Origin of the sequence: Cecembia calidifontis (genome assembly GCF_004216715.1) — a bacterium.
GTDB lineage: Bacteria > Bacteroidota > Bacteroidia > Cytophagales > Cyclobacteriaceae > Cecembia_A > Cecembia_A calidifontis.
Genome location: NZ_SGXG01000001.1, coordinates 1,268,157 through 1,325,587, shown reverse-complemented (window position 1 = coordinate 1,325,587; position 57,431 = coordinate 1,268,157). Strand labels below are relative to the sequence as shown.

The following is a 57,431-nucleotide window of genomic DNA, read 5'->3' as shown; positions in this document are numbered from 1 at the left end:
TTATGTATCCCAGGTCGGAGATCTGAAATTGGAAAAGCCCTACACAGCACTCAACCTGTCCCTAACAGAAGAAAACATCGTGAGATGTCCTGACCAGGACATGGCCAAAAAAATGATTGAATTCATCGATGAGATCAGAAAAAGCCGGGATACCGTAGGAGGAGTCGTAACCTGTGTGGCCAAAGGGGTGCCTGCAGGATTAGGGGAACCAGTATTTGACAGACTGCACGCCGAACTTGGAAAAGCCATGCTCAGCATCAATGCAGTCAAAGGATTCGAATATGGAAGCGGTTTTGAAGGGGTCAAGATGAGGGGATCGGAACACAATGATGCTTTCTTCCAGGAAGATGGAAAAGTAAAAACAAAGACAAACTACTCTGGAGGTATACAGGGAGGAATTTCCAACGGAGAGGACATCTATTTCAATGTGGCTTTCAAACCGGTAGCCACGATCATGCAGGATCAAGAATCCGTGAATGAAGCAGGAGAACCGGTCACTGTTTCCGGAAAGGGCAGGCATGACCCTTGTGTCGTCCCAAGGGCCGTACCTATCGTGGAAGCAATGGCCGCACTGGTCCTTGCTGATTATTTACTGATCAGCAGAACAAATAAATTACACGTTTAAAAACCCAAAGTAAAATGTTGAAAAAGATACCTTTACACACCCAAATCATAATCGGTTTGGTATTAGGTTTGATTTTTGGGCTTGTAATCATACAGTTTGGAATTTCTCCAAATTTCACTGTGGATTATATCAAACCCATAGGTACCATTTTTATCAATGCCCTGAAAATGATCGCTGTACCTTTGGTACTGGCCAGCCTTATTGTGGGGGTTGCCAATTTAGGAGATATCTCGAAACTCTCCAGAATAGGCGGTAAAACCATCTTGGCTTATTTAGTAACAACTGTAATTGCCATCACGATTGGACTTCTTTTGGTTAATTTCTTTGAACCGGGAGAACAGTTGCCCCAGGAAACAAGGGATAAGTTGATGGCACAATTTGATGACCAGGCAGGTTCAAAGGCCAGTTCGGCTGCAGCCATACAAAACCAGGGTCCTTTACAGCCTTTGGTGGATATTGTTCCGGAAAACCTTTTTGCTGCAGCCTCAAACAATGGAAGCATGTTGCAGGTAGTCTTTTTTGCTATTATTGCGGGTATTGCCCTTCTTCAGATTGATAAAGGGAAAGCACAGACCTTTATAGGGTTTTTTGATTCCTTGAACGATGTCATCATCAAGATTGTGGAATATATCATGATGATCGCACCTTACGGGGTTTTTGCGCTAATGGCATCTTTGATTGTGGAAATTGCAGGGGAAAACCCGGACTCAGCAGTGGAGCTTTTGCTTGCTCTATTGAAATATACGCTTGTTGTCATTTCAGGCCTGTTCATCATAGTTGCCGGGGTCTATTCGATTCTTTTGAAATCTTTCACCAAAATCTCTTTCAAAGATTTCATCAAATCTATCAGACCGGCGATGTTATTGGGCTTCTCTACGTCATCCAGTTCCGCTACCCTTCCGGTAACCATGAAATTGGTGGAAGATGAAATCGGTGTTTCCGAAGAAGTAAGCAGCTTTGTACTGCCATTGGGAGCAACGATCAACATGAACGGAACAAGTCTGTACCAGGCGGTAGCAGCTGTATTTATCGCGCAGGCTTTGGGTATGGACCTTACAATTTCCCAGCAGCTAACGATTGTGCTGACGGCAACCTTGGCGGCTATAGGTTCAGCAGGTGTACCTGGAGCAGGCTTGATCATGTTGATCATCGTATTGGAAGCCATTGGGGTCCCGGGAGCTGGAGTGGCTTTGATCATTGCACCTGATAGGATTCTTGACATGTTTAGGACTGTGGTCAATATCACAGGAGATGCGGCTGTATGTGTAGCCGTGGCATCAACGGAAGGGGAACTGCCATCTGGACTTATCAGGGAATCAAATCCTTTTACCCCAAATGCGGAAGAGTAACCGGCAAGATAAAAAATATTGCTTCAGATTATAAAAATGAGTTCCCAAAGCCCTTGACCAGATTCAGGCTTTGGGAATTTTTTTCTACTTGAGACTGGCTTTGTATTTGCCCCAGAAATATCCTGGAAGCAGCAAGGCTTTCAATTTCCAGTCATTTTTTTCCTTCATGCTCAGGGTCTGATTGGCATGTACTGCTTTGTACATTTTCCCCGCCATAAGGGTATGGGCTATCAACAAAAGAAATACTACCCCGTAAGTGATCAGTTCTGTCATATTTTCTGCATAGCCAATGCGGCCCAATTATCTTTTATTTTCTTATCCTTCAAAACCAGTCCAAACTCATTTGCCCTTTTTTCAATATCGGCAATATCGTGTTCATAAAAACCACTCAACAACAGATAGCCCTTTTCCTTGACCAAGCTACTGTACACCTCCATTTCATCCAAAAGGACGTTTTTGTTGATATTGGCCAGCACGATATCAAAAGGGCCCTGAGGCTTTACTTCCCTCACGGTACCTTTTCCCATCCGGACAGTGGCCATTCCGTTCAGGTCAAAATTTTCATTCCCATTTTCGACACACCACTCGTCTATATCAAAAGCCTCAATATGAGCTGCCCCTAATTTATGCGCCATAACGGCTAAAATTCCGGTTCCTGCCCCAATATCCAAAACCCGCTTGTCCTGATGATCCAAATTGAGTTGATGGGAAATCATTAAATAGGTGGTAGCATGATGGCCTGTGCCAAAGGACATTTTGGGATTGATCAGAATTTCATGAGGAAATTCAGGTTTAGACGGGTGAAATGAGGCCCGGACATATACTTGATCTCCTACTGTAATGGGATCATAGTTTTTCTCCCATTCTTCATTCCAATTGACTTTGGGCAGGATGCCCTCCTGTACTGAAATCCTTCCAGCTTCCTTATACTGTTCTATTATTTCCAAAAATGTGTTCCTCTGAAAAACATCTTCCTGAATATAGGCATCCAGGCCTTCATCGGTTTCCAAAAAGGAATCAAAACCGATTTCCGATAGCTCCGCTATCAATATTTCCCGATAGGGTTCTGAACAGGAAATCTTAAATTCAAGGTATTGCATCAAATTTTAAGGTAGAAACTGAAATTAAGAATAAGGAACAATTTATTGGGAGATAAACATTAGCCGGAAGCATGATGCTTCCGGCAATTTCTATTTAAAAGGATTTAACAATCTCCACAAAGTCCCTGGACTTCAAAGATGCTCCTCCGATCAAACCCCCATCTACATCAGGCTTGGAGAAAATCTCCCTGGCATTGGAAGGATTACAGCTCCCACCATAAAGGATGGAAATACCTTCTGCAATTTCTTTACCATATTTTCCTGCAAGGTGATTTCTTAATGCAGCATGCATTTCCTGAGCTTGATCAGAGCTTGCTGTTCGGCCTGTTCCAATAGCCCAAATGGGTTCATACGCAATAACAATCTTGGAAATTTCTTCCGGAGAAAATCCAAAAAGGCTTTCCGTAAGCTGCTGCTTTACATAGTCTTCATGTGTACCTGCCTCCCTGATTTCTAGAGGTTCCCCACAGCAAAATATGGGTATCAGACCATTATCTAACGCTTGTCTGGTTTTAGCCGTAAGGAGCTCGTTGGATTCTTTAAAATATTCTCTTCTTTCGCTATGTCCCAAAATCACATATTTAGAACCAAAAGAAGCCAGCATACCAGCTGAAATTTCTCCTGTGTAAGCTCCTGATGCTTTATCAGAGCAGTTTTGGGCCCCAAGAAACAGATTAGGTGTGTCCCCGATGAGCTTTTTAACAGGATAGAGATGAACGAAAGGGGGGTTGAGCACCACTGTCACGTCTTTTACATGTTCATCCTTGAGCATATTCACAATTTCAGATGTTAGCTTTTGGCCTTCATCCAAATTCAGGTTCATTTTCCAGTTACCGGCTACAATTTTTTTACGCATGATGTTTAATGGTTTGAAGATTGAATTTGAAAAAAATAACCCTAAAGATTACTTTGTGGCCAAAAATACACAAAATGTCCTACCCAAGAAAAGAATATGGCCAGCAAACACCCAAAAAGCAATGGACTCCCCAGGAGGCCAAACTTAAAATTGCTGCCTTTTGCGCCTATCAGGAGCGTTGCCAGGAGGAGGTCCGGAAAAAATTAGCCGAGAGAGGAGTCTATGGGACAGCGGCCGAAGACCTGATTGCAACTTTGATAGCTGAAGGTTTTCTTAACGAAGAAAGGTATGCCAAGGCCTTTGTCAGAGGAAAATTCCGGTTAAAAAAATGGGGAAGGAACAAAATCATACATGAGTTGAAATTCAGAAAAATCAGCCCCACCTGCATCAATTCAGGACTAAAGGAAATTGAGGGGGAGGAATACTGGAACCTTTTACTTGAGGTAGCCGGGAAAAAATGGCAGTCTCTCAAAGAAAAGGATCCCTTGAAAAAAAAATATCAGACCAAACAGTATTTAATGGGCAGAGGTTTTGAGCAGGATTTGATTCAGATGGTCATGAAAGAGATCATTTCCGAATAAAATCTTTATAAAATGAAGCGAAACTCCTAATTTGCGGAAGATTTCCTGTTCAAATGATTCAAAAATTATTCCCGCTTGACAAAAACTACATTCTCCGCCAGGCTCAAACTGTCATGGAAGAGGATATGCTTGATCTGATGGTTTTTGAATTGAAGAAATCCTATACCCAACTTTATAATCCATTGATGTTGATGGATACTACTTTTTCTAGGATTTTGGACACCTTTGAATACCCTAAAGAAAACCTTAGGGTTATCTACAGACAGCTTTGTGGGGTCTACAGGTACCAAAATGGGGACAATCAGTTGGAATTGCTTTTTGATGGTAGAAGTCATTTTGAAAAATTCAAAGAAGACTGGCACAGGCAACTTACCTTATGGCTCAGAGAATTGGGTATCCACGAAATCTATGTGAAAAATATGCTGAGAATGAGCTTACTTTTTGATACAGAAAGCCGGGCAGAGTGGTCAGAAAACCAGTGTAAGGCTTTTATCAACCAGTATTTTGACCTAAAAATCGTGAAAAGGAACGGAGAGCTCAAATTATTAAAAAGAGCTTGATCCAAGCATCATTCTAAAACTTGCCACAAAACAATAAAGCCCCGTATGACTACGAGGCTTTAAGTACCAGGAGCGGGAATCGAACCCGCACGGCCTAAGCGGCCACAAGATTTTAAGTCTTGCGTGTCTACCAGTTCCACCATCCCGGCTTACTCTATCGCTAGAGCTTAAATTTTTCCAAAAACAAGAAAGCCCTTCTTCAAAAGGGCCTTTTATGAGCGAGAGACGAGATTCGAACTCGCGACCCCAACCTTGGCAAGGTTGTGCTCTACCAACTGAGCTACTCTCGCTTATTTCATTAAGTCAACGTTGACCATCTGTCTCCGTGATTTGTGTGTGCAAAGGTAAATCAGTTTTCTAAATTTGCAAAAGGCTTCAGAATTTTTTTTAGGTTTTTTACTGCACTTATGCTCCTCATTTTTGAGAATCAGCCACTTAATTTATGCCAAGAGAAATGAGCAATTTGACTACTTCAGCCACATTTTTGGCATTCAGCTTTTTCATGATACTCTTTCTATGGGTGAATACCGTATTTCTGGAAATAAACAGTTTCTCTGCAATTTCTTTGGAATCCAGGCCTTTGACCATGAGTCCGGCAATTTCAATTTCCTTTTTGGTCAGCGGTATATCCTGCCTTACATCATTCTTTTTAAATACCAACTTTTCACCACTGTCTTTGGTATAGGAAAAACTCCAATCATAGCCTGTCAAATGTTCATGGTTATTGATTTGGAATGCGATATGCAGGTCATAAACAAAATTTCCATACTGATCTACCAGATAGGGCTTGGCCTTGGTAAAAAACCAGATTTCATGACCATCATCCTTATGAAGCCATCTTACGGTGTAGGAAAGTTCAAAAGTCTTTTTTTCCGAAAGACTTGCCTTGTTGAAAGTTTCAAGCACTTTGTTGTTGAATGCAACATGCTCTTTGGCATCATCAGGATGCAGGGCGGAAATCACACCGGCAATCCCGTTTTTCTTTAAAAATTCAACTGAATAACCACTGATCTGCTCGATGTTTTCTGTAAAAAAAGCAAGGCTTAAATCCCTGTAATCGAAACATCCCATGACAATACCCTCTTTCAATGCCAGATTTTGGCTAAATCTTCTCAGATCCTCCAGAATATCCCGCTCCTCCGGGTAGTAAACCGGAGCCTTCTTTTTCCAATAAGAAAAAAAATCCGATAGCTTGTTTTGTTTCTTAAGCTCTTCTAATAAGCTGATTTCCATAAAGGTGTTTAAGTTGTCAATTTGGGTTCAATTCTTGGGACTAAGAGAACGCTATTTTCACGTTTCAAGTTTCTTTTTGATCTCATTAAGTTTAATGAGGGCTTCAATCGGTGATATGGTATTGATGTCTATCTGCGAAATCATATCTTCAACTTCCCTGTATTTTGGGTCCATATCGAAAAGGCTCAGTTGGTAATTGTTTTTGGGCATTTCCTTCAAACTGTTTTTGGAAGCTTTCATGGCTTTGTCTTTTTCCAAATGCCCCATGATCTCGGCTGCCCTCAGCACCACCGGATTGGGCATACCTGCCATCTGCGCCACGTGGATACCAAAGCTGTGTTCACTCCCCCCTTCTTTCAATTTACGCATAAAAATCACCTTATTGCCCACCTCTTTTACAGAAACGTTAAAATTTTTGATTTTTGGAAAATCTTCTGCCAGCTGATTGAGCTCATGGTAATGCGTGGCAAACAAGGTTTTTGCTCTTGACTTGGGGTGGTTGTGAAGGAATTCCACAATAGACCAGGCTATACTGATCCCATCATAAGTGGAGGTCCCCCTGCCAATCTCATCCATCAGGACAAGACTTCTGTCAGAGAGGTTGTTTAAGATGCTGGCTGTTTCTGTCATTTCCACCATAAATGTGGATTCCCCTTTGGACAAATTATCCGATGCACCAACTCTTGTAAAAACCTTATCGATGATACCAATTCGGGCATACGAAGCAGGAACGAAACTTCCCATTTGGGCCATCAGCACAATCAGGGCAGTCTGCCTTAGAAGCGCTGATTTACCGGCCATGTTAGGACCGGTGATGATGATGATCTGCTGGCTTTCATTATCCAGATAAATATCATTCGGCACATAAGCCTCACCTACTGGGAGTTGCTTCTCGATGACTGGATGCCGCCCATCTTTGATTTCCAGCGCATCCGTATCCGAAATTTTGGGTTTACAGTAATTGTTGTTTTTTGCTACAATGGAAAAAGATAAAAGACAATCCAAAGTAGCCAATATCCTTGCATTTTGCTGGATCTGAGTGACATATTCAGATGCATCCTGAACCAAGGCCTGGAAGTAGCGCTGCTCAATCGCTATCATGCGCTCCTCAGCATTGAGGATTTTTTCTTCATATTCCTTCAATTCAGGGGTAATATACCTTTCTGCATTGACCAATGTCTGCTTCCTGATCCATTCATCGGGCACTTTGTCTTTATGGGCATTGGTCACTTCTAAATAGTAACCAAAAACCTTATTGAAAGCTACCTTAAGGGAGCTGATGCCCGTTCTTTGTAGTTCTCTTTGCTGTAGGGCAAGCAAATAGTCCTTCCCTGTATTGGCCAGTCCACGGTATTCATCCAATTCAGCATCAACACCATCTTTGATGATGCCTCCTTGATGGACCAGCATTGGTGCATCCTCCTGAAGTTCCTTCTCGATTTTCTCCAAAAGGAATTCACAAGAGTTGATCTGATCAGCCAATTTTCTGAGGGATTCATTGTCGGAGCCCCGCATCAGATCCTTAATCGGAAGGGAATTTTTAAGGGCTCTTTTAAGCTGGTTCATTTCCCTGGGATTGATCCTTCCCACAGCGACTTTTGAAATCAACCTTTCCAGATCACCAATATGCTTGAGGTGAGAAAGTATTTCCTCGGATAGGGAAGCATGGTCAAAGAAAAACTCCACCACTTTCAACCTTTCTTCTATCAAGTCCTTCTCCTTCAGTGGAAGCACCATCCATTTCTTCATCATCCTGGAACCCATAGGAGTTACCGTTTGGTCCAAAATATGGATCAAAGGAACTCCCCCTTCCTGCTGGGGATAAATTAGTTCAAGATTTCTGATCGTGAACTTGTCCAGCCAAACAAATTTTTCTTCTGCTATCCTTGAAATGGAAGCGATGTGTTTGACTTCTTTGTGTTCTGTTTCTTCCAGATAAAATAAAACCGCTCCAGCAGCTACGATGCCCAATTCCAAATTGTCTATCCCGAAGCCCTTCAGGTTAGCCGTTGCAAAGTGCCCGGTCAATTTTTCATAGGCATAATCAAATTGATAGACCCAGTCTTCGCAATGAAATGTGGTAAACTGCTCCTTCAGCATTTCCTGTGCCTTTTGTCGGAATGCTTTGGAATAAATGACTTCCGAAGGGCTAAAACTCTGCAATAACTTCTCTATATATTGCTGACTGCCTTCAGCACACATAAATTCCCCGGTGGATAAATCCAAAAATGCTATTCCCAAGTTTTCCTTCCCAAAGTGGATTGAAGCAAGGTAGTTGTTCTTACGTTTGTCCAGAACATTGTCATTGAAAGAAAGTCCCGGTGTGACCAGTTCCGTTACCCCCCTTTTGACAATACCCTTGACTTCTTTGGGATCTTCCAATTGATCACAAATGGCCACCCTGTTACCCGCCCGTACCAATTTAGGAAGGTAGCTATCCAAAGAATGGTGGGGAAACCCCGCCAGTTCTATGTGGGAAGCTGCCCCATTGGCCCTCTTGGTCAATACGATATCCAGTACTTTGCTGGCGACAATGGCATCTTCTCCAAAAGTCTCGTAAAAATCCCCCACCCTAAACAAGAGCAAGGCCCCGGGATGCTTTGCCTTGATGGCATTGTATTGTTTCATTAATGGGGTTTCCTTGACTTCCTTATCCTTCACTTTGGCCATATCGTCCCTGAATTAAATCTTTATGCTATTTTTGGAATGAATTCAAAACCTGAAATTAAGAGATATCAAAGGGTAAACAAAACCTCATGAAGAAATTAAGCATGGAAGAACTCAACCGATTATCGGTGGAGGAATTCAAAAAAACAGATAAAACCCCCCTTGCCATCGTGTTGGACAATGTGAGAAGCCTCAATAATGTCGGATCTGCATTCCGTACTTCAGATGCCTTTCTTATTGAAAAAATATGCCTTTGTGGAATTACAGGTACACCTCCTCATAGGGAAATCCAAAAGACTGCCCTGGGGGCTACGGAGTCAGTGGAATGGGAATACCATGACACCACCGCTGGAGCAATTGATCAGTTAAGGAGAGAAGGATTTGTCATTTGTTCTTTCGAACAGGTCGATCAATCAGTATTCTTGAATGAATTTCATCCAGAACAAGAAAAAAAATATGCTTTGGTCTTCGGAAATGAAGTATTTGGGATAGATCATGAAGTGATCTTGAGCAGTGACCATGTTTTGGAAATCCCTCAGTTGGGCACTAAACATTCCCTGAATATTTCGGTCTCCATGGGAATAGCGATATGGGATTTTGTAGTCAAAATGAAATTGCTCCAACCAAGGCCATAAAAAAAAAGAGATCACGCGATCTCTTTTTTATTTTGGATTTATTGGTATTTGCATTTAATCCTCTTTGAATTTGTCCACTATGTAAAGGAACAAGTTGAATGAGAGGGTGGACATCCCTTCTTTCTTTACATCTCTTTCTCCTCCCTGTTTGTAGATAGGGTTCTCCCTTCTATTTGAATTGGTGGAGTTCAATGAATTCTCCCTATTTTGATTGGTATTTGTACGGTTCAATTGTTCATTTCTCAACTCAAAGGAGGAGGACTCAAGGCTTTCAAAATGTCCAATTCCGTCGGAATTTTTTGGGAGGTCCTGAGCACTCTTCTCTCTTTCAGATTGGGCAAATGAATAAGAACTTAAAAACAAAAAAAATCCCAGACCGATGAGGAAAACCTTTGGCATGAAGGAAGAATTATTGTCAAATGAGTTCATTTATGATGGAGGTTTGAGTAGATTTAACTGCTTTTCAGCAGGAATGTTCCAAAAATAATAAAATAATTTCTCAATGCAAACGATTGACTTTTGTGATTTTCAAAGAATCGAGATTAGGGTGGGTACAATTATCAAAGCAGAAAATTTTGAAAAAGCCCGAAAACCTGCTTACAAACTTTGGATTGATTTGGGAGAATTGGGAATTAAGCAATCTTCTGCCCAGATTACTGACCGCTATGTTCCTGAAAATCTGATTGGAAAACAGGTGATTTGTGTCTGTAATTTTAAGCCTAAACAAATTGCAAATTTTATTTCAGAAATTCTGGTGACCGGATTTGATGATGGAGAAGGCGCCATAGTTTTGGCCACACCTGACCAACAAGTCCCAAATGGATCTAAACTCCATTGATTCTAAACAAAAATTTTTAAGCCGGAATCTGTGACTTCTGTTCTGAAAACCCGGAGATCTGGACACTGGGCATTACTTACTTTTCCCGTCTTCAGATCAAAACGATAAGCATGGAGTGGACAGATTACCTCTTTGAAATTATTGATAAAACCTTGACCTAAATTGGCCATTCTATGTGGGCAGTTTTGCTCAAAAGCATAATAGTCTTCCCCAATCCTGGTCAGGCAAATCTTTTGGTCTCCCAATTTTACTGTTTTTATTTCTTTTTCCCGGAGCAACCCTTGCACCTCTTCTTTCGTCCGTCCAAGTATAAAGGTTTTCATACTCAAGTTTTAAGCCCTATATTCAAAGCATAAACCTAAACATAATCCTATCATGAAAAAAATATTGACAATACCCTTATTGTTTCTGGCAGGAATGATCTATGCGCAAACCATAGAGGGAGCATGGAAAATGACCCACAAGGACGGTAAGGAAGTTACAGACAAAGAATACATCAAAATCTATCAGGATGGTTATTTTGCCTTCGGGGCAAAGGAAATTGGAAGCAACAAATTCCTGGGTGCCGGCGGTGGCGAGTTTTCAATAAATGGGAACACCTACCAGGAAACCCTTGATTTTTTCACCTTTGACCCAGAAAAAGTAGGAACAACTACCAGCTATAACCTGGACCAAAAAGCAACCAGAATCATCATATCTGCAAACGTCGATGGTAAAACATTGGTGGAAATCTGGGAAAAAATCGGAGATAGAAAAGACGCACTTACCGCCAACTGGGTATTTACAGGAAGGAAAGCTGATGGCGAAATCAGGAGAAGCACGCCAGGGGCAAGGAGAACGGTTAAAATTCTAAGTGGCGGAAGATTTCAATGGATAGCCTTCAATTCCGAAACCAAGGAATTTATGGGAACTGGTGGTGGAACTTACACCGCCGAAAATGGAAAATATACAGAAAACATCACTTTCTTTTCAAGGGATGATTCCAGGGTTGGTGCCAGTCTGAGTTTTGACTTTGAGGTGATTAACGGGGAATGGCACCACAGCGGTATGAGCTCGACAGGGAACCCGATTTATGAAGTGTGGAGCAAGTACAAAGAGGCCTACAAGGCTAATAAATAAAAACAATAAAGAGGCTGATTTCAAGGAATCGGCCTCTTTTGTTTACAAAGAAAGATTTTTAACTGCTTCGTATCGCCAGCAATCTACCAAATGATCATTGATAAGGCCGGTGGCCTGCATATGGGCATAAAGTACCGTACTGCCCAAAAATTTAAACCCACGCTTCTTCATGTCCTTCGCCAAGCGATCCGAAACCGGTGAAGTAGCAGGAATTTCCGAAAGGCTTCTCCATTCGTTCTGAATACTCTTTCCATCCACGAAACCCCAGATATAATTGGTGAAAGTTCCATAGGTTTCCTGAACTTCCATGAACCTTTGGGCATTGTTCACTGCAGACCTGATTTTGAGTTCATTCCGGATGATTCCTGAATCGGTCAGCAGTTCCTTGATGTAAGATTCAGGAAACACTGCGATCTGTTGATAATCAAAATCAGCAAATGCCTTTCTATAACCTTGCCTTTTCTTGAGTATCGTCGACCAGCTTAAACCAGCCTGGGCACTTTCGAGTACCAGAAATTCAAATTGTTTGCGGTCATCAGTTACAGGTACTCCCCATTCTTCATCATGATACCTTATATAGTCTTCAAAACCAAGGCACCAGCCACAGCGGCATTTGAGATCCTGGCCCATGATTATTGTACTGCTTCTAGAAGTGTTCTAAAAACAACAAACTTTTCTCCAAATTTTTCTTTGGTATCCTGTTGAAGCTTTGGGGCATATAACTTTTGGTATTCAAGGACTTTTTCCATGGAATCCGCAAAATACTGTACAGAATAATTTACGCTTCCATCCTCGGAATCATGTAGGATTTTATAGAACCTATTTTCGAAAAACATTCCCGTAGCGAGCACATCCGGAATGTGGGTTTCTTTCATCCAAATTACCCAATCCTCCTCCGCATCTTTGTCAATATTGACTGTCACATTGTATAATAGCATATTACTTGTATTTAATTTTTTACCTTTGTGGGGTTTTATTTCCAACAAATATACTCCCTAAGAGTTAAACAATTCCCAGCAACTGTGAATTCCATCAAAGTCCATGTCTTATCAGGTAGAACAAAAATTAAGTAATTCTTCATCCCTAAACCTTAAGGAATCAAAAAAGAAGAAGCTTCCCATTATTGAAGCAGTCATTACCATCATTTACCTGGTAGGGATCGTTGGCATGTCCATACCTGAAGTAAGACCTTATTTCCAGCAGCTCACTCCCTATCAATTGCTTTTCACTTTAGGGATTATGCTTTCCCAGCACAGGGACTGGAATGACTCTTTCATCAGGTTCATGGCTGCAGCATTCCTTATCGGATATGGTTCTGAGGTCTCAGGGGTTCACACTGGATTTCCATTTGGCAACTACCAATATGGACCCGTTCTTGGCCCTCAATTATTTGAAGTGCCTATTATGATTGGGGTAAACTGGCTCATTTTAATTTACCTCACCGGCACTTTATTGAATAATTGGATAAAGAATGATTTCCTTGCAGCCCTAATCGGTTCTTTTACCATGGTATTAATAGATTTTGCCATTGAACCGGTGGCGATAGCCCTTGATTTTTGGTCCTGGGAAAACAATATAATTCCTTTATCCAATTACTTGGGATGGTTCGGGGTGGCATTTATCATCCAAATGATCTTTAGAAAAGCTGTCTTTACCAAGGAAAACAAGATTACTGCCTATTTATTGGCCAATCTTATAGCCTTCTTTGTCATTTTGAATTTTATTCTATAAAATCAAACAAACATTCTATAAGCACATAAGTTATTACAATGATGTATGCTGTAATATTTACTGTATTAGGTTTTGCCATCATGGAATTTTCAGGATGGTTTATCCATAAATACATCATGCATGGTCCGCTGTGGTCCATTCATAAAACCCATCATCAACCCTCCAAATCATTCTTTGAGTTGAATGATTTGTTTTCGTTGCTGTTCGGTAGTATCGCGATAGTCCTGATTTTACTAGGGGTAGATCGCCTCGATTACAGGTTCTGGATGGGCATTGGTATCAGTATTTATGGGATGTTATATTTCTTCATTCATGATATACTGGTACACCGAAGGTTGAAATGGTTTGATAGGCCAAAAAACAAATATTTATTGGGCATTTTCAAAGCCCATCAAGCACATCATGCTACCAATAAAAAGGATGACGCAGTATCATTCGGACTATTTGTTGTACCAAAAAAGTATTTTAAAAGATAATAGTCGTGAGTACTTATTCCATCAAGGATCTTGAACAGTTGTCCGGTATAAAAGCCCACACGCTGCGCATCTGGGAGCAGCGGTATAACCTGCTTTCTCCAAAGCGGACAGATACCAATATTCGCTATTATGATGATGACGACCTCAAACTTATCCTAAATGTAGCTTTGTTAAACGACAATGGCTACAAGATCAGCAAGATTGCAGGGATGGCCATGGAAGAGATGAGGGAGGAGGTTGTCAAACTGACTGAAAGGAGCCTAACCCACGATGATCAGATACATGCCCTGACCATTTGTATGATAGAAATGGACGAGGAGCGTTTTGATAAAGTCTTATCTACCAATATCCTAAAGATTGGATTTGAACAGACGATGATGAACATCATCTATCCATTCATGTCCAAAATAGGCGTATTGTGGCAGACCGGTGCCATCAATCCTGCCCAAGAACACTTTATAAGTAACCTGGTAAGGCAAAAACTCATAGTGGCCATTGATGGACAGGTATCCAAAAGCAATGGGAAAAAATTTATCCTTTTCCTACCTGAAGGTGAACTTCATGAAATATCCATCCTTTTTGCTGCCTTTTTGATCAAAAATCAAGGCCATAAGGTTATCTACCTGGGACAAAACACGCCATCTGATGATTTATTGGCCGTTTATAAACTTCACCAACCCGAATATTTGGTTACGGTGATTACCACCTCTCCCAGTGCTGAATATGTACAGGAATACCTGGAGGCCCTGGCCGATAGATTCTCAGCTACCAAAATCATTGTTTCAGGATATCAAATTGTGGGACAGGACCTTAAGCTGCCAAAGAATGTTTTCGCCATGCACTATATCAGGCAACTTAAGGATTATCTCAAAGAAATAGAGTTTGCTACTCAGGAGAAATAGTTTGACAAATCACCAAAAACATTAAACAAGGTGAAATTTCCGAATTTCACCTTTTTTTATGCTTTCAAGGGCAATTTTTGCTGTTTTTCACCTAATTCAAGCCTGTAATGAAGCATTCATTCTTAATTTTGTTTAAGATTTTTATAAATAAATTAGACAAAATATTTGGACTTTGTTTAAACTTTATTAACTTTGGTTAAACAAAAAAACGAAAGCCATGACAACTCTAGAATTCAGTTACTCGCTCAACAAGTTATCCAGTTCTTTGAAGCCTTTCGCCCTTAAATTGACCAGAGACATGGACGATGCCAATGATCTATTGCAGGATACCATGGTGAAAGCCTTCACCAACAAAGACAAATTCACAGAGGGAACAAATCTAAAGGCATGGCTTTATACCATCATGAAAAACACTTTTATCACCAATTACCAAAGGATGGTGAGAAGAGGTACTTTCGTTGATACCACGGACAACCTCCATTATATCAATTCTGGCGATATCCTGGTCGAAAACGGTGCCTATGGTGATTTTACGATGGATGACATTTATGCAGCTATTGAAAAACTGGAAGATGTCTACAAAACTCCCTTTATGATGCACTACAGGGGCTTCAAGTACCATGAAATTGCCGACAAACTAAATATTCCTATTGGAACTGTAAAAAATAGGATTCATATTGCCAGGAAACTTTTGAAAGAAGACTTACACGTATACCAACACAAAAACTAATCGACTATGCCGCAAAAAAAGGTGGTAGTTATCGGATCCGGATTTGCGGGTTTGTCCACAGCTACCCATTTGGCACATGCAGGATATCATGTAACCATACTTGAAAAAAATATTACCCCCGGCGGAAGAGCCCGAAAGTTCGAAGCCGAGGGTTTTGTTTTTGATATGGGGCCATCCTGGTATTGGATGCCTGATGTTTTCGAAAAATATTTTGCAAATTTTGGGAAAAAGCCCTCCGACTACTACAACTTGGTCAGGCTTGACCCTTCTTATACCGTGGTTTTCGGGGAAAACCAATTTGTAAATATTCCAGCAGACCTGAAAGCCTTCAAGGCTCTGCTAGAAAGCATGGAACCCGGAGTAGGACCAAAGTTAGATGCATTCTTGGAACAAGCTGCCTACAAATATAAAGTTGGCATCAATGACCTGGTATACAGACCAAGCAGGTCGCTTTTTGAATTCACCAACCCCGGCCTTTTAGCAGATATCATCAGAATGGATGTCTTCCAATCCATGGCCAAACACGTCAGGAAATTTTTCAAGGATGAACAAATCATCCGGTTGATGGAATTTCCAGTGATATTCCTTGGAGAAACCGCGGAAAACATTCCTGCGCTCTACAGCTTGATGAATTATGCAGACATAGTCTTGGGTACTTGGTATCCTATGGGGGGTATGCATGAAATCGTAAAAGGCATGGTGAGTTTGGCAGAAGAAAAAGGGGTGAAAATCCATCTTGGAGCCGATGTATCCCATATTGATGTCCAAAGTGGAACAGCAAAAAGTGTTGTACTGAAGAATGGACAAAAGTTTGAAGCAGATGTGGTGGTAGCTGCGGCTGATTATCACCATGTAGATAGTCAGCTTTTGGCCCCTGAATTCAGAAACTACAACGAAAAATACTGGGACAAAAGGGTCATGGCCCCATCATCCCTCCTGTTTTACCTGGGAATAGATAAAAAACTTGAAAACCTTACCCACCACTGTCTTTTCTTCGATGAGCCAATGGGGCCCCATGCCAATGCCATTTACAAAAATCCAAGGTGGCCGGAAAGACCGCTGTTCTATTTGTCAGCAGCCTCCAAAACAGACCCAAGTGTAGCTCCTGAAGGTAAAGAAAACCTGGTCATTTTGATTCCTTTGGCACCGGATCTGGAAGATGGAGAAGAAATCAGGGAGAAATATTACAACATGGTCATGGACCGCTTAGAAAGATTGACAGGACAGGAAATAAGAAGTCATGTGATTTTTAAGCGCTCCTATGCCCACAGTGATTTCAAATCAGATTACAATGCCTTCAAGGGAAATGCTTACGGCCTGGCCAATACCCTATTGCAAACAGCCATACTCAAGCCATCTTTAAAGAGCAAAAAAGTCAAAAACCTGTACTACACCGGCCAATTGACCGTACCTGGTCCCGGGGTTCCTCCAACAATCATTTCTGGCCATGTAGTAGCAAGAGAAATCATAAAAGAAAACAATTTGTAGATAAATTGGTATATTATAGGTATGGATGCAAAATTGCTTTTTGATCAGACCACATTTGAATGCAGCAAGTTGATAACCCAACGTTACAGCACAAGCTTTACTTTGGGTATCAAGACCTTGGACAAAAAGTTCCATTTGCCTATTTATGCTATCTATGGCTTTGTCAGGTATGCCGATGAAATTGTTGATACCTTTCATGACAAAGACAAAAAAGCCTTGTTGGATCAGTTCAAAAAAGATACCTACGAAGCCATAGAAAACAAAATCAGTTTGAATCCGGTCCTTCATGCATTTCAGTTGATCGTCAATCAATACCAAATCGAATTGGATTTGATTGAGGCATTCTTGAAAAGCATGGAGATGGATCTGGATTTCAAAACCTACAATGATTCAAAATACCATGAGTATATCTACGGATCAGCGGAAGTGGTTGGATTGATGTGCTTGAAAGTTTTTGTAGAAGGTGATCAAAAGCAATATGAAAGCCTGAAATCCCCTGCCTGTAAATTAGGCGCTGCTTTCCAAAAAGTTAACTTCTTACGTGACATCAAGAGCGATTTTGAAGAAAGAGGGCGGGTATATTTTCCTGGAGTCGATTTTAATTCCTTCGATAAATCTGCAAAAGAATTGATAGAAGAAGATATACAGAAAGATTTTGATGAGGCACTTGATGGCATCAAAAGGCTTCCCAAAGGTGCTAAGCTGGGAGTGAAGGTCGCATATCTTTATTATCAAAAACTTTTTGATAAAATCAAAGGTTTACCAGCGGAGACCATTACCCAAAAACGGATCAGGATTCCCAATACAAAGAAATTATCTCTTTTATTGGGGACATACTTCGGAATGAAATTAGGCTTTAGCTAAAATTATATAAATTATTCCTCTCCATAGAAACTTTGCTGTTTTTTATGGATGTTTAGATACGGAAGTGCCAAAACAATTCAGAAAGTCCAAAGTTTATAGCTTATGTTGAACTTGCAAGTACATATTGACCAACACTCAGGTTTCTGTTTTGGTGTAGTCTATGCAATAGAAATGGCCGAAGAAATCCTAGAAGAGCAAGGATACTTGTATTGTTTGGGAGATATCGTTCACAATGACGAAGAAGTCAACCGTCTTACACAAAAAGGGCTTAAAATCATTGACCACAATCAATTAAAAAGCCTCCGGGATGAAAAAGTCCTGATCCGGGCACATGGTGAACCTCCTTCTACTTATGAACTGGCTATAAACAACAATCTGACACTAATAGATGCCAGCTGTCCTGTTGTGCTCAAACTCCAAAATAGAATTAAAAACTCTTTTGATAAAGATGAAACCATCTATATCTATGGCAAACATGGACATGCTGAGGTAGTGGGGCTACTGGGACAGACCAATAACAAAGCAGTTGTATTTCAGGACATCTCCGAATTGGATCTGCCTTCACTGCCCAAGAACCTGACACTTTACAGTCAGACCACCAAAAGCACGGATAAATTTTACGAAATCAATGATATTCTAAAAGAAAATGGCATCTCGGTCAATACCAATGATACCATATGCAGGCAGGTTTCTAACCGGGACAAAGAGTTAAGGGAGTTTGCAGATAAGTTTGATAAAATTATTTTCGTAAGCGGAACTAAATCCTCCAATGGAAAAGTTCTTTACAATGTCTGCAAGGACAAAAATCCGAATACACACTTTGTTTCCAATCCTGAGCAGGTAAACAGAGATTGGTTCTCTGAAAACGAAACTGTCGGAATCTGTGGGGCTACTTCCACTCCTATGTGGCTCATGGAACAAGTAAAAGAAAGGATTGAGAAGTTTTAAGAAACGCCTCCCTTTTGTGCAAAAGAAATGACATCAAAAGAAAAAACTACTTCAGATTCCCTTGGCTACAAAGGAATTCTTATTGCTTTGAGCATCATGCTTACTTGGTTGGTTTCTTTGGTGTTTTTGTTACAATGGGAAATAAACTGGAAAAATCCACTTACCTACCTTGCCATACTTTTCCAAATGCACCTTTATACGGGTTTATTTATTACAGCACATGATGCCATGCACGGTGTGGTGGCATTCAATAAAAAAATCAATCATACCATAGGCTGGATTGCAGCGATTCTGTTTTCATTTAATTTTTATTGGAAGCTTTTCCCGAAACACCATGAACATCATCGCTATGTCGCCACGGACAAAGACCCTGACTATCATGCCTCTGGAAATTTCTTCCTTTGGTATTTCAGCTTTATCAAACAGTATTTAAGTATTTGGCAGTTTCTCTTAATGGCAATAAGCTTTAATATCCTCAAACTGTTGATTCCAACGGAGAATCTGATTGTGTTTTGGATGTTACCAGCTATACTTTCCACCTTACAGTTATTTTACTTCGGCACTTATTTGCCACACATGGGAGAATCTGACAACAAACATCACTCCCATAGTCAAAAGCAAAACCATTTTTGGGCTTTTATTTCCTGCTATTTTTTTGGCTATCACTATGAACACCATGATTCTCCCGGAACACCTTGGTGGAAACTTTGGCGGGTAAAGGAAGCCTATGGAAAAAATTAAAATTTTTAGCAAAAAAATATACTTTCTGCAAAACAAAATCTTGTAATTCCAGCTTACATAGGGGTCATACATTTATACATATGAGACTTTCATTTCTATTATTAGCAATTTTATTTTCATTTAACCAGGCCATTGCCCAAATGGGTGAAATACGGGGAAGGGTTTTTAATCCAGTCAATAATGAAGGGATCCCCTTTGCCAACGTGGCCATATTAGGTACCGACTATGGTACTGTCACAGATATAGATGGAAACTATGTGCTTTCCAATCTTGAACCAGGTCTTTACAATGTTAGGGCAAGTTTCATAGGATACAGATCCCAAACCCGGTTTGAAATCCAAGTTACCAGAGCAAGAGCAGTTCAGCTGAATTTTGAACTGCGGGAAGAGGCTTCCGATCTCTCCGAGGTTACGGTCAATGCAGAGTTTAGCCGGTCGGATGAAACTCCCATTTCAGTAAGAAGACTGAATACCAATGAAATTGAAAGATACCCAGGTGGCAACAGGGACATAAGCAGGGTAATCCAGTCACTTCCAGGTGTCGCCAGTACCGCAAGTTTCAGAAATGACATCATTATCAGGGGAGGAGCTCCGAATGAAAATAAATTCTTCATAGACGATATTGAGGTTCCGGTTATCAATCACTTTGCTACCCAAGGTTCTTCAGGAGGTCCTGTTGGTATCCTCAATGTCAACCTGATCAAAAATGTAGATGTCATCACAGGTGGTTTTCCTGCAGATAGGATGAATTCACTCAGCTCTTTCTTCAACTTTGAACTGAAAGAAGGTAGAAGTGACAGGATGTTTACCCAAATGACCATTGGGGCGAGCGAGTTCACATTTTCCAATGAAGGGCCTTTGGGAGAAAAAACAACCTACCTCATTTCTGCAAGAAGATCATATTTACAGCTACTATTTAGGGCTTTAGGCCTTCCCTTCCTCCCTGATTTTTATGACTTTCAGGTAAAAACTGTCACCAAAATCAACGATAAGACTGAACTGACCTTTTTGGGTGTAGGCGCTATCGACCTCTTTTCATTGAATTTTGATGAACCTAGAAACGAAACCATTGAAGAGAGAGAGTCCAGGTTATACCTTTTGGATAACCTTCCCATCTCTACACAATGGAACTATACCACCGGGCTGAGGCTGAAAAGATTTAGAGAAAATGGCTTTTGGACGTTTATCCTGAGTAGAAACATGCTTAATAACCGCTCCTTCAAATATGCAGGAAACGACGATTCTACAAGGGACAATATATTGTTTGATTACCTGTCCCAAGAAAGTGAAAACAAGTTCCGTGCAGAAAATTCCATCTTCAAAGGACCATTCACGTTGAAATATGGGTTCAATTATGAATTTTCACGATTTACCATCAGCAATTTTGACCGGTTTACTTTGGCCCCCATCGGCCAGGTTATCAATGTGAATGATAAGTCTTTCTTTAATAGTTATGGAGGATTTGTATCTGCCAGTAAAAACTATCTCAATGAAAGGTTGCTGATTAGTGGTGGTGTAAGAATTGACGGAAGCGATTTTGGGCAGACTGCACAAAACCCCCTGAATCAAATCAGCCCCAGGGTTTCTGTTTCCTATCAGTTCAAACCGAATCTGTTCTGGACCACCAATGCAGGAATTTATTATCAAAGGCCTCCTTACACAGCATTGGGATTTAGAAATAATGAAGGGGAATTGGTCAATCAATTGAACGACATCCGCTTCATAAGATCCACCCAATTCATTACAGGTATAGAAAAAGTTGTGCCACAAAAGAGCAGAAGATTCGGAGTAGAGGCATTCTACAAACATTACAATAACTATCCTTCTTCTGTTATCAATGGGATTGCCTTGGCCAATTTAGGAGCAGATTTTGGAGTAATCGGAAATGAAGAAGTGAGGTCTGATGCACAGGGAAGAGCTTATGGATTGGAGTTTCTGGCACAACAACGCTTCTTTAACAACTTCTATGGAATCGGTGCTGTCACTTTGGTTAGAAGTGAATTTACCAATCCCAATACTGAAGGCTTCATCCCTTCTGCCTGGGATAACCGTATTATCGTAAGTTTAACTGCTGGAAAAAGATTTGGAAAAAATTGGGAGCTGGGGGCCAGATGGAGATACTTGGGCGGTACTCCGTATACTCCAATCGATGTGGAAACTTCCACTTTGATAGATGTCTGGAATTTGAGGGGACAGCCTTTATTGGATTTCAACCAAATCAATGCCTTAAGACTACAGGCATTCCATCAATTGGATCTCAGAATTGACAAAAAATACTTCTTTAACAAATGGAACCTGAACTGGTTCATCGATATTCAAAATGCCTATAATTTTGAAGCGGAACAGCCTCCTTTGTTAATTCCTGTCAGAAATCCTGATGGAAGTATCAAAATCAACCCCAATGATCCAAGCAGATATGAAATGCGGCTCATAGATAACCCCGCAGGCACTTTGTTACCGACTATTGGTCTGATTGTGGAATTCTAAAATTCAACAATATGAAAAGATCTAAAATATCCCTCACTTAAAGTAGTGAATCAAAAAATACGGGATTTGATTACCTTTGCCCCAATGAAAAAATTTTGCTTTTCCTTGGGGCTATTTTTTTGCAGTTTCTTACTTCAAGCACAAGAACTTGAAAAAAAAGAAACCAAAGGCGGCATTGATAGGCTTTTTGATTTCGGGGATCAGGTAATCGATTTTATATCCAGTGACAAATGGACGATCATACCTGCAGTGGTTTACAGCCCGGAAACGAATTTGGGTCTTGGAGCAAGAGCCCTAAGGATATTTAGGCCTCAGGGTGAAAAAGGAAAAAACCTTAGACCCTCCACTCTACCTATTACCTTTTTGTACACTTTCAATAATCAAAGCATTTTTACTACAGAATTGGAATGGTGGGCGGATGAGAACAAGTCGTATCTCAATGCAAGGCTGGAACTATCCAATTTTCCTTTTAAGTACTATGGAATAGGCGATTTTGCGGCGAGGAGTCCTGGAGAACCTTACACTACACGGTATGCTTCCTTTCAAATTAATTATGAGCGGATGTTTTTCAAAGGATTATACTTGGGGCCTAAATACGAGTTCCGTGCAGATGACATATCCAAAAGAGTAGAAGGTGGATTACTGGAGACAGACAGGCCCTTAGGTTATGATGGACAAAGAATATCCGGATTGGGACTCGTTCTCAACTATGATACCAGAGACAATATTTTCCAACCTCACAAAGGCTGGTTTAACCGAATGGGTTATATGGATTACAGCAATTTTTTAGGCAGCAATTTTGAATTCAATCAATTCATTGTCGACCTCAGAAAATATTTAACCATAAAAAGACAAAATTCATTAGCGCTGCAAAGCTGGTGGAGTTTTACATCTGACAAAGCCCCTTTTCAAAACATCTCTTTGATAGGGGGAAGTGACAGGATGCGGGGATATTTTGAAGGCAAATATAGGGACCAACATGCCATGGTACATCAGGCGGAATACAGATTCCGGGTTCACAGAAACCTCGGCATGGTGGTTTTTGGACATATGGGACAAGTAGCTGGAAACTTACAGCAATTTGATTGGAAAAGGTTTAAATACGGAGGAGGATTTGGCTTAAGGTACAAAATCACAGAGGATGGGTTGAATATCCGGCTGGATTTTGCTTTTGGTGACCAACGTGCATTTTATTTCGGCTTGAATGAAGTCATTTAGGAAATCATGACCTATTTGGATATCCATACCCACCAAGAACCCAGATCCAACCGGATCTATAATTTGCTGGATAAATCCCCCCCAAACTCCCCCTATTCTTTTGGAATTCATCCCTGGTACCTGGACAACAATTGGAAGAATCGGATAAATGAAATCGAAAACAAAATCCATGATCCCAATCTTTTTGCCATTGGGGAATGTGGATTTGACCTCCTTAGAGGCCCGGAGGAGAATTTGCAAGTAGAGGCTTTTATGGCGCAGGCAAAACTTGCCAAAAAACACCATTTGCCTCTAATTCTCCATTGTGTGAAAGGACTCCACCTATTACAACAATACCTGAAAACTGAAAAAAATCCTCCTTTTATTATCTGGCATGGCTTCAACCAAAAGGCAAGAATAGCTCAGAGCATTTTACAGTTTCCGGTTTACTTTTCTTTTGGGGAAGCCATATTTAAGGAAGGTTCTAACGCCCAAATTTGGCTTAAAAGTTGTCCTCTGGACCGTATATTTTTAGAAACTGATACCTCTGAAAAAAATATTTCCTCCATTTATGAACAAGCTTCCCTAATTTTGCGCCTTCCTGTCCAAAGCTTGGACAGACAACTTAGAGAAAACTGGAAAAAAATATCAAAAAGAGGAATTGATGAATGATTTTGCCTGGCTTTCACGGACGGAACTGATAACAGGACGTGAAGGATTGGAAAAGTTAGCGAAAAAACATGTGCTGATAGTGGGCTTAGGGGGAGTGGGTTCCTTTGCTGCGGAGTTTATTTGTAGGAGCGGAATTGGCGAAATGACCATTATCGATGGCGATGTGGTGGACATCAGCAATTGCAACAGGCAGCTGCCTGCCACCCAAAAAAATGTGGGACAATCTAAGGCCGAATGGATGGAAGAGCGCCTTTTGAGCATCAATCCAAAGTTGAAAATCCATGTGATCAAAGAGTTCTTAAGGCCTGAACCCATGACCCAACTTTTGGCTGAAAACGAGTTCGATTATGTGGTGGATTGTATTGATAGCTTTACTCCAAAATTACATTTGATTGAAGGGGCCTACCGAAGGGGATTTCCATTGGTCAGCTCTATGGGGGCAGGTGGAAAGGTAGATCCAACCCAAATTCGGATCGCGGATATTTCTAAGACTTATAATTGTAAACTGGCGAGAATGGTCAGGAAAAGGCTCAAAAAGAGAAATATCTTTAAAGGGTTCAAGGCTGTATTTTCCACAGAACTTTACATCAAAGAGAGTTTGATGCTTACTGATGGCCGGAATTTCAAAAAATCAGCATACGGAACCATGTCCTTTTTGCCAGCAGCTTTTGGTTGCAGTTGTGCATCCGTGGTGGTAAATGATTTACTTTCAGGGAATTAAAGGAATTTCCATACGGTGAAAACATGTCACCGTATGGATTGGTTATTTATGCATGGAAATGGTATAAAAACACCAAAGTTCCGGTAAAGGCAGGTTTTCTTTGGTCTTTGATTTCCAGTTTGACATCCACTTCAGCTTTGATAGTACCTCTTAAGTTGACCACGTTTTTTAGATGGGCATTCAGCCTGACTTCATTATTGACCAGGACGGCCTGTGCGAAACGCAGGTTTTCAATCCCGTAATTGACCATCATTTTGAGATTTTGCACATGTACAATCTGTTCCCAGAGATAAGGTACCAAAGATAAGGTCAGGTAACCGTGGGCTATGGTGTCTCCAAACGCTCCTTCTGATCTGGCCCTCTCCGGGTCAGTATGGATCCATTGATGGTCCAAAGTCGCATCGGCAAATTTATTGATCTGCTCTTGGGTGATTTGGTGGTAATCAGAAACACCGAGGTCCTGTCCAATGAATTTTTCGAAGTCTTCAAAACTTCCAATAGTGATCGGGTTCATTTCTTTTTGTTTCTATATTGGCTGGTAAAGGTAAAAAAAAACTGGACACCCTAGCCCCAAACAGTCATAACTTTGAGGCTTGATAAATTCTGTTTTTGAAAATAAACTCCTATAAAATATTTTTTCTTCATCGCTTTGAAATACAAACTAAAAGAATACTTTTGTCTTATTACTCCAAGTTTTATGAAGTTCTTAATTGTATGGTTTGTTTTATTTTTTCACCTACAAGGAATTCAAAAATCCATGCATGGGACGCTGGAATTATTCCCAGACTCAATTTTAGAAAAAGAAGATAAAATCACCTTAATGGAGGATTTTTCTGTGGTGTATCAAAGTCACATAGTGTTGGAAATTTATAACCCATCAGGATTAACCCATGCCACTACCAAATTGCCGGAAGATGCATTGAATAAAATCCAATATTTTGAGGCCAACATCATCGATTTAGTAAGTGGAAAAACGATTAAAAAAGTTAAACTCAAAGACCTCAAATCAATATCATACCAAGATCAAATTAGCCTATATGATGATACACAAATCAAAATTTTTGAACTGGAAGGCATTGCTTTACCGGCAAGAGTAGAAATCAGCATACAGCGAAGCAGTTCCAGCAATTTTTTTATTGAAGATTGGTATCCAATTATGTACTACAATCAGAAAGTAAGAAAAGCAAAACTTGAGTTAAAATACCCTAGAATACTTGGACTAAGGTATAAAGAACAGGCTATAAATTCTGCCGTATCAGAAATCAAAGCAAGTAAAGATATCACGCTAAATTGGCATCTAGAAGACCTAAGCATCATCGAATTTGGTTCTGATGAGGTTATTCCGGTGATCGAAATCGCACCTCAAAGATTTTCTTTAGAAGGTTACACTTCAAACATGGCTAGTTGGGAAGGTCTTGGTGCTTTTATTGCACAACTGAACCGTCAAAAAGATGCTTTACCCTTGAATTTCGCAGATGAGGTAAAACAAATGGTGGAAGGCATTGAAGATGAGTATGAAAAAGTTTCGGTCTTGTACACTTACCTTCAGAAAAATTACCGATATGTTGCCATTTCATTAGGAATAGGCGGCTGGATGCCCCGTCCCGCCAACGAGGTTGTTGCTACCAAATATGGTGAATGCAAAGCTTTAAGCACTTTAATGAAAGGAATGCTTTCCGAAGTTGGTATTGAGTCTCAATATACGCTTGTCTTTGCAGGCGATGACCACAAGCCTTTAGACCGGGATTTCCCTAACAATAAATTCAACCATGCCATGCTTAGAGTTCCCCTTAAAGATGGAGTGATTTGGTTAGAATGTACCAACAGTTTTTTACCTGCCGGATTTTCTGGAGATTTCACTATGAATAGGGATGTTTTGGTAGTTACTGATAAGGGAGGGTTTTTAGATCGTACACCTGATTACCGCCAACAAGCCTATAACTCTATTGAAACCATCTACGAAATAGAATTACTTGGAAATGGTGACGCTCGTTTAAAAGGTTTATCTAAATTTTCAGGTTTCCCAAGTATTGGTTATTTACACCTTGAAAAGCATGGAGGAGAAAAACAAAGAAGAGATTATCTGAACCGTGAATTAGGTGGTACAGGAATTTTGATTCAGAATTATAGCATTGAAAAAGTTACAATAAAAGAGATTCCTGTGACTTTAATCAATTTTGATGGAATGATTCAAAGGTTTGGACAGCAGACTGCAAAAAGAATCATTTTACCGAGTCATTGGAAAAAACTTGATCCATCTATGATTACAAATGGTGTCTTGAATTGGAAAGAGGAATACATCATTCGTTCAGAAAGAGCCGTGGAAATGGAGTCTAATGAATCAAATGTCAAAATTGAATCAGATTTTTACTCTTTTCATTTGGAAAGCAAAGTGAGTTCAGAGGGAATAAAAATCAGTAATCAACTTGAAATTAATCTTCCAGCAGACGCATCCCACGAAACTAAAGAAAAATTAGTCACAAGCATCAACCAGGAATTTCTTAAACACCAGCTTTTATTAAAAAAATTAGAATAACATGAAAAACCAGCGCTTTTTCCTTTTCTTCTTAGGAATCCTTCATTTCCCTTTATCTATTCTAGCCCAGGAAATGAAATTTGGCAAATACTCTCTAACTGAAATCAATTTACAATCAGTTGATTTTGAACCTGATGCAAATGCAGTAGTCTTGGAAGAAATTTCAAAAAATCAATTTATGGGAACTGTTCAACACGCCGATATACACCGTAGAATCAAGGTGCTCAAAGAAACCGGTAAAAATCAGGGAAATGTATCTATTAGATACTACTTCGGAAAAACCGGCATTCAGGATGTTTCCAGATTGACGGCTCAGACTGTAAATTTTGTAAATGGTGAAGAACGGATCACCAAACTATCAAAGTCTGACTTTTTTGAAGTGGAGCTGGATAATGGATGGAAGGAAGTTCGGTTTACTTTTCCCAATGTAGAGCTGGGCTCAATTTTGGAATATAGCTACCATAAAACGGACAAAAGCATTGCTTTTCTTGAGAGTTGGGTTTTCCATAATACTATTCCAACAATAAAATCGACCTATTCCATAGATTTACCCTCTTATCTCAATTACCGTTTTCTTGCCCAAGGAGAAAAAACCCTAAATACACCTTTTAAAGGTCAAAGAGATGGCTTATATAGTTGGACTGTGAAAGAACTGCCTTCTATTAAGGAAGAACCAATGATGTCCAATTATCGGGATTACTTGGAAAAAATTGATTTCCAATTAGCAGGATATGCATTTGTCAATTCCAGTGAATATGGGGGAAGATCCGGTTTTAAGGATACCTTCACTACTTGGCAAGATCTGACTAAATTCATTACAGAGTTGGAAGAGTTTATCCCCTACATGAAACCGAATGCTTCCCTTAAAGGACAATTGGGAAATTTGAATATTACAGGAAGTAATGAAACACAAAAGGCCAAAGAAATTTATAACCATGTATTGAACAACTTTACTTACTCAGCACTGGGAGGTTACTTCCCAAAAAATAGTTTGAAGGCTGTTTTGGATTCCAGAAAAGGCTCAAGGGCAGAAATTAACCTAACACTTATGGCATATTTGAGGCAAAATGGACTCATCGCAAACCCACTACTTATAAGTTCAAAAGGTAATGGGAGGTCAAGATTGGTAGATACTCCATTTATTGATCAATTTGACCAAATGATCATTCATTTAAAAGCTGATGGTAAAGATTATTACTTGGATGCTACCAACAAAAGTTTTCCTTTTGGATATCTCCCTTTTAACATGCATGTGGCTTATGGCTATTTATTACATGACCAAAACAGTGGATTGGTTCCTATAAACCTAATGCACAGATCAGGCGCCTTACAGATGACAAATATGAAGATGGGAGAAGACGGAAATTTTGTAGCTTCATCCACAGTAAGGTTTTCGGAATACGATGCTTTAGAAAAAAGAAATGGAATAAGTTTGTCAGACGAAAAAAAGATCAAAGAACATTGGTTCGGCAGTCAACAAGACAAAGTCTCTGATTTCACTATTCTTGAAAAATCTGAACCAAGACTTCAATTAGAAGCCAAATACTCCTATATAGAGAAAATAGGTTCCCAAAACTCCATGGTACTTATTTCTCCCTTCCAATTGTTCCGATGGTCTGAGAATCCTTTCAAATCAGAATATAGAACTTTCCCAATAGATTTTTCATATACTTTCTTAGACAGCTACACTACCATGATTGAGATCCCAGAAGGCTTTGAACTGGATGATTATCCAGAAAATGCCGAAGTCGCTCTTCCGGGTGGAGACGCTACATTTAGTTACCAAGTAACCACCATAGACAATACCGTCAAGGTTAGCGCAAATATTAATCTCAAATATCCATTGGTTTCACCTTTAATTTATGCTGAACTAAAGTATTTTATGGAAATGATCACGGGGAAATTGACTGAGCCCATTATCCTTAAGCAAAAGGTGAATCCATAAAATCACTTTTGAAAATGCCCTTTATTATCAGCAGAAAAAAGCCTTATTTTGCTGCATAGTACCAAGAACGATGAAGCAAAATCCATCTGAGAAAAAGTATATTCATGGCTATACAGCACTTGAGCAGGAACGTTTACGTGAACAGGCACTCGTCATAGAAAAGCCAATTTATGACTTCATCGACTTTGCCAATGTAAAAGACTTACTTGAAATTGGCAGCGGGGTAGGCGCCCAGACTGAAATCCTGTTGAGAAGATTTCCACAGCTTCAGGTCACAGGTGTGGAATATGAAGCACTTCAGATAAAAAAGGCGCAGGAAAACATGAGCAAATTGGGATATGGTCCCGAAAAGGTCCGATTTATACAGCAGGACGCCACTGCGCTGGATTTGGATAAAACTTTTGATGCGGCTTTCATCTGCTGGGTGCTGGAACATATCCCTGACCCGGTCCGCGTCCTGAAAAGCATGAAGCCTTTTTTGAAGCCAGGAGCAAAAATTTCTGTCACTGAAGTGTTCAACAGCAGCTTTTACACCCATCCCTATTTACCGGAGGTCATGGACTATTGGGGAATTTACAACAGCTACCAGGTTTCCATTGGCGGGGATCCGCAAGTAGGCGCCAAACTGGGAAATTTATTACAGGAAGCAGGCTATAGAGACATTGATCTGAGAAGTGGGGGATTTCACCTAGACAGTAGAATGCCCGATGAAAAACAAACCGTTTTTACCTATTGGAAAAACCTGATGAGTTCAGGGGCGCCTTTGCTTATCCAGGAAGGACTCATTACTGCCACCCAACTCAAAGCCATGCAAGATGGTATGGATCGTCTGCGGGAAATGCAAGATTCTGTCTTCTATTATAGGTTCATTCAAGCCACTGCTTACGCATAATCGTATGAAATTCATCAAAAAAATATTTAAAGTCCTCTTTCAAATCATTTTATGGTTTTTCATACTGAGCATAGGTTTCACGGTAATTTACAGATTTGTACCGGTACCCATCACCCCATTGATGGTAATCCGTTTGTATGAACAGGCCAAAGATGAAAAAAAGGAACTTCGGCTATACAAAGACTGGGTGTCCATCCAAAAGGTTTCCAAACATGTTCCACAGGCAGTGGTAGCAGCTGAGGATCAAAAATTCATGGACCACAAGGGCTTTGATTGGGATGCCATGGAAAAGGCCTGGGAGCAAAACAAAAAGGGAAAAAGAATCAAAGGGGCCAGTACCATTTCACAGCAAACTGCAAAAAATGTATTCCTGTGGCCCGCCAGAACCATGGTCAGAAAGGGCTTAGAGGCATATTTCACCTTTTTGATCGAAACTTTCTGGTCAAAAGAAAGGATCATGGAAGTGTACCTCAATGTCATTGAAATGGGTGAGGGAATATATGGTATTGAAGCAGCAGCCCAGTATTACTTCAAAAAACCGGCTGAAAATCTAAGCCGCCAGGAAGCGGCTCTAATCGCTGCAGTATTGCCGAATCCCCGAAGGTGGTCTCCTGCCCGGCCTACTCCTTATATACAAGGAAGGCAGGTTTGGATACTTGGGCAGATGAATAATATCAAACCTGTGGGGATGGGCAAATGATCTTTATCTTAAAATAGAAAGTACTTCCTCCAGGTATTCCCTGGTGTTGGAGAGCCGGGGGACTTTGTTCTGACCTCCCAACTTGCCCTTATTTTTTAACCATTGTGAGAAAATCCCTTCTTTTACAAAATGAACTTTGGGGGCAGATAGCGCTAGATCTTTGTAGCGCTTGGCATCATAATCTGAATTGATTTCCCGGAGGGTTTCATCCAATACCATGATAAACTTCTCTTGGCTATCAGGCATGGTTTTGAATTCAATGATCCACTCATGTGCTCCTTTACTTTTTGAATCACCAAAATAAAGTGGCGCGGCAGTAAAGTTAGTGATGGAAGACCCTGTTGCCTCAGCGGCTGCTTCAATGGCTTTCTCCGCATTTTCAACAATCACTTCTTCCCCAAAAGCATTGATGAAATGCTTGGTCCTGCCTGAAATTTTGAACCGATAGGGGCTGGTTTCTGTAAACCTGACCGTATCACCAATCTTATACCGCCATAGGCCGGCATTGGTAGTAATGAGAATGGCATAATTTTTACCAACTTCAACTTCAGACAAAGGAATGACTTTGGGGAATTCTTTTTCCCATTCCTCCATGGGGATAAATTCATAAAAAATCCCATAATCCAACATCAAAAGCAATTCCTCGGAATCCTTTTGGTCCTGGATTCCAAAAAATCCTTCTGAGGCATTGTAGGTTTCCATGTACCTCATTTTTGAAGAAGGAATCAATTCCTGGAAAAGGTTCTTATAAGGCCCAAAAGCCACTGCCCCATGAAAAAATACCTCCAGATTGGGCCAAACTTCAAGAATATTTTTGGCTTTTTTGAGATCCATAATCCGCTGTAGCAGCACGATGGTCCAGGTGGGAACCCCTGAAATACTGACCACATTTTCATTCATAACCTCTCTGGCCATTTTTTCTATTTTGCTTTCCCATTCACTCATCAAGGCCACTTCCAAACTTGGAGTTCTCGCAAACTGTACCCAAAGGGGTAAGTTTTCCATGATTACAGCTGAAATATCACCCACCTGGATCTCACTCGCAGGATCTATTGGGTTCTTTCCTAAGCTTCCACCTATACTTAAGCTTTTACCTGAAAAAACCCGGCTATCGGGGTAGTTATTTACATATAGCGAAAGCATATCCTTGCCCCCTTTGAAATGACAATCTTCCAAGGCTTCCTGGGAGACGGGAATATACTTACTGCGGCTGGAGGTAGTTCCTGAAGATTTAGAAAACCAAAGAATCTCCGAAGGCCAAAGCACATTTTGTTCTCCCTTCATGATCCGCTCAAAGTACGGGCGCAGCTCTTCATAGGAATGCACAGGTATCCTTGAGGCAAAATCCCTGTAGTTATCGATATCATTGAATTTGTAGGTTTTCCCAAATGATGTCCTTTTGGCTGTTGAAATCAATTCTTCGAGGATCTGTTCCTGAACCTCGATGGGATTGCGCATAAAATTCTCTATCTGCCCGATACGGTTTTTAAAAATCCAGGTCAGAAATGTGTTGACTACTTCCATCAGTTAAAAACTTTTCTCTTGAGTTCAAAGTGTTGTCCCAAATATACCCTTCTCACCTGCTCATCAGCCGCCAGCTCCTCCGCTGTTCCCGCCTTCAATAATCTTCCCTCAAACATCAGGTAGGCGCGGTCAGTAATAGAAAGCGTTTCATTGACATTATGATCAGTGATCAAAATGCCGATATTCTTATTTTTTAGTTTGGCCACTATGGTCTGAATTTCCTCCACTGCTATCGGGTCTACACCCGCAAAAGGCTCGTCTAAAAGTACAAATTTAGGATCAACGGCGAGGGCCCTGGCTATTTCAGTCCTTCTTCTCTCCCCTCCTGAAAGAACCATACCCAGGTTCTTCCTTACATGGGTCAGACTGAATTCTTCCAGCAAACTTTCTACCTTTTCCTTCATCTCAGCTTTCGTCTTATTTGTCATTTCCAAGACAGCCATGATGTTTTCCTCTACGGAAAGTTTCCTAAAGACTGAAGCTTCCTGTGCAAGGTATCCTATACCGAGTTTGGCCCTCTTGTACATGGGCAAACCTGTGATATTCTGGTTTTCGAGAAAAATCTCCCCTTCATTGGGCTGTATCAGACCCACGATCATGTAAAAGGAAGTAGTCTTCCCCGCCCCATTTGGGCCCAATAAACCTACAATTTCCCCTTGTTCCACCTCGACGGAGATATCATTTACCACTTTTCGGCCTTTGTAAATTTTCACCAAATGCTCAGCCCTAAGTTTCATATCAGTCAAATTTGATGTCTTTCACGTAAAGTTGAAGACTGCTGTTGTTTCTAAAAGTATTTTCTCTGATTTCAAATGCCAAATCAAATCGCATTTTACGCATCAACATTTTATAAATGATTTCATCCGGATAGATGTTTTTATCCGCCAGCCCAAAGGCAATGCATACCGGCTTGGTCTCTTGTCCATCCTGCACCACATTGAACCGCAGGTGCTTATCCTTTAAGATACGGACATTTTCTGCATATACTTGCCTTACCGTAAAGATAGGCTCAGGATTGCCTGGTCCAAAAGGCGCCATCTGTTTGAGGATATTGTAAAATTTATAATTGATCTGATCAAGCAGGATTTCATCATCAATTTCCAAAACCGGCTTCATGTGGATTTCATCCAGTCTTGAACTTACCACTTCTTCAAATTTAGCCTGAAATGCGGGAACATTATCCACAGACATGGTCAAGCCAGCCGCATACTTATGACCTCCAAACTGCTCCAAAAGATCGCTGCATTCCGATATGGCCTCATAGATATCAAAATCATAGACAGACCGGGCGCTCCCTGTGGCTTTGTTATTGGATTCGGTCAGGATGATTGTCGGTCTGTAAAATCTCTCTATACACCTTGATGCCACAATGCCTATCACACCTTTATGCCAATCTTCCTTGAAAAGCACGGTAGTTTTCATCTGCCTGACTTCCTCGATACTTTCAATCATCGAGATAGCCTCTTTAGTGATGTTTTCGTCAAAGTTTTTCCGGGCTGCATTAACCGTATCCACCAATTCAGCCCTTGCCAAGGCATCTTCCAAGTCCTTGGAAATCAAAAGCTCCACAGATGCCTTGGCATGTTCGAGCCTTCCTGAAGCATTGATCCTGGGTCCTATTTTGAAAACAATATCCGAGATTTCAATTTCCTTTTCAATCTTACTGCGCAGGATCAATGCCTTGATCCCCGGTCTGGGATTATTGTTGATCCTTTCTATTCCATAGAAAGTCAAAATCCTATTTTCTCCTGTGATGGGAACAATGTCAGCAGCAATACTTACCGCCAACAAATCCAAAAAGGACATGACCTTACCCGGCTCATCTCCCATAAGATTGGAGAAAGCCTGTATCAGTTTAAATCCGACACCACAGCCACTCAGTTCTTTGTAGGGATAATTACAGTCTTGCCGCTTTGGGTCCAGAATGGCCACAGCCGGAGGCAACTCCTCTCCCGGGGTATGGTGGTCACAAATAATAAAATCTACCCCTAATTCTTTGGCCATAGCCACTTTGGAAATGGCCTTGATGCCACAGTCCAAAGAAATGATAAGTTTGAAATTATTCTCCGCTGCAAACCTTACCCCCTTTTCGGAAATTCCATATCCCTCTTTGTAGCGGTCTGGAATATAAAAATCAACATGAGGGTAAAAGCGGCTCAGATAACCATACATCATGGCCACTGAAGTCGTCCCATCAACATCATAATCCCCATATACCAAGATCTTCTCCTCATGCTGTATAGCTTTGGCCAGGCGAGCCACCGCTTTATCCATGTCCTTCATCAACATCGGATCATGTAGCTTATCAAGATCAGGCCTAAAAAAATCTTTGGCTTTTTGGAAAGAATCTACTCCCCTGTTGACCAGCATATTGGCCAAGGTAGGATTAACATTGATTTCTTTGCTAAGGGATTCCACAGTCTTAGGGTCGGCCTTTTCCCTGATCATCCATTTATACTCCATAGGGCTAAATTACTAAAGTAAGCGGCTTTATTGGATAGAACAATCCCATTTATTTTTGGAAGGTTCCAAAAATGCCTTTGGATTTAAAAAAGAAGTCCCGGACTTTATAAAATCCGGGATCCAATAAACATTGGCTTTTTATCAATTGGCCTTCGCTACTAATCTCACTTCCAATTGCACTTCATCGTAAATCAAACGGTCTGCCAGTCCTTCAAAAAAACTTCCTGAACGGTATTTAATGTCATATTTGGTCCTGTCAAAGGTGATATTTCCTGTCGCGGTAACTTCTCCTCCCTTCACCTCAACAGTAGCAGGAAAGGTCACTGGATTAGAGATTCCCTTGATCACCAAATTACCAGTGATCTGATAATCTTTGCCATTGGAAGTTTTTGCTTCTGTAATTTTTAGACTGGAAGTTTTGAACTTATCCACTGAAAAGAAATCATCGGATTTGAGATGATCCGTTAATCTTTTGTTGGAACCTGCATCCGTAATGTCTTCCACAGTGATGGAGGTCATGTCGATTTCAAAAGAACCTCCTTGTATTCGGTTGTTTTGGTAATCCAATTCTGCCTGGGAAATTTTTACTTTTCCAAAATGTGTCCCTGTGACCTTACTGGCTCGCCATGTTACCGTACTCACATTCTTGTCAACCGTAATTTTCTCAACTTCTTTGGCCGGAAAATCAGAAAAGGCCAATAAAGCACTCATTAGGATAATTGAAATGGTTTTCATTTTTAGGTCTGTTTAATTGAAAATTTGAGAGGTTTGTTGATATGCCTTATAGACTGATTTCCATCCCAAAAGGTTTAAACCACAGTTTTCAAATTCAACCTACTCTTCGCATATTTGGAGAGTTTTTGATTATTTAACAAATCAGGTATGAAATCCAAAAATGAAATTTTTGAAGCCGCGGAAGGGCTAATGAAAGAAAAAGGTTTTACCATTATCAAAGAAGACAGAGAAAGGCCTTGGGGAGGTTTTCTAGTCATAGAAGAGTCCGAAGCACAAAGATTTGCCCAGGAGTTTTTCCCCGAAGAAGATTTTCAACAGTTGAAACTTTCTGAAAAGCTAAGCCCTAAAATTCTGCTTGTCGCTCCGGGAAAAAGGCTGAGTTGGCAGTACCATTACAGAAGGGCAGAGATCTGGAGATGCATCGGTGGAACTGTTGCTGTCGCCACCAGCTTGACGGATGAGGAAAAAGAAAGGCATGTTTTGAATGCGGGGAAGAAAATCAAACTGCAACAAGGAGAAAGGCACCGTTTGATCGGGTTGGACGACTGGGGAATGATTGCCGAAATCTGGCAACATACCGACGCCAACCACCCCTCAGATGAGGAAGATATAGTACGTTTACAGGATGATTTTGGGAGGTAAGCATTGACTTGCTCCCCAAAATCCATCAGGTTTTAGGAATTTTTTTTGCTTCTTCCCAATATACATCCATTTCTGCCAAGGTCATGTCCTCAATTTTACGGCCTGCTGCCTTAGCTGCATTTTCTAGGTACTGGAACCTTTTGATGAATTTAAGGTTGGTGCGCTCCAGGGCTTCTTCTGGATTGATATCAATAAACCGGGCATAATTGATCAGGGAAAACAAGAGGTCGCCAAATTCACCGGTGGCTCTTTCTTTATCAATTTCTTCATCTTTTGCTGCATTGAATTCTTCTTTGAATTCTTTCATCTCCTCTTCCACTTTTTCCCAGACCTGATGCTTCTCTTCCCAGTCAAAACCTACCCCTCTTGCTTTTTCCTGAATCCGCATGGCTTTGATCAAGGCTGGCAGAGATTTGGGTACCCCTCCTAAAACGGATACATTTCCTTTTTCCTGGAGTTTGATCTTTTCCCAATTTTGTTTGACCACTTCCTCGTCTTTGGCATCTACATCTCCATAAATATGGGGATGCCTTCTGATCAGTTTTTCGCAAAGGCTATTGATCACTGAACCGATATCAAAAGCAGATTTCTCTGAGCCGATTTTGGCATAAAAAACAATATGCAGCAGGATATCTCCCAGTTCTTTTTTGATTTCCTCAAGGTTGTTTTCAAGGATCGCATCGGACAATTCGAAAGTTTCCTCTATCGTAAGATGGCGAAGGCTTTCCAATGTCTGCTTTCTGTCCCAAGGACATTGTTCACGCAATTCATCCATGATGGTCAATAAACGGTCAAATGCGGCCAGTTGGGCCTCTCTAGATGATAATTCAGACATAAAAAGGGAAACTATTCTTTATATGAGGACGTTTTGAAAGTATTACGTAAATTTGCGCAAATTATATTGATATGGCAACCTTATATCTTACTTTAGGCTTCTTGGCACTGTTTTTCGTACTGATGTCCGTGAGGCTTATCTTATTGAAAAACGGAGAGTTCAAAGGTACTTGTGCTTCCCAAAACCCTTACCTGAATAAGGAAGGTGGAACCTGCAGCTATTGCGGCAAAACCGTGGATGCCAATTCTTCCTGTGGCAACCCTGACAATGAAGTGGACAAGGTCTTGGCCAAATTCAAATAAAAAATTTTGTTCTCCTGGCATTGCCAGGATTTTTCAGTTATTAACCAATTCTTTTGCACGTGGCATTAATCAAATCTATTTCCGGAATCAGAGGAACTATAGGCGGCAAACCGGGTGAAGGCCTTACTCCTTTAGATGTTGTAAAGTTTACCTCTGCCTATGGGGCATGGGTAATCCATCATACCAAAAATCCAAAAGTAGTCATCGGCAGAGATGCCAGGATTTCAGGGGAAATGATCTCCAAACTGGTGTCTGCAACACTCCAAGGTTTAGGAATCGATGTCATCGATCTGGGACTGAGCACGACGCCTACCGTAGAACTCGCAGTACCTTTGGAAAAAGCCGGCGGGGGTATCATCCTTACCGCCAGCCACAACCCCATTCAATGGAATGCACTTAAACTGTTGAATGATAAGGGGGAATTTATTTCTGATGCAGAAGGAAAAGCGATTCTGGAGAGTGCCGAAAAAGAAGATTTCACTTTTGCAGAGGTTAAAAAATTAGGCAAATACACCCAAATCAATGACTATATTGACCGACATGTAGAACATGTGCTCGGGCTGAAATTGGTGGATGTTGAAGCCATCAAAGCAAGGAAATTCAAAGTCGTGGTAGATGCGGTCAACTCGACCGGGGGGATCGCAGTGCCGAAATTATTGAGGGCATTGGGAGTAGAGGACATTGAGGAAATGTTCTGTACCCCGGATGGACATTTTCCTCATAATCCTGAACCCCTTCCTGAAAATCTCAGGGATATTGCTGAGAAATTGAACAGAGGAAAATATGATCTTGGAATAGTGGTGGATCCCGATGTGGACAGACTTTGTTTTATGAATGAAGACGGCTCTCCTTTTGGAGAGGAATACACCTTGGTGGCGGTTTCTGATTATGTGCTTTCGCAAACACCTGGAAATACGGTTTCCAATCTAAGTTCTACACGTGCCCTTCGAGATGTTACACAAAAAAGGGGAGGCCAATACCAAGCCGCTGCGGTAGGTGAAGTCAATGTGGTCAATAAAATGAAAGAAACCAATGCCATCATTGGCGGGGAAGGTAATGGTGGTGTCATCTACCCTGAATCCCACTACGGAAGAGATGCCTTGGTTGGAATTGGCCTGTTCTTGACACATCTGGCAAAATTTGGAAAAAGCATTTCCATGTTAAGGGCCAGTTATCCGAATTATTACATTTCCAAGAATAAAATCGAACTCACCCCAGAAATTGATGTGGATAAGATTCTTGAGGAAATCAAAAGAAAATACAGCAAACAGCCCATCAATGATATCGATGGCGTAAAAATCGAGTTTGAAAAAGAATGGGTACATTTGAGAAAATCAAATACTGAGCCCATCATCAGAATTTATTCGGAATCTGAGACGCAGGCAACAGCAGAACACCTTGCCAACAAAATCATCCTCGATATCAAAGAGGTAATTTCAGGATCATAATTCCTTTCCAAAGTTTAGAACTTTGGAAAAAGTTAGGTATAAACCCAGCAAAATAACTTGAAGATGAGAGTTTATTTAGACAATGCCGCCACCACAGCGATGGACGATAGGGTAATCGAAGCAATGCTACCTTACATGAAGCTTCACTATGGCAATCCCTCCTCTGTTCACAGTCATGGTAGAGAAGTACGCTCAGCCATAGAAAAAGCACGTAAAAAAGTCGCGGAATTGTTAAATGCCAGTCCTTCTGAAATATTTTTCACTTCAGGCGGTACAGAAGCAGACAACACTGCCATAGTCTGTGGTATTGAGACACATGGCATCATGCATGCCATCACTTCTCCTATTGAACACCATGCCGTGCTGCATACTTTAGAGGAATGTGCAAAAAAAGGCAAAGTAAAACTCAGTCTTCTGGATGTAAACCAAAAAGGTGAAATCAACCTGGAACAACTCGAAGATTTGCTTAAAGCCCATCCCAATTCATTTGTTTCGTTGATGCATGCCAACAATGAGATCGGTAATATCAATGACCTGAATGCTATTGGCCATCTTGCCAAAACTTACGGCGCTTTTTTTCATTCTGATACAGTTCAGACCATGGGACACTATGTGCATGACCTTAAAACCCTTCCGGTAGATGCCTTAGTGGCAGGTGGTCACAAATTCCATGGTCCCAAGGGATCCGGATTTTTATTTGTCAGGAAAGACAAAAAAATCCACCCATTTATCCATGGAGGAGCCCAGGAAAGAAATATGCGTGGGGGTACAGAAAATGTCATAGGCATCATCGGTATTGCCAAAGCACTCGAACTGGCCTATGAGGACATGGATGGACACAGAAAACACATCGAATCATTAAAAAATAGATTCATCGAACTGCTCAGGGAAAATATTCCCGGAGTGGAATTCAATGGCCTTTCGGGAGATATGGAGAGAAGCCTTTATACGGTGCTGAATGTCAGTTTGCCACCTTCAGAAGAGAACAGAGGCATGCTCTTATTCAATTTGGATCTACATGGGATCTCCGCTTCCGGAGGTTCTGCCTGCAGCAGTGGAGCCACGGTTGGCTCCCATGTACTGAGGGCATTAGGTCATGATCCAGAAAGAGAATCAGTGAGGTTTTCTTTCAGCAGATTCAATACAGTCGAAGAAATCGACTATACTGTTGAGAAATTAAAGGAACTATACAGTGTGTCGGTTTAAATTGTAGGAATTTATTGATTATTCTCCTGTATTTAGGTCATACCCCTCCAGTCCCTAAGTACAGGGATTTTTCAATTTTAGAGATTCATCTCAATTGCTTTCTTTACCAGTTCAACGGCTGAACTGACCCCCAATTTCTGATGGATTTTTTTACGGTGGGATTCTACGGTATGCTGGCTAAGACTTAATATATCGGCAATTTCCTTATTGAGGTTACCATCTTTGATCAGTCTAAGGATTTCGAGTTCCCTTCGGGAAAGCTTAAACCTTTCCTTGAAATGATCGGGGTATTTCCCATCATCTTGCTGAAAAAGCAGTTTTTGAAACCCTTGGATATAGCTTCCCTCATATACTTCCCGAATGGTATAAATAAGTTCGTCCGGGTCTGAACCTTTGAGGACATAGGCATCAGCGCCCAGCTTGATACTTTTTTCATAGATGTCTTTGTCATCATACATGGATAAAACGATGACCTTTGTATGGGGAATCCTTCTCTTCACAGCTTCCACTACTCCCATGCCATCCAATTGGGGCATATTCATATCCGTCAAAACTACATCCACATGATGGGATTTCAGAAAATCCAATAACTCCAGCCCATTGTTAAATACACCTTTAACAATAAAATCCTCTTCCTCTTCCAAAAGGCTTTCTATTCCCTTTGCAAACATTTTATGGTCATCTGCCAGTGCAATGGTGATCATGAGGTCAGTAGTGATTAATGAGGTCAGTAGTGATTAAATCAAGAACAATCTTAATTACCCCCAAAAGATAGGTCAAGGATTCGATATTGGCAAGGAGAGTTTGATATCTGTTCCTTCTCCAGGATTGGATTTGATTTCAAAATTCCCCCCAATTGTGAGCATTCTGTTTTTCAGATTGAACATGCCAGAACCACTACTGACCTGAGAAGTATTAAAACCAACCCCATCATCCTTGATACAAATCATCAACTGTTCCTGAGTTGTCTCCATGGTAAAGGAGATATTTTTTGGTTTGGCATGTTTGATGGCATTGTTCAGACACTCCTGAATGGTCCTGATCAAAATGATTTTTTTGTCTTTGTCAAGATTTACTTCCTCCCCACTCTTGATGAATTGCGTTTGACAAAATGCTGCACTTTCAAGTTTCCCCAATTCATTCTGAATAAAGTCGCTCAAAGTAATGGATTCTACCCAGTCCAGGTTTAAGGACTTAGAAAGGGAGCGCACCTCCTTGATGATCTGATTGATCATGGACTTACCCTCTGAAACCTTTTCCGGTTTGGAGCTGGACAGATTCATTTTGGCCAAAGAAAGTAATTGTCCAATATTGTCATGGAGTTCCCTACCTACATGTGTCAAGGTATTTTCTCTGATTTCCTTTTCCGCATTGATGATGGTTTTTTCATATTCTGCCCGTAAAGCTGCCAGCTTTTGTTTGTTTTGAAGCTGCTTTTGCCGGTGTATAATCACCATAGTGACGATGAATGAGCCCATCAGCAACATCAAAATAAAACCCAAAAGAACGATGTAAAAAACTTCTGTTCCGGAATTATCCATGCCGTTTTATTCCAAATAGGATGATTTGACTAAAAATAAGCAATTTCATCTAAAGTTTCTTGTCTTTTTTGAAATCACGGCACCTCATTTATACCAGCCTTTTCCCTATTCAACAAGGGAAGATAAAAACTTACTGCAAAAACAAAGTACATCAATGCCCCTAAAACATTGATGATATCCCGGATTATTACCATTAACTCAAAATTGCTTGTATTGACAAACCTGACTGAGGCAAAATTCAACATGGCACTGGCATAAAAAAACAAAAGAAAAGTAATTACCCAAAAAACAGGAAACCTAAGCAAATCCATTTCAATAAATAAATTCCTGCTGATAATACTGTAAAAAAAATAAAGGCAAGCGCCAATAATTAACAAAGACCCCATAATATAGGAAATATCGTGAAATTCTTGAAACGGTGTAATAAAAAGGGTTTTGATTACACCAAACAATAAAAAAAGCCCTCCCAATAAAAACAGAACTTTTTTAACTTCTTTTTGATGGAATAATTCTTCGAAAAAATACAGATAAAGGATAGGCAAGGTGTACACAAATACCGCATTGTAGTAAACAATATTGGATTGTCTATTTGAAGCCAAATACGCACACCAAGCTTCTAAAGCAGCTACTAATACCAAAACAACAAAAATGATCCGATGGAATTTTCGGAGAGGACCTAAGTCAGCAAACAGCAATGGCAAAGAGACCAACGCTGCTAATGCAACAACAATTGGATACCAATAAATCATTAGTATTAATCAAAGTGTAATGGGGGGTCTACAAAAAGGCGGACATAAATTAGCTCCATTTTCTATGGAATCTTCTCCTGATTTGATGGAATCGGAACTTAAGAACACATCATAAATTCCATCTGATTCCTTGTTTGCAGCCGAAAGGGCTACTGAAATCCTTCCAATATATTGCTCTCTTCCCTCTCTATCCTCAGGCACTAAATAGATGTTCTCACTATCATATTGCCCAAAATATATTTTTATCCCTCCCGTTTTTGGGTCCGTCATTTGTAAAAGTTTCTCAATTGTAGCCCTATCAAAAAACGCCCATTGGGACTGCTCGGTAACAGGTTTTCCTTTACTATCGATTCCAGGCAATCCTTTTTGTACATGTTTTTGATAAGGTTCGATAAATTTTTTCAGGTCTTCTTTTTTCATGGTGCTCGTAGTAAAAGTGAATTAAACAAAGGAATCGTCTTTCCAAATTAATCGTTTTCCTGGGCTAAGAAAAGTTTTTCCTGAAAATAAGGTAAAAAAATAAATCCAATGTCAATCAATTAAAGCCAATTTTTTGGTGTTAAACCAAGGCAGTATAAATGCCAAACCAAAAACCAAATACATCAATCCCGCCACAAATTGATTGATCGTAAATAATAATTGGACATGGTCCAAAACAAAGACCGGGTGGAACTGATAGATTCCAAAAAGCAAAATCGCCTCCACATAAAAAAGCAAAATCGCCCATGAAATCCAAAAATGCGGCAATCTAATCAAATCCCTATCTGCATAGGCTTTCATCTGCATCAAATGGAATAAAAACCTGACCACGAGAAAAATTATAAATACCGTAAAGGGCAGAAATGTAAAATACTGGAATTCTGTAGTGATTGACTGAAAAAACAAAGTGTTAACCAATCCCCAAACCACTAAACCTACGCTTATCCAAGCAATTTTCCTCTTGAATACCTGATTGACCTCCAAAAGGCTTAAATAGAAAATTAAAAGTAAAGATTCCCCATACACCCATCCAACATTATAAAGGAGGGAATTATTGATGCCCTTAGCTGCCAAATAAACTCCCAAACCTTCCATCAACAAGGCGAGGAATAAAATAGCAATAATAGTTTGCTGAGCAGTGGATTCAATACCTTGATTCTTCCGCTTAACAAATAGGGAAAACAGAAAACCTGTCGCAATTATCAAAAGATAAAAATTACCGAACATAAACCTTACATTGTAGGAACAAAGGTAATCTCCCCCAAAAAGCGAAAAAATCCCCTGTGCAGGGGATTTTTATTTCAAAATCGAAAAAAAAAGGGGAGACAGAACAAATCTGTACTCCCCTTCATTGAAAATATTACAATTTAAGCGGTCTTTTTACCACTAGCTTCTTGTGCAGCTTCAGCCTCCAATTCTCTTTTCATCAAATCTACAACTACTGGTGTAGCAATATAGATAGAGGAATAAGTACCGATCAACACCCCTATGAACAAGGCGAAGGAGAAACCTCTCAATACCTCACCACCAAAGATCAACAGTACCAAGACCACAATCAAAGTCGTTGCTGAAGTGATCAAAGTTCTGGCCATAGTCTGATTGATGGCATCGTTGAACATTTTCACCAACTTGGAAGTGCCGCGATTTTCGATGTTCTCCCTGATACGGTCAAATACAATCACGGTATCATTGATAGAGTAACCCACTACAGTCAATACCGCCGCGATAAATACTTGGTCAATTTCGAATGTGGCACCCAAAGCAGAAGCAATAGCGAATGCTGCAATCACAAAGAATACGTCATGCACCAAGGCGATGATGGATCCCAATGAGAACTGCCACTTGCGGAACCTCAACAAGATGTACAAGAAAATCGCTACCAGGGCAAAGAACATCGCCTCTGCAGAAGATTTCTTGATGTCGTCAGCCACAGTTGCCCCTACTTTTGAAGAACCTGTAATGCTAAACTGCGCATCTCCCAAGTTGGAAGCATCACTGTTAAAAGTCATTCCGGTAATAGCAGCTATGCCTTCAATCACTTTTCTTTCTACCTCTGCATTAGAGGCATCATCATCTTCATTGATCAGGTAAGAAGTGGTTACCTTCATCACGTTGTTTGCACCATAGGTCTTCACTTCCACTGAACCATCAAACTCACCATCCAGACCAACTTTAAGATCCGTAGCGGTCATTGGTTGAGAAAATTGTACAATATATGATCTTCCACCTGTAAAGTCCACACCAAATTTCAACCCATTGATCGCTGCAATAGCCAAACCGATTACAATGATAGAAGTTGAGATAATGTAAGCAATCTTTCTCTTGCTCAAGAAATCAATATTCAACTGTCCCAATATATTTTTAGCAAATGGAGTTGCAAAAGAAATATTACTCTTGTCTCCTTTTTTACTCATCCAATGCACAATCACTCTGGTAATGAATACAGCAGAGAAGAAAGAGGACGCGATACCGATCATCAATACGATTGCGAAACCTTTTACTGGACCTTGACCCAATGCATATAATATGGCTCCTGTAAGGAAAGTAGTCACGTTGGAGTCAAGAATAGCAGAAAATGCCTTGTCATAACCTTCATTGATGGCAGCAATCAATCCGGAACCTCTTCTGAGTTCCTCCTTGATCCTTTCAAAGATCAACACGTTGGCATCAATCGACATACCTATAGTCAATACAATACCGGCAATACCCGGCAAGGTCAATGCCGCTCCCAACTGGGCCAAAATCCCAAGGATAAAGAAGATATTGAACACCAAAGCTGCAATAGCAACAAAACCACCTTTAGAATAATAAGCCACCATGAAAAGGACTACCAATACCAAACCTGCAATCATGGAAACCACACCTTGTTTCTGAGCTTCCTTACCAAGCGTAGGACCAATAATGGCTTCTTCTACAATTTTGGTTGGAGCCGGTAGAGAACCTGATTTCAGGATATTGGCCAAGTCTTTGGCCTCTTCGATGGTGAAGTTACCGGTAATTTCAGACTGTCCGGAAGGAATTTCACTCTGAACCACAGGAGCAGTATATACATAATCATCCAAAACCACTGCGATTCTTCTGCCAATATTTTCTGAGGTCAATTTTCTCCATCTTCTGGCCCCATCTGCATTCATTTGCATGCTTACCGCAGGTCTGGAAGTCTGATCCAAGGTCTGTCTTGCATCAGTAATCACATCTCCCTCAAGTGGTGCCTGGTCAGAAGCCCTGTTGTATTTGATACCAAAAAGCTCCAATAATTCCATATTGTCCACTACCTGAGGTTTTACGGACCATAGGAATTTCACATTTCTCGGTAAAAGGGACCTTACATCTTCCCTTGCCAGGATCCTGTTGATCGTGACCGTATCCCTGATTTCATAGATCAAACCTTGTCCTTTGGTCAAAGAGAACAATGGAGAAATTTGGGTGGAAGTATCATCTCCTTCAGAACGCTGTGCCAATTGTCTTTCGAGGTCAGTAGCTTGGTCAGCTGCTTCATCTGTTTGAGGTGTGGAAGCCCCTTTTGCTGCTTGAGCCTCGGCCACCAAAAGCCTGTTAACGTCTTCCAGCTCAGCCAAATACTCATTGATCTCAGCTACTTCCCAGAACTGAAGCTTGGCTACTCCCTGTAATAGATTTCTAACCCTTTCTGCATTGCTAACTCCCGGAAGCTCGATCTGAATCCTTCCTGAACCTTGGATTCGCTGGATATTGGGTTGGGAGGTACCGAATCTGTCCACTCTGGTTCTCAAGATGTTGAAAGAGCGGTCAATAGCATTTTCAACTTCCGTGTCAATGATTTTGAGGATGTCAGCATCGGATGACTCCAAGGAGATTCTTCCTCTATTGGCTGCAGTGGCAAAAATCTCACTCAATTTTCTTCCTGAGGCATTTTGCTGCCAAGCCGCATAGAAAAGATTGACAAACTTCTCATTGCTGGTCTTCGCGGCTTCAGTTGCCTGATCCAAAGAAAGATTGAAGGCTGCATCCTTGCTGTTACCGGATAAACCTTTCACAATTTCCACAGGGGACACTTCCAGTGTCACGTGCATACCACCCTGAAGGTCAAGACCTAAACCTAATTCAGTTTCTTTAATTTCTTTGTAGGTGAACTTTGCTCCCAAGAAATTGTAAACCGGCTCTCTGTAAATAGAGTCCAGGTAAGCCTGTTTCTTGTCAAAATCCACATTGCCTACCGCATCGGTAGCAAAGGCCGTTGCCTGGCCTTCAATTTTGTTTGATACGAGAGTGAACGACAGATAATACAGACACAATGCTGTAATGACTACTGTCAAAAACACTACGACACCTTTGTTACGCATAATATTTCAGTTTAATTGTTTTTATTGGAATGGAATAGAATGATTTTCCGAACTCTACGAGGCCAGAATGGATTCGAATTGCAAAAAAGAATCAATTAAGGAGCATTGGTGGAAATAATCCGCTCCAGTAAGATTTCCCAATAGGGAATATTGGTAGGAAGTGAAAAACTAAGGTTAGAGCTTACAGGCTTGTCGAAACTGATGTTTTCATAAATCAGATAAAGTATCTGCTGTCCGATTACGGTCACAAAAGGAACTACGGCATCTACAGCGATATTTAAATAAGTCTGATTCTCATCCTGAGGATCCTGCTGCTGTTCTTGTTGGGAAGACAAATGCTTAGCATCAGGCTGTGGAAGGTATTCCACTCCTGAAACCAGCATACAGAAAAACATGACCAACAATAAAGTGGCACGTTGTCTCCATATGGCGCTATGTCTTCTTTTTTTACTCACGGCTGGCAAATATAGAAAGTTTTGAATATCCAAGCATTCTTCTTTCAAAAAATCTAAATACCTGGAAATTATCTCCAAAGGTTAGATTTCAGAATTTTATTCTGTTCTAACCCGCAGGTACGTCCTAATCACGTCCAAGGCCCGCTCAAAACTCCTATTGTTCGGAATAATCAAGTCGGCATCGTGCTTAAACGGTTCAATATATTTTTCATAGGTGGGCATCACATGCATCTCATATCGGTACAATACATCATCCAGATCATAGCCTCTTTCCACTTTGTCCCTGACTATCCTTCTTTTCAATTTGATGTATTCTTTGGCATCAATAAAAATTTTAAGATCAAGCAAATCTGCCAGTTCAGGATAATACAACACAAAAATACCCTCCACAACCACAACTGGAGCTGGAGCAAATTCCAACATTTTGGGTTTTTTGTTGGGATTATTGAAGGTATATTCCTGTCTGTACACCGTCTCTCCATTTCCAATTTTGCGGATATCTTCCGCGTATTGTTCAAAGTCTATGGAGTTGGGCGTATCAAAATTGTGAACACCTTTATCATCTATGGGCTGAAGGTGTCTTGGCTTGTAATAATTGTCCTGGGAAATGAGACAAACTTGGCCGGGTTCAAAGGTATGCAGTAATTTATCCAAGAAGAGGGTTTTCCCAGAGGCACTTCCCCCTGTAATCCCAACGATGAAAGGTTTCTTCATGGGGGACAAAATTAAAAAATTATTTTAGAAACTTCACCAAAGCCTGCACTGCCTTGCCCCGGTGGCTGATCCTGTTTTTCTCCTCCATGCTGAGTTCGGCAAAGGTTCGATCAAATCCCAAAGGCCTGAAAACCGGATCATATCCAAAGCCTCCTGTTCCTGTTTTCTCCTGAATGATTTCCCCCTCAGCTATTCCCTCAAAAGCATATTCCTTACCGCCCTGTATCAAAGCAATGACGGTTCGGAACCGGGCTTTTCGGTTCGTCTTTCCCTCCATGGCCTTTAAAAGTTTTTCTATATTCCTTTCATCAGACCTAGGTTCTCCTGCATATCTCCCTGAATAAACGCCCGGCGCCCCATCCAATGCCTCTACTTCCAAACCTGTGTCATCTGCAAAACAGTCCACCCCATAATTTTCAAAGACATACCTGGCTTTCTGAAAAGCGTTGTGGTCCAAGGTATCCCCTGTCTCCGGAAGTTCCTCATGACAACCGATTTCGGCAAGGGATAGGATCGTAAACTCTGAACCTAAAGCAGCTTTAACCTCCTCGATTTTCTTCTTATTATTGGTAGCAAAACAAATTTTCATCTTTTCTTATCTTAACACAAAAACGTAAATCTACTATTTAAGTTAAAAAGCATAGCAAACCAAGAACTTAATTAAAGCATAAAATTGAAAGGATAATTTTAAAGTTAAAATAGTTTCTTTAGAATTATATTTACAACTTTTTTATATAAGCATCCTCATTTTTTAAAAAATTTGTTCTTATTGTATTGTTTTTTTCAATAATAATAATTTCGTTATGAAAGCTTTGGTTAGCTTTTTGTTTTGGCCAAAACATTAATTATAACTCTAACTGTAAAATTAAATGAAAAGGAAACTATTATCACTTGCTTGTATCGGCCTTTTCGTTGGAGGGTTAACTATTCAAAATATTTCAACGGCCATTGTAGCTAAAGGTACACTTTATGGAAATTCCTCAGGAACGAAATATTGTTGTAAATTAGGTACAAATGATTGTGCTGCAGCAAGATGCGGAGGATCTAACCAATAACCTATTAATAAAAGAAATGAAGGCTCCCCGTTTCTTTTCAAATATAAGTTTCTTTTTATCTCTAATCCTGAACTATGAAAAAAATATTATTGATTCTTTTAGTATTTGTTTTTGGATGTAAATCAACAGATAAAAAATCTTCGAAAATTTCTATTGGGATCGGTGAAGTAAAGGAAAATGTAGATTTATCAAAAATTATAGAAATCAAGCAGGAAATTTTTATAAAACATAGTGGTTTTGAAAGGTTTGGGGACGTTAAGAAGGCTTTTTTGCTTAATGATTTTATTTATTTACATACGGAATTCCCTAACACTATTACCAAGCTGACAAAAGAGGGTCAGGTAATCAATCAATTCATTCCTGATTTTCAAATTACCGAAATCACATCAATTGACTTTTTTGATTCTTTGATCTATGTTTTGGACAGGGAGTCCATGGAAGTACACCTGTTTGATTATGAATTTAAAAGAAAGGACCAATTTAAGATCCCTTATTTTGCACAATCTTTAAAAGTTATTTCTTCAGACAAAATCGCCTTCTTTTTGGGAAATGAGATCATGGAAAATAAAGGGAGATTAGTAATTTATAACTACAAGGATAAAAAACCAATTGCTGATCTATTGGAAATATCAAAGAACCAAAAAAGGTACTTTAACTTTTTGACCAATTATCACTTCCTTCATATCAGGAACAACCTCTATTTCTGGAACAGCCCACAAAATGCAATATTTAAGTTGAGTGAGAATGGTCTGTTGGACATTGATTACAAAATTGATTATGGGAAAAAGAGCTTACCAAAAGATTTTTATGAAAAAGCAGATTACAATAATCCTTTTGAATTCCTACAGGATGTTAGGGCCAAAGGATATGCCCATCGGCATTTTAAGATGTTAGCCAACAATGATTATTTACTATTTCATTTTGATTATGATTCAGCCTTTGGAACCACGATCTTCAATTTAGAAAACCAAACTTCCACATCATTCAAAAATATTGTTGATGATATTTGGACCGATAAACCTTTTGAAGAATTAATGCTTTCATTTTTCCTGGAACTTTATGGTGACAACCTTTTCATTGGTTTTTTGCCATACGAATTTTTTGAAGAGAGCAGCACCTCGGGCGGGGATGAGCCGTATGATATTTTAGTCATAGGTAAAATTAAAACCTGAAGGCGGACTCATCTATGATCGGAAAGGTATTTGCAACCACCGCCAAATAGGCCATCCTATAAAAAATTAGATTCAAGCCTTTTAATTATTATTTGTAATTTAGCCCTCCCTGGGAAATTAATACCGAGGCATTTCACTTATCAGATAATCGAAAAATATGTCTTCCAAAGGAGATAAAAAACTCTTTTTGCTGGATGCCATGGCCCTGATCTACAGGGCACATTTTGCTTTCAGCAAAAACCCTAGAATCAATTCCAAAGGCCTGAATACCGGTGTCATGATGGGTTTTACCAATACCCTATTAGAAGTGCTGGAAAAACAAAAGCCTACCCATATTGCCGTGGCCTTCGACACCAAGGCACCTACATTCCGTCATACCCAATTTGATGCTTATAAGGCCAATAGGCTGGAACAACCTGAAGATATAGAAATCGCCACGCCTTGGGTAAAGCAAATTGTCCAGGCATTCAACATACCCGTTCTGGAAATGGACGGCTATGAGGCGGATGATATCATTGGCACCATCGCCAAAAAAGCAGAACGGACGAGTTTTGAGGTCTACATGATGACCCCGGACAAGGACTATGGACAATTGGTGGAAGACCATATTTTCCTGTACAAACCAGCCTTTATGGGCAATGGCGTAGAAATTATGGGGCCAAAAGAAGTCTGTGAAAAATGGGACATCGAACATGTGGATCAAGTGAGAGACATGCTTGGACTGATGGGAGATGCCGTGGACAATATTCCCGGCATTCCAGGAATTGGGGAAAAAACGGCAGTTAAGCTTTTAAAAGAGTTTGGTTCTCTTGAAAATCTTTTGCAAAACACGGACAAACTGAAAGGTAAGCAAAAGGAGAATGTGGAGAAGTTTGCCCAGCAAGGGCTTTTATCCAAAGAATTGGCTACGGTCAAAACCGACGTTCCCATAGAATTTGACGAGGTGGCCCTCCGATATGATGGTCCAGATGAAGAAAAACTAAAAGCCATCTTTGCAGAACTGGAATTTAGAACCCTAACCCAAAGGGTGTTTGGTGAGAAAATGAAAAAACCCCAGGTGAAAGTTTCTGAACAATTGGGCCTTTTTGCCGGGATGGAAGAAGTGGAAACAGAGGAAGAGGTCATCGAAAGCCCTATTCCTGAACCAATCCTTCATGACAGTATATTGACCACTGCCCACGATTACCATAAAGTGGAAGGGGAGGATGCCATCAAGGAGCTAATCCAATACCTGGAACTCCAGGATGAATTCTGTTTTGATACGGAAACTACCTCTTTGAATCCCAATGAAGCCGAATTGGTTGGGCTTTCTTTTGCCTATGTTCCTGGAGAAGCCTTCTATGTGCCCTTCCCCTCCGATCAGGAAAAGGCCAAAACACAATTGGAATTCTTTAGGGGTATTTTTGAAAGTGAGGCCATTATCAAAATCGGGCAAAATGTCAAATATGACATATTGGTCTTGATGAATTATGGGCTAAAAGTCAAGGGGAAACTTTATGACACCATGTTGGCCCATTACCTGATCGAACCGGAAGGAAAACATTCTATGGATTGGCTGGCACAGCAATACCTGAACTACAAACCGGTATCTATCGAGTCACTTATCGGGAAGAAAGGAAAATCCCAGGGCAATATGCGGGATGTGGATGTGGATGAAGTGGTGGCCTATGCAGCAGAAGACGCCGATGTTACTTTGAAATTGAAGCAGAAATTTGATCCGATTATCAAATCCAATGGACTGGAAAAACTACTCAATGAAGTGGAAAACCCACTCATTGAAGTTCTGGCTGATATGGAGTTTGAAGGTGTGAAAGTTGATACTTCCAGTTTGGCGGAATTGTCTTCCATCCTGGATGAAGAAAGTAAAGAGATTGAGAAGCGTGTGTATGAACTTGCCGGAGTAAGGTTCAACTTGGCTTCTCCAAAGCAGTTGGGAGATGTGCTATTCGAGAAATTAAAATTGGATCCCAAAGCCAAAAAGACAAAAACAGGGCAGTATGCGACAGGTGAGGAAGTGTTGAGCAAACTGGCAGGGGACCATGAAATCGCCCAGGCCATATTGGATTACCGACAGATGGTGAAGTTGAAATCCACCTATGTAGATGCTTTGCCGACCATGATCAACCCAAAAACAGGTAGGGTCCATACTACTTATAACCAATTCGTAGCGGCCACCGGCAGGCTATCATCCATAAATCCCAATCTGCAGAACATCCCCATCAGAACAGACAGAGGAAGGGAGATAAGAAAAGCTTTTGTGCCAAGAGACAAAGACCATGTGCTATTTGCAGCGGATTATTCTCAGATAGAGCTCCGCATCATGGCAGCCTTTTCGAAAGATGAATCCATGTTGGATGCCTTCAAAAACGGAAAAGATATCCATGCTGCCACAGCCGCAAAAATTTTCCAGGTGCCTTTGGAAGAAGTGACTTCTGACATGAGAAGAAAAGCCAAAACTGCCAATTTTGGGATAATTTATGGCATATCTGCTTTTGGGCTTTCGCAGCGATTGAACATTTCCCGCGCCGAGGCCAAAGAAATTATTGATGCCTATTTCAAAGAATTCCCAGCTGTCAAGGCTTACATGGATGATTGCATAGAAAAGGCAAGGAAAAACGAATTTGTAGAAACAATCCTCGGCAGAAGAAGGTATCTCAGGGATATCAACAGCAGGAATATGACCATGAGGGGTTTTGCAGAGCGCAATGCCATCAATGCCCCCATACAGGGTTCTGCTGCAGATTTGATCAAAGTAGCCATGATCCATGTCCACCAATGGATGAAAAAAGAAAACCTGAAGTCAAAAATGATTCTTCAGGTGCATGATGAATTGGTATTTGATGCCCATAGGGAGGAGATCGAATTATTGAAAAAAGAAATCCCAAAACTGATGTCAGGGGCAATCAATTTAGGGGTGCCTATTGTAGTGGAAACGGGTGTGGGAGAAAATTGGCTGGAAGCGCATTAAAAAGCACTTTCCCTAACCTATATTCATTCCCTAGCTGGATAATGTATTCCAGCAATCACCATTTAATCCCTGTGATTCATTTAAGGCAATAAACCACCTCCTAGGCATTATTCATTTATGGCAAAAATTAAAACTTCCTATTTCTGTCAAAATTGCGGTGCGCAAAGCCCCAAGTGGCTGGGCAAATGTCCGGCCTGTGGGGAATGGAACACCTATGTGGAAGAAATTATTCAGAAAGAAGATTCCGGCAAGGGCTCCTGGAAGCAGGGAGCAGGAAGGGAAGGTAGAATTGCCAGTCCTAAAAAATTACAGGAAATCGATTTTGAGCAATATCCACGGATTATCACCCGGGATATGGAATTGGACAGGGTGCTTGGAGGGGGGATTGTTCCAGGCTCCCTTATTCTTATTGGAGGTGAGCCCGGCATTGGCAAGTCAACCCTGATGCTTCAGATAGCCCTGATGCTTCCCCGTCTGAAAGTGCTGTATGTTTCCGGAGAAGAAAGTGAATCCCAAATCAAAATGCGGGCGGAGCGCATGCAGGTCAGTTCGGAAAACTGTTATGTGCTTTCAGAAACCAACACCCAAAACATATTTGAACAGATCAAGCTGTTGGAGCCCGACCTTTTGATCATAGATTCCATACAGACCCTTCACAGCAAGCATGTGGAGTCTGCCGCAGGATCAGTATCCCAGGTAAGGGAATGTACGGGAGAATTGATGCGTTTTGCCAAGGAAACTGCCACACCTGTGTTTTTGATTGGACATATAACCAAGGATGGCGCCATTGCAGGCCCTAAAGTATTGGAACACATGGTCGATACCGTCCTTCAATTTGAAGGTGACAGGCATCTCTCTTACCGCATCCTCAGGACTTCGAAAAACCGATTTGGCTCGACCAATGAACTGGGCATATATGAAATGCGCGCTGAGGGCTTAAGACCTGTAGCCAATCCTTCGGAAATCCTACTGACCCAAAGAGAAGAAATACTCAACGGCGTTGCGATAGGCGCCATGTTGGAAGGAAACAGGCCCCTTTTGATAGAAATACAATCTCTGGTCAGCCCGGCCACTTATGGCACACCACAACGCAGCAGTACAGGTTTTGACAGCAAAAGGCTGAACATGCTGTTGGCGGTCCTGGAAAAGAGAGGGGGCATGCGTTTGGGACAACAGGATGTTTTCCTCAACGTGGCCGGTGGATTACGGGTAGATGATCCTGCTTTGGATCTGGCGGTATGTGCTTCCCTGATTTCCTCGTATGAGGACAATCCTGTTCCGGAGGACTTCTGCTTTGCAGGAGAGGTTGGTCTTGGGGGTGAAATCCGAGCGGTGCACCGTGTGGAAAACAGGATTGCAGAAGCTGAGAAATTGGGATTCAAAAGAATTATGGTATCCAAATATGCCATCAAGGGACTGGATGTGGACAAGTATAAAATCAACATCATTGCTGTCAGCAAGCTGGAAGAGATGTATCAGGCGATATTTGCAGGATAAATGAAGACTTTTCAGAAAACTATCAGACTTAAACCTTATCCCCGAGGATTTCATCTGATTACAGATCTGGTGGAGAAAGCGTTTCCTGAAATCATGGAAATCCAGGCAGGGATACTCCATGTTTTTATCCAGCATACTTCTGCGGGATTGACCATCAACGAAAATGCAGATCCTACAGTCCGAATGGATTTTGAAACTTTCATCAGCGACCTTATTCCTGAAAATTACCGGAAATTTATCCATAATTATGAAGGTCCCGATGATATGCCCGCCCATATTAAAAGCAGCCTATTCGGAAATTCCGTTCAGTTACCTATCAGCCATGGGCGGATGAATTTAGGTACTTGGCAGGGAATCTATCTTTGTGAATTCAGGGATTATGGGGGCTCAAGAAATTTGGTTTTGACAGCTTGGGGAAACTAATAAAAACATTGTTTTTCGTTTTTAAGGGATTACATGAGATTTTTACCACTGATATAAATCACATGAAATCATAGATGGCGTATCTCCTAATTTGGAGAATAATTCCCAAGCACCATGAGGTTCCTTTTTGCGTCATTCCTGCTTTCCTTGTGCCTTACTACTTTCGCTCAGGAAGGAACTGCCTATAAATATCCTGCCCTCATTGCTGAAAAAATAAATTCGGAAATCCAATTAGACGGCGTGTTGGATGAGGCAGTTTGGGATTCAGAGGAATGGGCCAGAGATTTCCAGCAATTTTTCCCCTCTGATACCTCATTGGCCAAAGCCCAGACAAAAATCAGAATCGTTTATGATGACAAGTTTATTTATATCGCAGCCGTCATGTATAATTTGGGCCCCCGAGACAAATATGTGAGCACTTCCTTAAGAAGAGACTACAGGGGAGAACAGAATGATGGGGTGAGCTTTATTTTTGATACTTTCAATGATAATACAAATGCTTTTCAATTTGGAGTAAATCCCTACGGGGTTCAGAGGGAATCATTGATTGCCAATGGAGGTATGCTACAAACAGACCTCAACTTGGCATGGGACAATAAATGGTTTTCTGCCGCTAAAATCTACGAGGACCATTGGATTGTGGAAGCAGCTATCCCATTTTCAACACTCCGTTTCAATGACGGCACCAATAACTGGAATGTGAATTTTTACCGCATTGATAGCAAATACAATGAAAGAAGTACCTGGACGCCTATTCCAAGAAATTTTTCAGTAATTGCCCTGGCCTTTTCAAGGAAACTGATTTTTACCGAACCCTTAAAAAAAGAGGGGGCTAATGTTTCTATCATACCCTATGCCGCAATGGCTACGGATAAGAATTTTTTGACCGGAACCTCTAATCCGGTTAGACCGGCATTTGGAGGTGATGCCAAAATTGGGGTGGGACCTGCATTGAATATGGACCTGACCTTTAACCCAGATTTCTCTCAGGTTGAAGTAGATGAACAGGTGACCAACCTTGACCGTTTTGAGATTTTTTTCCCGGAAAGGAGACAGTTTTTTCTGGAAAATGCAGACTTATTTGCTGATTTCGGCACTCAAAATGTTCGGCCATTTTTTTCAAGAAGGATAGGAGTAGACAGGGATGAAACTACAGGGCAAAATGTGCAAAATCAGATTTTATTCGGAGGGAGACTGAGCGGTAAACTTAATGAAAACTGGAGGCTGGGTGTCATGAACATGCAAACCGCCAATGACCCGGAGAGGGGTATTTCCGGTAAAAACTTCTCGGTTGCCGCTATTCAAAAAAAGGTGTTTTCGAGATCCAACATCGGCTTGATCATGATCAATAGGGAAACCATCAATCAAACCAATGAACTGCCACTCTTTGACCCAAACGATTTTAACAGGATGGCAGGTATAGATTACAACCTTGCCACGAAAGATAACCGATGGACCGGAAAGTTCTTCTATCACAAGACTTTTGAAGCCCAACAGCAGGCAAATTCAAGTGCAATGCACGGGCAATTGAATTACAACGACATCAACATCTCAGCAAGTTTGGCCTTTTCTGATATTGGGGACAATTTCAATCCCAAAGTGGGCTTTACCCCGAGGAATGATTACAAGAGAATTGCCTCCCGGTTTGTTTACCAGTTTTTCCCTGTTTCTAATCTCATCAATAGACATGGACCGGGATTTGAAACAGAAGTCCTTTGGAACCAATCCTTAGGAACTACAGATGAACTCCATACCCTTTTGTATGAGTTTCAATTCCAGTCACTCTCTAGACTGGCATTCACTTTGAATAATCGGTATACTTATTTATTTGCTTCTTTTGATCCAACCAGAACCGGGGGTATTCCACTTGAATCCGGAACAGATTATCGCAACTCTTTCTTCGGTTTTCGGTACATCGGAAATCCCAGAAAACCATTTTTCTTCACATTAAGAGGAGATATGGGGGAGTATTTTACCGGAGATATCAAAACTTTACAGGGAACTATGAACTGGAGAATGGGATACCTGGCCAATATCTCCATGAACTTCAGTTATAACAACATCCGATTACCGGAACCTCAGAATTCCGCAGACTTATTTTTGGTAGGTCCAAGAATTGACCTGACATTTACTAAGGATTTATTCTGGACGACATTTTTCCAGTACAACAACCAAATTGACAATATCAATATCAATACACGCCTTCAATGGAGATATGCGCCGGTTTCTGACTTTTTTATCGTTTACACCGACAACTATTTCCCTTCTACCTTTGCCCCCAAACAAAGAGCATTGATCATGAAGCTAAATTATTGGTTCAATATCTGATCAATCTTCCAATTGATGCTTTGAAAACTCAAAGAAGAAATAAATTACCGGGCCAAAAAGTAAAAGTGGAAAAACAACAATGTGCCATTTGGGGATGCCGGCACCAAAATCTGATCCACTTTGAAATGAAAAATACTCTATTAACATGAACATCAGCACCAAAATAAACTTCACCCACCGCCAAAGCCTCTGATTGATTTCTATCAGCTTTTTGCCCTTTTCTGGAGAATCATTCCCTTTTTCTTCAGAAAAATCCCTTCTCAATCCAAAGAAAGTAATCCCTAAATAAAAAATGGTCGCAATAATCGGCAAAGTATATGTCATTTTACTGGCCCAATACACACTTGGGTTTTGAAAAAAGTCAAAATTTTCCGAAACCATTTTGGAACCCAACTGCTGAAAATAATAAGTCATAACCCATAATAGGACAAGGGCTACAATCGCAATTATCTCTATGATGGCATCCCAAAAGGAAAGCCCC

General features: G+C 40.7%; 58 protein-coding genes and 2 tRNA genes (2 of these 60 cut by a window edge). 33 read left to right on the top strand and 27 right to left on the bottom strand.

What is annotated here, in order from left to right:
- A protein-coding gene (gene aroC / locus BC751_RS05725; protein ID WP_130274705.1) for a chorismate synthase crosses the window boundary here: on the top strand, positions 1–625 show its 3' portion. 458 nt of this gene lie to the left of the window's left edge; the window shows 625 of its 1,083 coding nt (coding positions 459–1,083); the start codon falls outside the window, past its left edge; it ends in the stop codon at positions 623–625.
- A gap of 14 nt (positions 626–639) precedes the next feature.
- A complete protein-coding gene (locus BC751_RS05720; protein WP_130274704.1) occupies positions 640–1,974 on the top strand; it encodes a dicarboxylate/amino acid:cation symporter in 1,335 nt (444 codons plus the stop codon).
- An 84-nt stretch (positions 1,975–2,058) separates the two neighbouring features.
- On the opposite strand, the gene BC751_RS05715 is transcribed toward BC751_RS05720, so the two are convergent.
- From BC751_RS05715 to tpiA, 3 genes are all read right to left on the bottom strand, one after another.
- Positions 2,059–2,247, bottom strand: coding sequence for a hypothetical protein (locus BC751_RS05715; RefSeq protein ID WP_130274703.1), 189 nt, complete (start codon positions 2,245–2,247; stop codon positions 2,059–2,061).
- Positions 2,244–3,074: a 50S ribosomal protein L11 methyltransferase gene (prmA, locus tag BC751_RS05710; protein ID WP_130277509.1), complete on the bottom strand. Its 831-nt coding sequence runs from the start codon at positions 3,072–3,074 to the stop codon at positions 2,244–2,246. The genes BC751_RS05715 and prmA overlap by 4 nt, the downstream gene beginning before the upstream one ends.
- A gap of 94 nt (positions 3,075–3,168) precedes the next feature.
- A complete protein-coding gene (gene tpiA, locus BC751_RS05705; protein WP_130274702.1) occupies positions 3,169–3,930 on the bottom strand; it encodes a triose-phosphate isomerase in 762 nt (253 codons plus the stop codon).
- 74 nt (positions 3,931–4,004) lie between these two features.
- On the opposite strand from tpiA, the gene BC751_RS05700 reads away from it, so the two are divergent.
- Both BC751_RS05700 and BC751_RS05695 read left to right on the top strand, forming a co-directional pair.
- The gene (locus tag BC751_RS05700; RefSeq protein WP_130274701.1) at positions 4,005–4,511 is read left to right on the top strand and encodes a regulatory protein RecX; all 507 of its coding nucleotides are present in this window, start codon (positions 4,005–4,007) and stop codon (positions 4,509–4,511) included.
- 53 nt (positions 4,512–4,564) lie between these two features.
- Entirely contained in the window at positions 4,565–5,071 is a 507-nt protein-coding gene (locus BC751_RS05695) for a hypothetical protein (protein WP_130274700.1), read from the top strand.
- Positions 5,072–5,135: 64 nt separating this feature from the next.
- On the opposite strand, the gene BC751_RS05690 is transcribed toward BC751_RS05695, so the two are convergent.
- The 4 genes from BC751_RS05690 to mutS form a co-directional block, all read right to left on the bottom strand.
- Positions 5,136–5,220, bottom strand: a tRNA-Leu gene (locus BC751_RS05690).
- Positions 5,221–5,288: 68 nt separating this feature from the next.
- Positions 5,289–5,361 (bottom strand) — tRNA-Gly (locus BC751_RS05685).
- A 145-nt stretch (positions 5,362–5,506) separates the two neighbouring features.
- Positions 5,507–6,304, bottom strand: a complete 798-nt coding sequence (locus tag BC751_RS05680) for a LuxR C-terminal-related transcriptional regulator (protein ID WP_130274699.1) — start codon at positions 6,302–6,304, stop codon at positions 5,507–5,509.
- Between the two features lie 57 nt (positions 6,305–6,361).
- The gene (mutS, locus tag BC751_RS05675) at positions 6,362–8,974 is read right to left on the bottom strand and encodes a DNA mismatch repair protein MutS (RefSeq protein ID WP_130274698.1); all 2,613 of its coding nucleotides are present in this window, start codon (positions 8,972–8,974) and stop codon (positions 6,362–6,364) included.
- 86 nt (positions 8,975–9,060) lie between these two features.
- Between mutS and BC751_RS05670 the strand changes: the two genes are divergently transcribed.
- Positions 9,061–9,606 carry an RNA methyltransferase gene (locus BC751_RS05670; RefSeq protein ID WP_130274697.1) on the top strand — a complete coding sequence of 182 codons (546 nt, stop codon included), beginning with the start codon at positions 9,061–9,063 and terminating at the stop codon, positions 9,604–9,606.
- A gap of 54 nt (positions 9,607–9,660) precedes the next feature.
- Here BC751_RS05670 and BC751_RS05665 read toward each other — a convergent pair whose 3' ends face one another.
- Complete coding sequence (locus tag BC751_RS05665; RefSeq protein WP_130274696.1) at positions 9,661–10,035, bottom strand: hypothetical protein; 375 nt, start codon at positions 10,033–10,035, stop codon at positions 9,661–9,663.
- A gap of 73 nt (positions 10,036–10,108) precedes the next feature.
- Between BC751_RS05665 and BC751_RS05660 the strand changes: the two genes are divergently transcribed.
- Entirely contained in the window at positions 10,109–10,444 is a 336-nt protein-coding gene (locus BC751_RS05660; protein ID WP_130274695.1) for a tRNA-binding protein, read from the top strand.
- A gap of 2 nt (positions 10,445–10,446) precedes the next feature.
- Here the strand turns inward: BC751_RS05660 and BC751_RS05655 are convergent, their stop codons facing one another.
- Positions 10,447–10,767, bottom strand: coding sequence for a Rieske (2Fe-2S) protein (locus BC751_RS05655; protein WP_130274694.1), 321 nt, complete (start codon positions 10,765–10,767; stop codon positions 10,447–10,449).
- A gap of 52 nt (positions 10,768–10,819) precedes the next feature.
- Between BC751_RS05655 and BC751_RS05650 the strand changes: the two genes are divergently transcribed.
- Positions 10,820–11,563, top strand: coding sequence for a hypothetical protein (locus BC751_RS05650; protein ID WP_130274693.1), 744 nt, complete (start codon positions 10,820–10,822; stop codon positions 11,561–11,563).
- Positions 11,564–11,605: 42 nt separating this feature from the next.
- Here BC751_RS05650 and BC751_RS05645 read toward each other — a convergent pair whose 3' ends face one another.
- Together BC751_RS05645 and BC751_RS05640 are read right to left on the bottom strand one after the other, a co-directional pair.
- Positions 11,606–12,193: a DNA-3-methyladenine glycosylase I gene (locus BC751_RS05645; RefSeq protein ID WP_130274692.1), complete on the bottom strand. Its 588-nt coding sequence runs from the start codon at positions 12,191–12,193 to the stop codon at positions 11,606–11,608.
- 2 nt (positions 12,194–12,195) lie between these two features.
- A complete protein-coding gene (locus BC751_RS05640; RefSeq protein WP_130274691.1) occupies positions 12,196–12,501 on the bottom strand; it encodes a DUF4286 family protein in 306 nt (101 codons plus the stop codon).
- A gap of 103 nt (positions 12,502–12,604) precedes the next feature.
- On the opposite strand from BC751_RS05640, the gene BC751_RS05635 reads away from it, so the two are divergent.
- The 12 genes from BC751_RS05635 to BC751_RS05580 all read left to right on the top strand — a co-directional run bounded on the left by BC751_RS05635 (position 12,605) and on the right by BC751_RS05580 (position 24,519).
- Entirely contained in the window at positions 12,605–13,294 is a 690-nt protein-coding gene (locus tag BC751_RS05635; RefSeq protein WP_130274690.1) for a carotenoid biosynthesis protein, read from the top strand.
- Positions 13,295–13,332: 38 nt separating this feature from the next.
- The gene (locus tag BC751_RS05630) at positions 13,333–13,770 is read left to right on the top strand and encodes a sterol desaturase family protein (protein WP_130274689.1); all 438 of its coding nucleotides are present in this window, start codon (positions 13,333–13,335) and stop codon (positions 13,768–13,770) included.
- Positions 13,771–13,775: 5 nt separating this feature from the next.
- Positions 13,776–14,672 (top strand): MerR family transcriptional regulator, encoded by an 897-nt coding sequence (locus BC751_RS05625; RefSeq protein WP_207226843.1) that lies wholly within the window; start codon positions 13,776–13,778, stop codon positions 14,670–14,672.
- Between the two features lie 217 nt (positions 14,673–14,889).
- Entirely contained in the window at positions 14,890–15,402 is a 513-nt protein-coding gene (locus tag BC751_RS05620) for an RNA polymerase sigma factor (RefSeq protein ID WP_130274687.1), read from the top strand.
- Positions 15,403–15,408: 6 nt separating this feature from the next.
- Positions 15,409–16,890 carry a phytoene desaturase family protein gene (locus tag BC751_RS05615; RefSeq protein ID WP_130274686.1) on the top strand — a complete coding sequence of 494 codons (1,482 nt, stop codon included), beginning with the start codon at positions 15,409–15,411 and terminating at the stop codon, positions 16,888–16,890.
- 21 nt (positions 16,891–16,911) lie between these two features.
- Positions 16,912–17,754: a phytoene/squalene synthase family protein gene (locus BC751_RS05610; protein WP_130274685.1), complete on the top strand. Its 843-nt coding sequence runs from the start codon at positions 16,912–16,914 to the stop codon at positions 17,752–17,754.
- Positions 17,755–17,856: 102 nt separating this feature from the next.
- On the top strand, positions 17,857–18,702 hold the full coding sequence (locus BC751_RS05605; RefSeq protein WP_207226842.1) for a 4-hydroxy-3-methylbut-2-enyl diphosphate reductase: 846 nt from the start codon (positions 17,857–17,859) through the stop codon (positions 18,700–18,702).
- A 27-nt stretch (positions 18,703–18,729) separates the two neighbouring features.
- The gene (locus BC751_RS05600; RefSeq protein WP_130274684.1) at positions 18,730–19,443 is read left to right on the top strand and encodes a fatty acid desaturase; all 714 of its coding nucleotides are present in this window, start codon (positions 18,730–18,732) and stop codon (positions 19,441–19,443) included.
- A gap of 80 nt (positions 19,444–19,523) precedes the next feature.
- Positions 19,524–21,929, top strand: a complete 2,406-nt coding sequence (locus BC751_RS05595) for a TonB-dependent receptor (RefSeq protein ID WP_130274683.1) — start codon at positions 19,524–19,526, stop codon at positions 21,927–21,929.
- A gap of 84 nt (positions 21,930–22,013) precedes the next feature.
- Positions 22,014–23,147: a BamA/TamA family outer membrane protein gene (locus BC751_RS05590; protein WP_130274682.1), complete on the top strand. Its 1,134-nt coding sequence runs from the start codon at positions 22,014–22,016 to the stop codon at positions 23,145–23,147.
- Between the two features lie 6 nt (positions 23,148–23,153).
- Positions 23,154–23,798 carry a TatD family hydrolase gene (locus BC751_RS05585; protein ID WP_130274681.1) on the top strand — a complete coding sequence of 215 codons (645 nt, stop codon included), beginning with the start codon at positions 23,154–23,156 and terminating at the stop codon, positions 23,796–23,798.
- Positions 23,791–24,519 (top strand): tRNA threonylcarbamoyladenosine dehydratase, encoded by a 729-nt coding sequence (locus BC751_RS05580; protein ID WP_130274680.1) that lies wholly within the window; start codon positions 23,791–23,793, stop codon positions 24,517–24,519. Before BC751_RS05585 ends, BC751_RS05580 begins: the two co-directional genes overlap by 8 nt.
- A gap of 46 nt (positions 24,520–24,565) precedes the next feature.
- Here BC751_RS05580 and BC751_RS05575 read toward each other — a convergent pair whose 3' ends face one another.
- Positions 24,566–25,033 (bottom strand): MaoC family dehydratase, encoded by a 468-nt coding sequence (locus tag BC751_RS05575; protein ID WP_130274679.1) that lies wholly within the window; start codon positions 25,031–25,033, stop codon positions 24,566–24,568.
- A 183-nt stretch (positions 25,034–25,216) separates the two neighbouring features.
- Here BC751_RS05575 and BC751_RS05570 point away from each other — a divergent pair, with 183 nt between their 5' ends.
- The 4 genes from BC751_RS05570 (at position 25,217) to mtgA (ending at position 30,592) form a co-directional block, all read left to right on the top strand.
- A complete protein-coding gene (locus tag BC751_RS05570) occupies positions 25,217–27,055 on the top strand; it encodes a DUF3857 domain-containing protein (protein ID WP_130274678.1) in 1,839 nt (612 codons plus the stop codon).
- A 1-nt stretch (position 27,056) separates the two neighbouring features.
- Positions 27,057–29,000, top strand: coding sequence for a DUF3857 domain-containing protein (locus BC751_RS05565; RefSeq protein ID WP_130274677.1), 1,944 nt, complete (start codon positions 27,057–27,059; stop codon positions 28,998–29,000).
- 70 nt (positions 29,001–29,070) lie between these two features.
- Positions 29,071–29,892 (top strand): class I SAM-dependent methyltransferase, encoded by an 822-nt coding sequence (locus BC751_RS05560; RefSeq protein WP_130274676.1) that lies wholly within the window; start codon positions 29,071–29,073, stop codon positions 29,890–29,892.
- Between the two features lie 4 nt (positions 29,893–29,896).
- Positions 29,897–30,592, top strand: coding sequence for a monofunctional biosynthetic peptidoglycan transglycosylase (gene mtgA / locus BC751_RS05555; RefSeq protein WP_130274675.1), 696 nt, complete (start codon positions 29,897–29,899; stop codon positions 30,590–30,592).
- Positions 30,593–30,595: 3 nt separating this feature from the next.
- On the opposite strand, the gene BC751_RS05550 is transcribed toward mtgA, so the two are convergent.
- The 4 genes from BC751_RS05550 to BC751_RS05535 all read right to left on the bottom strand — a co-directional run bounded on the left by BC751_RS05550 (position 30,596) and on the right by BC751_RS05535 (position 35,314).
- The gene (locus BC751_RS05550) at positions 30,596–32,116 is read right to left on the bottom strand and encodes a GH3 auxin-responsive promoter family protein (RefSeq protein ID WP_130274674.1); all 1,521 of its coding nucleotides are present in this window, start codon (positions 32,114–32,116) and stop codon (positions 30,596–30,598) included.
- Entirely contained in the window at positions 32,116–32,853 is a 738-nt protein-coding gene (gene lptB / locus BC751_RS05545; RefSeq protein WP_130274673.1) for an LPS export ABC transporter ATP-binding protein, read from the bottom strand. The genes BC751_RS05550 and lptB overlap by 1 nt, the downstream gene beginning before the upstream one ends.
- A gap of 1 nt (position 32,854) precedes the next feature.
- Positions 32,855–34,579: a single-stranded-DNA-specific exonuclease RecJ gene (gene recJ, locus BC751_RS05540; protein ID WP_207226841.1), complete on the bottom strand. Its 1,725-nt coding sequence runs from the start codon at positions 34,577–34,579 to the stop codon at positions 32,855–32,857.
- Positions 34,580–34,720: 141 nt separating this feature from the next.
- Entirely contained in the window at positions 34,721–35,314 is a 594-nt protein-coding gene (locus BC751_RS05535) for a YceI family protein (RefSeq protein ID WP_242617380.1), read from the bottom strand.
- Positions 35,315–35,461: 147 nt separating this feature from the next.
- Between BC751_RS05535 and BC751_RS05530 the strand changes: the two genes are divergently transcribed.
- The gene (locus BC751_RS05530) at positions 35,462–35,956 is read left to right on the top strand and encodes a cupin domain-containing protein (RefSeq protein WP_130274672.1); all 495 of its coding nucleotides are present in this window, start codon (positions 35,462–35,464) and stop codon (positions 35,954–35,956) included.
- 25 nt (positions 35,957–35,981) lie between these two features.
- Here BC751_RS05530 and mazG read toward each other — a convergent pair whose 3' ends face one another.
- The gene (mazG, locus tag BC751_RS05525) at positions 35,982–36,791 is read right to left on the bottom strand and encodes a nucleoside triphosphate pyrophosphohydrolase (RefSeq protein WP_130274671.1); all 810 of its coding nucleotides are present in this window, start codon (positions 36,789–36,791) and stop codon (positions 35,982–35,984) included.
- Between the two features lie 71 nt (positions 36,792–36,862).
- Here mazG and BC751_RS05520 point away from each other — a divergent pair, with 71 nt between their 5' ends.
- The 3 genes from BC751_RS05520 (at position 36,863) to BC751_RS05510 (ending at position 39,747) form a co-directional block, all read left to right on the top strand.
- Positions 36,863–37,093: a hypothetical protein gene (locus BC751_RS05520; protein ID WP_130274670.1), complete on the top strand. Its 231-nt coding sequence runs from the start codon at positions 36,863–36,865 to the stop codon at positions 37,091–37,093.
- Between the two features lie 59 nt (positions 37,094–37,152).
- Positions 37,153–38,541 carry a phosphoglucosamine mutase gene (glmM, locus tag BC751_RS05515; protein ID WP_130274669.1) on the top strand — a complete coding sequence of 463 codons (1,389 nt, stop codon included), beginning with the start codon at positions 37,153–37,155 and terminating at the stop codon, positions 38,539–38,541.
- A gap of 63 nt (positions 38,542–38,604) precedes the next feature.
- On the top strand, positions 38,605–39,747 hold the full coding sequence (locus BC751_RS05510; protein WP_130274668.1) for a cysteine desulfurase family protein: 1,143 nt from the start codon (positions 38,605–38,607) through the stop codon (positions 39,745–39,747).
- Between the two features lie 77 nt (positions 39,748–39,824).
- Here BC751_RS05510 and BC751_RS05505 read toward each other — a convergent pair whose 3' ends face one another.
- The 9 genes from BC751_RS05505 to BC751_RS05465 all read right to left on the bottom strand — a co-directional run bounded on the left by BC751_RS05505 (position 39,825) and on the right by BC751_RS05465 (position 48,096).
- Positions 39,825–40,451 carry a response regulator gene (locus BC751_RS05505; RefSeq protein WP_130274667.1) on the bottom strand — a complete coding sequence of 209 codons (627 nt, stop codon included), beginning with the start codon at positions 40,449–40,451 and terminating at the stop codon, positions 39,825–39,827.
- Positions 40,452–40,523: 72 nt separating this feature from the next.
- Entirely contained in the window at positions 40,524–41,288 is a 765-nt protein-coding gene (locus BC751_RS05500) for a sensor histidine kinase (protein WP_130274666.1), read from the bottom strand.
- Positions 41,289–41,362: 74 nt separating this feature from the next.
- A complete protein-coding gene (locus BC751_RS05495) occupies positions 41,363–42,037 on the bottom strand; it encodes a hypothetical protein (protein ID WP_130274665.1) in 675 nt (224 codons plus the stop codon).
- Positions 42,038–42,046: 9 nt separating this feature from the next.
- Positions 42,047–42,457 (bottom strand): hypothetical protein, encoded by a 411-nt coding sequence (locus BC751_RS05490; protein WP_130274664.1) that lies wholly within the window; start codon positions 42,455–42,457, stop codon positions 42,047–42,049.
- Positions 42,458–42,568: 111 nt separating this feature from the next.
- Complete coding sequence (locus BC751_RS05485; RefSeq protein ID WP_130274663.1) at positions 42,569–43,243, bottom strand: hypothetical protein; 675 nt, start codon at positions 43,241–43,243, stop codon at positions 42,569–42,571.
- Positions 43,244–43,383: 140 nt separating this feature from the next.
- Entirely contained in the window at positions 43,384–46,338 is a 2,955-nt protein-coding gene (gene secDF, locus BC751_RS05480) for a protein translocase subunit SecDF (protein WP_130274662.1), read from the bottom strand.
- Between the two features lie 95 nt (positions 46,339–46,433).
- The gene (locus BC751_RS05475; RefSeq protein ID WP_242617379.1) at positions 46,434–46,793 is read right to left on the bottom strand and encodes a hypothetical protein; all 360 of its coding nucleotides are present in this window, start codon (positions 46,791–46,793) and stop codon (positions 46,434–46,436) included.
- 96 nt (positions 46,794–46,889) lie between these two features.
- Positions 46,890–47,507, bottom strand: a complete 618-nt coding sequence (udk, locus tag BC751_RS05470) for a uridine kinase (protein WP_130274661.1) — start codon at positions 47,505–47,507, stop codon at positions 46,890–46,892.
- A 19-nt stretch (positions 47,508–47,526) separates the two neighbouring features.
- Positions 47,527–48,096: a non-canonical purine NTP diphosphatase gene (locus BC751_RS05465; protein WP_130274660.1), complete on the bottom strand. Its 570-nt coding sequence runs from the start codon at positions 48,094–48,096 to the stop codon at positions 47,527–47,529.
- 280 nt (positions 48,097–48,376) lie between these two features.
- On the opposite strand from BC751_RS05465, the gene BC751_RS05460 reads away from it, so the two are divergent.
- The 6 genes from BC751_RS05460 to BC751_RS05435 all read left to right on the top strand — a co-directional run bounded on the left by BC751_RS05460 (position 48,377) and on the right by BC751_RS05435 (position 56,950).
- Positions 48,377–48,562 carry a hypothetical protein gene (locus BC751_RS05460; RefSeq protein ID WP_130274659.1) on the top strand — a complete coding sequence of 62 codons (186 nt, stop codon included), beginning with the start codon at positions 48,377–48,379 and terminating at the stop codon, positions 48,560–48,562.
- A 74-nt stretch (positions 48,563–48,636) separates the two neighbouring features.
- Positions 48,637–49,734, top strand: coding sequence for a 6-bladed beta-propeller (locus BC751_RS05455; RefSeq protein ID WP_130274658.1), 1,098 nt, complete (start codon positions 48,637–48,639; stop codon positions 49,732–49,734).
- A 157-nt stretch (positions 49,735–49,891) separates the two neighbouring features.
- Positions 49,892–52,702, top strand: coding sequence for a DNA polymerase I (gene polA, locus BC751_RS05450; protein ID WP_130274657.1), 2,811 nt, complete (start codon positions 49,892–49,894; stop codon positions 52,700–52,702).
- A gap of 117 nt (positions 52,703–52,819) precedes the next feature.
- A complete protein-coding gene (gene radA, locus BC751_RS05445) occupies positions 52,820–54,199 on the top strand; it encodes a DNA repair protein RadA (protein WP_130274656.1) in 1,380 nt (459 codons plus the stop codon).
- Positions 54,200–54,622, top strand: a complete 423-nt coding sequence (locus BC751_RS05440) for a secondary thiamine-phosphate synthase enzyme YjbQ (RefSeq protein WP_130274655.1) — start codon at positions 54,200–54,202, stop codon at positions 54,620–54,622.
- Between the two features lie 114 nt (positions 54,623–54,736).
- Entirely contained in the window at positions 54,737–56,950 is a 2,214-nt protein-coding gene (locus BC751_RS05435) for a DUF5916 domain-containing protein (protein WP_130274654.1), read from the top strand.
- On the opposite strand, the gene BC751_RS05430 is transcribed toward BC751_RS05435, so the two are convergent.
- Positions 56,951–57,431, bottom strand: partial view of a hypothetical protein gene (locus BC751_RS05430; protein ID WP_130274653.1) — the 3' portion only. It continues 32 nt past the right edge of the window; 481 of the gene's 513 nt are visible here — the last part of the coding sequence; the start codon falls outside the window, past its right edge; it ends in the stop codon at positions 56,951–56,953. It lies immediately after the preceding gene.

What these genes read in the sequence shown, in the direction of transcription:
- BC751_RS05720 (WP_130274704.1), top strand. Translation starts at nt 640, where the DNA reads ATGTTGAAAAAGATACCTTTACACACCCAAATCATAATCGGTTTGGTA.
- BC751_RS05715 (WP_130274703.1), bottom strand. Translation starts at nt 2,247, where the DNA reads ATGACAGAACTGATCACTTACGGGGTAGTATTTCTTTTGTTGATAGCC.
- prmA (WP_130277509.1), bottom strand. Translation starts at nt 3,074, where the DNA reads ATGCAATACCTTGAATTTAAGATTTCCTGTTCAGAACCCTATCGGGAA.
- tpiA (WP_130274702.1), bottom strand. Translation starts at nt 3,930, where the DNA reads ATGCGTAAAAAAATTGTAGCCGGTAACTGGAAAATGAACCTGAATTTG.
- BC751_RS05700 (WP_130274701.1), top strand. Translation starts at nt 4,005, where the DNA reads ATGTCCTACCCAAGAAAAGAATATGGCCAGCAAACACCCAAAAAGCAA.
- BC751_RS05695 (WP_130274700.1), top strand. Translation starts at nt 4,565, where the DNA reads ATGATTCAAAAATTATTCCCGCTTGACAAAAACTACATTCTCCGCCAG.
- BC751_RS05680 (WP_130274699.1), bottom strand. Translation starts at nt 6,304, where the DNA reads ATGGAAATCAGCTTATTAGAAGAGCTTAAGAAACAAAACAAGCTATCG.
- mutS (WP_130274698.1), bottom strand. Translation starts at nt 8,974, where the DNA reads ATGGCCAAAGTGAAGGATAAGGAAGTCAAGGAAACCCCATTAATGAAA.
- BC751_RS05670 (WP_130274697.1), top strand. Translation starts at nt 9,061, where the DNA reads ATGAAGAAATTAAGCATGGAAGAACTCAACCGATTATCGGTGGAGGAA.
- BC751_RS05665 (WP_130274696.1), bottom strand. Translation starts at nt 10,035, where the DNA reads ATGAACTCATTTGACAATAATTCTTCCTTCATGCCAAAGGTTTTCCTC.
- BC751_RS05660 (WP_130274695.1), top strand. Translation starts at nt 10,109, where the DNA reads ATGCAAACGATTGACTTTTGTGATTTTCAAAGAATCGAGATTAGGGTG.
- BC751_RS05655 (WP_130274694.1), bottom strand. Translation starts at nt 10,767, where the DNA reads ATGAAAACCTTTATACTTGGACGGACGAAAGAAGAGGTGCAAGGGTTG.
- BC751_RS05650 (WP_130274693.1), top strand. Translation starts at nt 10,820, where the DNA reads ATGAAAAAAATATTGACAATACCCTTATTGTTTCTGGCAGGAATGATC.
- BC751_RS05645 (WP_130274692.1), bottom strand. Translation starts at nt 12,193, where the DNA reads ATGGGCCAGGATCTCAAATGCCGCTGTGGCTGGTGCCTTGGTTTTGAA.
- BC751_RS05640 (WP_130274691.1), bottom strand. Translation starts at nt 12,501, where the DNA reads ATGCTATTATACAATGTGACAGTCAATATTGACAAAGATGCGGAGGAG.
- BC751_RS05635 (WP_130274690.1), top strand. Translation starts at nt 12,605, where the DNA reads ATGTCTTATCAGGTAGAACAAAAATTAAGTAATTCTTCATCCCTAAAC.
- BC751_RS05630 (WP_130274689.1), top strand. Translation starts at nt 13,333, where the DNA reads ATGATGTATGCTGTAATATTTACTGTATTAGGTTTTGCCATCATGGAA.
- BC751_RS05620 (WP_130274687.1), top strand. Translation starts at nt 14,890, where the DNA reads ATGACAACTCTAGAATTCAGTTACTCGCTCAACAAGTTATCCAGTTCT.
- BC751_RS05615 (WP_130274686.1), top strand. Translation starts at nt 15,409, where the DNA reads ATGCCGCAAAAAAAGGTGGTAGTTATCGGATCCGGATTTGCGGGTTTG.
- BC751_RS05610 (WP_130274685.1), top strand. Translation starts at nt 16,912, where the DNA reads ATGGATGCAAAATTGCTTTTTGATCAGACCACATTTGAATGCAGCAAG.
- BC751_RS05605 (WP_207226842.1), top strand. Translation starts at nt 17,857, where the DNA reads ATGTTGAACTTGCAAGTACATATTGACCAACACTCAGGTTTCTGTTTT.
- BC751_RS05600 (WP_130274684.1), top strand. Translation starts at nt 18,730, where the DNA reads ATGACATCAAAAGAAAAAACTACTTCAGATTCCCTTGGCTACAAAGGA.
- BC751_RS05595 (WP_130274683.1), top strand. Translation starts at nt 19,524, where the DNA reads ATGAGACTTTCATTTCTATTATTAGCAATTTTATTTTCATTTAACCAG.
- BC751_RS05590 (WP_130274682.1), top strand. Translation starts at nt 22,014, where the DNA reads ATGAAAAAATTTTGCTTTTCCTTGGGGCTATTTTTTTGCAGTTTCTTA.
- BC751_RS05585 (WP_130274681.1), top strand. Translation starts at nt 23,154, where the DNA reads ATGACCTATTTGGATATCCATACCCACCAAGAACCCAGATCCAACCGG.
- BC751_RS05580 (WP_130274680.1), top strand. Translation starts at nt 23,791, where the DNA reads ATGAATGATTTTGCCTGGCTTTCACGGACGGAACTGATAACAGGACGT.
- BC751_RS05575 (WP_130274679.1), bottom strand. Translation starts at nt 25,033, where the DNA reads ATGAACCCGATCACTATTGGAAGTTTTGAAGACTTCGAAAAATTCATT.
- BC751_RS05570 (WP_130274678.1), top strand. Translation starts at nt 25,217, where the DNA reads ATGAAGTTCTTAATTGTATGGTTTGTTTTATTTTTTCACCTACAAGGA.
- BC751_RS05565 (WP_130274677.1), top strand. Translation starts at nt 27,057, where the DNA reads ATGAAAAACCAGCGCTTTTTCCTTTTCTTCTTAGGAATCCTTCATTTC.
- BC751_RS05560 (WP_130274676.1), top strand. Translation starts at nt 29,071, where the DNA reads ATGAAGCAAAATCCATCTGAGAAAAAGTATATTCATGGCTATACAGCA.
- mtgA (WP_130274675.1), top strand. Translation starts at nt 29,897, where the DNA reads ATGAAATTCATCAAAAAAATATTTAAAGTCCTCTTTCAAATCATTTTA.
- BC751_RS05550 (WP_130274674.1), bottom strand. Translation starts at nt 32,116, where the DNA reads ATGGAAGTAGTCAACACATTTCTGACCTGGATTTTTAAAAACCGTATC.
- lptB (WP_130274673.1), bottom strand. Translation starts at nt 32,853, where the DNA reads ATGAAACTTAGGGCTGAGCATTTGGTGAAAATTTACAAAGGCCGAAAA.
- recJ (WP_207226841.1), bottom strand. Translation starts at nt 34,579, where the DNA reads ATGGAGTATAAATGGATGATCAGGGAAAAGGCCGACCCTAAGACTGTG.
- BC751_RS05535 (WP_242617380.1), bottom strand. Translation starts at nt 35,314, where the DNA reads ATGAAAACCATTTCAATTATCCTAATGAGTGCTTTATTGGCCTTTTCT.
- BC751_RS05530 (WP_130274672.1), top strand. Translation starts at nt 35,462, where the DNA reads ATGAAATCCAAAAATGAAATTTTTGAAGCCGCGGAAGGGCTAATGAAA.
- mazG (WP_130274671.1), bottom strand. Translation starts at nt 36,791, where the DNA reads ATGTCTGAATTATCATCTAGAGAGGCCCAACTGGCCGCATTTGACCGT.
- BC751_RS05520 (WP_130274670.1), top strand. Translation starts at nt 36,863, where the DNA reads ATGGCAACCTTATATCTTACTTTAGGCTTCTTGGCACTGTTTTTCGTA.
- BC751_RS05510 (WP_130274668.1), top strand. Translation starts at nt 38,605, where the DNA reads ATGAGAGTTTATTTAGACAATGCCGCCACCACAGCGATGGACGATAGG.
- BC751_RS05505 (WP_130274667.1), bottom strand. Translation starts at nt 40,451, where the DNA reads ATGATCACCATTGCACTGGCAGATGACCATAAAATGTTTGCAAAGGGA.
- BC751_RS05500 (WP_130274666.1), bottom strand. Translation starts at nt 41,288, where the DNA reads ATGGATAATTCCGGAACAGAAGTTTTTTACATCGTTCTTTTGGGTTTT.
- BC751_RS05495 (WP_130274665.1), bottom strand. Translation starts at nt 42,037, where the DNA reads ATGATTTATTGGTATCCAATTGTTGTTGCATTAGCAGCGTTGGTCTCT.
- BC751_RS05490 (WP_130274664.1), bottom strand. Translation starts at nt 42,457, where the DNA reads ATGAAAAAAGAAGACCTGAAAAAATTTATCGAACCTTATCAAAAACAT.
- BC751_RS05485 (WP_130274663.1), bottom strand. Translation starts at nt 43,243, where the DNA reads ATGTTCGGTAATTTTTATCTTTTGATAATTGCGACAGGTTTTCTGTTT.
- secDF (WP_130274662.1), bottom strand. Translation starts at nt 46,338, where the DNA reads ATGCGTAACAAAGGTGTCGTAGTGTTTTTGACAGTAGTCATTACAGCA.
- udk (WP_130274661.1), bottom strand. Translation starts at nt 47,507, where the DNA reads ATGAAGAAACCTTTCATCGTTGGGATTACAGGGGGAAGTGCCTCTGGG.
- BC751_RS05465 (WP_130274660.1), bottom strand. Translation starts at nt 48,096, where the DNA reads ATGAAAATTTGTTTTGCTACCAATAATAAGAAGAAAATCGAGGAGGTT.
- BC751_RS05460 (WP_130274659.1), top strand. Translation starts at nt 48,377, where the DNA reads ATGAAAAGGAAACTATTATCACTTGCTTGTATCGGCCTTTTCGTTGGA.
- BC751_RS05455 (WP_130274658.1), top strand. Translation starts at nt 48,637, where the DNA reads ATGAAAAAAATATTATTGATTCTTTTAGTATTTGTTTTTGGATGTAAA.
- polA (WP_130274657.1), top strand. Translation starts at nt 49,892, where the DNA reads ATGTCTTCCAAAGGAGATAAAAAACTCTTTTTGCTGGATGCCATGGCC.
- radA (WP_130274656.1), top strand. Translation starts at nt 52,820, where the DNA reads ATGGCAAAAATTAAAACTTCCTATTTCTGTCAAAATTGCGGTGCGCAA.
- BC751_RS05440 (WP_130274655.1), top strand. Translation starts at nt 54,200, where the DNA reads ATGAAGACTTTTCAGAAAACTATCAGACTTAAACCTTATCCCCGAGGA.
- BC751_RS05435 (WP_130274654.1), top strand. Translation starts at nt 54,737, where the DNA reads ATGAGGTTCCTTTTTGCGTCATTCCTGCTTTCCTTGTGCCTTACTACT.